The following is a 57671-nucleotide window of genomic DNA, read 5'->3' as shown; positions in this document are numbered from 1 at the left end:
TCACCGGGTCGCGCGCGCCGCGGATGGGCACCGCGAGGTCGTGCTGCCGAGGCAGCGACTCGAAATCGGTGCCCAGCATCGTCGTCCCCGTCAGCGCGCCGTTTCCCGGCAAGCGGTTGACGTCGACTTGCGCGGGCGCATTGAGGATCGCGTCCGGCACTGCGTCGCCGGCCGGCGGATCCGCTGCCTGCGCATGGCCGAGCGGCGCCGCTGCGACACCGAGGGCCCAGATGAATCCTGTGCGGAACTTAGCGAGAACCGGCATCGTCGGGTCGCAGATAGGACAGGTAGCCGCGTTGATACCAGTTCTCTGGAATCTCGGTCGCGACGTATTCGCTGAAGTCCATCTTCGTAATCACGTTCGTGTCGACCTCGTCGAGGATGATCGCCTCGGCGAGACGCATGCCGCCCAGCGCGTTCACGTACTTGCGGTAGTACACGACCTTCAGCGGGCGCCCGCTGTCCGCGTAGAAGCGCCCCTTCACGGCGACCGTCTGCGCTTTGTCGATCCAGTAGTCGGCCTTCTGATAGATTGCTTCGCCATCCTTCGCGACGAGCAGCAGGTGCCAACACGCGCGTTCGTGTTGGTCGGCGTCCTTGATCGTTTCCTCGCCGACCAACGTCGCCGAGAACTCCTTGGCGAAGTTGAGCGTCAGCACGTCGGCGTTCGACGCCTGGCCCAGCAGCCGCTGCTGCGGCGAGATGCGCACGCTCGCCGACGAGACCGGGTCGTAGAACCACATCGCGTGGCCCGTCTGGAGCAGGATCTTGCCGGCGTCGCGCGCGGGCCTGACGTACTGGACGAGATTGCGGAACTGCCCCGTTTTCGGCTCTATCTTCGAGTAGACGTGCAGGAACATCGCGCTCTTGGCGACGCCGTGGTCGTATTCGACGAGTTGGTCGGAAACGCGGAACGCGACCTCGGGATTGCGGACCTGATCGGCGTGCGCGAGGATGTCCTGCGCGGCTTCGCCCTGGGGCGGAGATGCCGGCGCAGCGCCGGCTACGGTCAGGACAACGCATCCGACGAGCGCGAGCGCGCGTGCGACGACGATGGTTTTAGACATGGCGCAGTGCATCCACGATGGTTTTGCGGCCCGAGCGGCTCGCGGGCGCGAACGAGGCGATCGTCGCGACCACGACGAGCACGCCCCACGTGCCGGCGATCAGCGGCCAGTTGCCGTCGAGATAGAGGCGGAACGGCACCTTGTCCACGTTCGACGGCGGGGTCCACATCAGTCCGCTCGCATTGATGAGCCCGACGATCAGCGCGGCAGCGAGCACGCTCAGCGTGGCACCCGTCAGCCCCAGAATCAGTCCTTCGACAACAAACTGCGCCCAGATCTCGCTGCGCTGCACGCCTAGCGCACGGCAGGTGCCGATCTCGCTGGTGCGCTCCATCACGCTCATGCTCATCGTGTTGACGATCGTGAACAGCACGATCACGGAGATGATGATTGCGATGAACGTGAAGATGAACGCGAAGAAGTTGATGACCTGCTTGTAGAACGGCGTCAGTTGCTCGTAGTCGCGGATCTCGAGGTCGAGCCCGTGATCCTGGAACAGCCGGTTCAGACCGGCGCGGGCACGCAGCACGTCGGCCGTGTGGTGCAACTGGATGACAATGCCGGTCACCTTGTGCTCGCCGCGCCCATACAGCAGATCCTGCGCAAGCTTGAGCTGCATCACGAGGTAGTTGTCGTCGAGCTCCTTGATGCCCTCTGAATCGGCCCGGTCCACCGTCACGCTGACGACGTTGGGCGCGCCGCCCGCCGTCGCCGCGAGCACGTCGATGCGCGGTGACGCGTGCGCCGGCGCGGGGGCGGTCCTGCCACCGGCCTGCGCCTCCTGCGCGATGAGCGCGCTGAAGTCCTGCGGCGGCGCAATCGGCGCCGATGCGTTGCGCTCCGGCGGCGGCACGGGCCGGCAGCGCGGAATGTGCAGTTCCTTGCACAGGCCGAGCATCCGGCCGAGCCCCATGCCGACGATCGCGCTGTCGGCCGCCCTGAGCGGGGCACCGGGCGGCAGGTAGCGGAAGCCATAGTCGTTCCACGCCTGCATGCGGGTCCGGTCGGCTGGGACGATGCCCTCTCCGAAGAAGGTCTTCGACACGTCCTTGTCGTAGTTGCCGGCGATGCCGAACACGACCTGCATCGGCGTGGCGACCGCAATCATCGGAGCGAGCTCGGGATCGCTCTCGATCAGCTTCTGCACGCCCGCGTAGTTGCCTATGCCGTAGGCCACGGGATTCCCGGAACCGAAATCGGTGTAGCCCTTCTTGTAGACGGTCAGGTGGCCGACACGCTTGACGGTCGATGTCTGGAAATCGAGCACGATATAGCCGAGCAAGGCACCCAGCAGCAGCACGGCAATCCCGCCCATCGCCACCGTCATCAGCGTCATCAGCGATCGGCGCCGGTTGCGGAACACGTTTCGGAAGGCAATCCTTACCACTCTCATGACATCACCGTTTCGTCGATTTGATGGATCGCCCCGTCGAGAATCGTGATCGTCTTGTCCGCATGACTCATCAGTTTCGGATCGTGCGTCGAGAACACGAAGGTCGTCGAGAACGTGTGCTGCATGTCGCGCATCAGCGCGACGATGCTGTCGCCGGTGCGTGAGTCGAGATTCGCGGTCGGCTCGTCGGCGAGGATCAGCGACGGTTGCTTGACGAGCGCGCGGGCAATCGCGACGCGCTGCTTCTGCCCGCCGCTGAGCTGGTTGGGGCGTTGGCCGCGCTGCTCGTAGAGCCCGACCGCGTCGAGCATCGCCAGCGTGCGGCGCCTGCGCTCGGCCGCCGGCGTGCGGTGCAGCAGCAGCGCGTACTCGACGTTCTCGTAGGCGGTGAGCACCGGGATCAGATTGAAGTTCTGGAAGATGAAGCCGATCTCGCGCGAACGAAACGCGGTCAGCCGGCGATCCGGCCAGGCCGACACGTTCTCGCCGTCGAACGCGATGGTGCCGCCCGAGGGCCGGTCGATGCAGCCGATCAGGTTCAGCAGCGTGGTCTTGCCGCTGCCGGACGGCCCGACCAGCATCGTGAAGCGCCTGGCGGAAATGTCGAGATCGACGTTCTTCAGCGCATGGACCTCGACGTTGCCTTCGCGATACGTCTTCGATACCTGGTTGATTCTCAGAAACATGTCGACTTCCTCGTTGCAGTGACGACGTTGCGCAGGAGCGCGCGAGGTGCCGAGGCGCAACGCGTCGCCGGACTGGTTCACGCGGCCATCAGTTCGAGCAGCGGCGACGGCAAGGGCGGCAGATGGGCTTCCCAGTGCCGCGGGCGATGCCGCATCGAAAAGTTCGGCAGCACGCGCGCGATCTCGTCGCAGAACCGGATCCCGCCCTCGCCCATCTTGCGGATCTCCGCGGCCACCGTGCGCGCCGACGATCTGGCGATCGCCACCGGATCGAGCTGCACCGCCGCCGCGACGACGCGCTCCGCGAGATCGGGCGCGTCGGCGGGGATGACGCGCCCCGCCTGATCCGGCGCGTCGAGCAGATTTCGGATCCGCTCGTCCATCGCGATGCCGATCGACGGCACCTGCCCCGGCATCGCGCCAACCAGCGCGTGGAACCGCGAACTGACGAGCAACGCGCTCATGCGCAAGATGCCGACCATGCAGGCCGCGGGATGCTCGCAGGACATCAGCACGAGCGGTTGCGAGCAGAGCTGCGCGGACAGATCGCGGCAGGCCCGCCAGTCGACGCGTTCCATGCCGATCAGCAACGGCAGCGCGTCCATGCGCCGGCACAGCGTCTCGATCGCGCGCGCGAGGCCCTTGATGTAGTGCCGGTATTTCACGTCGATCTCCGGCGACGACGCGTGATAGAACACCGAGCCGTATCGCAACTCGGCGCACACGCCTGCCGCCGCGAGCGACGGATTGGGCCGCACGGGCCACCAGAACGGATTCATCGGACAGACCGTCAGCAGCGGCTGGCTGCCGTTCCATCCCGCGTCGCGCAAAAGGGCCGCCGACTCGTCCCGCGGCGACGCGGCGAAGCTCCATGCGGTGTCGGCGGCCTCGAATGCGCGCAGTCCAAGCGCCTGCGCGCGACGTTGCGACGGCGCGTTTCTCGTCAGCACCAGCGAGTGTGCGACGTGCTCTGCGACGAAGCGTTCGAGCGGCGTGTCCATGACCCCGATTTCGGCGCCGTACGCGACCGACGGCTTGCCTTGCCGCGCCGCCAACCCGAGTGCGCCCGCCATCGTCGCGGAAAGCACGTCCGAGAATGTGGACTTGAACATCGAGCCCTCGCAGGCGATCGCGGCATCGCTCGCTGCGACGCTCGCGGCCAGCACGTCGGGCAGATATCCATCGGTCGACACGGCATCGACGCCCGGCAGCACGTCGCCCGGCAACACCGCACCGAAATTCAGCGCGCGAAAACGCACCCGCTCCGTGCCGAGAAGATGGCGGATCTGGCGGACGATCTCCCCCGTCCGCATGTCGGCGCCGAGATTGCCCGCCCCGCAATAGCCGGCCAGCAGCAGCGACAGCGGCGCGCCGGGGCGCCATGGCGTGCCGCGCGCCGCCTGCGCATCCATTGCCGCGGGCGCGAGATGCGCCATCAGCATGGCCTCGGGATCCGGGGCCCGCAGGAATGCGATTTCACGTTGGTTCATACGATCCTCGATTCGCCGATATCGTGCGGCCCTGCCCGGGCCGTTCAACCCTTCATCGCCAGTGCCTGCGCCAGGCGGTCCGCGACGACGTCGATCGCTGGCGGCAGCAGGATCGAGTAGTGATTCGCCGCGACCGGCACGACCTCGACGCCGCGATGGGTCCGCGGGCGCCAGCCGTCGACGGGACTGACGCGGCGCGCCGGCTCCTCGGTGGCGAGGAAGAACAGGATCCCGACGTCGCCAGGCAGGCCGACATAGCGCTTGCGCGCGAGATGGTTGCGCCGGTAGACCTTGAACTGCTCGCGAATCTCGTCCTCGGTGTAAGCCGTCTCGGCAAAATCGCCGGTCTTCGTCTTCGTATAGGTCTGCCGGCACAGCCACTCGATCCTCTGCTGCTCGTCGAGCGCCATGATCGCTTCGTCGTCCTGCTTGACTGCCTGCTTCATGCGTCGCCGCATGTGCAGCAGGAAGTAGCGCCAGCAGGCTGCCGCGTCGACGTCGCGCCCCGGCTCGAACGGTGGGGATTCCGCATCGATCATGCCGAGCAGGCCGACCTCGCACCCCGACAGGCGCAGCAGCCGCGCAGTCTCGAACGCGAGCATGCCGCCGGCTGAATAGCCCGCCAGCCGGTACGGCCCCTCCGGCTGAACGCGGCGAATCTCGCGCGCGTGCAGGTGTGCCATCTCCTCGACCGACGCATCCCGGGCGCCGAAGCCGTCGTGATAGGCGTGGATGCCGAACACGGTCTGGCGCGGGCCGAGCCGTTCGACGAGCGGATGGAAGCTGCCCAACCCACCGCCGATCGGATGAAACAGGAAGAGCGGCGCGGCGGTGCCCATTTGCAGCAGCACCAGCGCGTCGCGGCCCGTCTCGTCGCGGCATCCGTCACCGGTCTCGTCCGCGGCCGACGGCGCCGGCTCGCTCCATTCCGGATGGCGGCCGATCAGTTCCGCGATCGTCGGACACGCGAAAAGCGACAGCAGTGGCATCTCGCTGCCGAACGCGTCGCGAATCCGTGCCACGAGCCTGACCGCCAGCAGCGAATGGCCGCCGATCTGGAAAAAGTTGTCGTGGACGCCTATCCGCGGGAGACCGAGAATCTCGGACCACATTTGCGCGAGACGCAGCTCCACGGCGGATACCGGCGCCACATAGGTCTGCGGCCGGATCCGATGCGCGGCGTCCGGCTGTGGCAGCGCGCCGCGATCGAGCTTGCCGTTCGCGGTGACGGGCATCCGTGCCAATTGCACATAGCTGCCCGGCCGCATGTAGTCCGGCAGGCGCCGCGCGAGCGTCGCGTCGATCTGCCGGAAATCGAGCCGCGCGGCACCGCGTTCGTCGAAGCCCTGAGCCGCTCCCGTGCGGGCCGGCACCACGTAGGCGACGATCTCGGCGCCCTGTCCCGCGTCGAGCGCCGTGATATGGCAACGCCCGACGCCGTCGCATGCCGCGAGATGGCGCTCGATCTCCCCGGACTCGACGCGATGACCGCGGATCTTGAGCTGGCCGTCGCGGCGGCCGACGAATTCGATGCTGCCGTCCGCCAGATAGCGGCCCATGTCGCCGGTGCGATAACAGCGGCCGCCGTCGCCGAGCGGAGACGGCACGAAGCGCTCGGCGGTCGCGGCCGGCATCCGGTAATAGCCGTCCGCCAAATAGCGCGTGATCACGCAGATTTCGCCGATCTCGCCGAACGCGACGGAGTGGCCGGTCACCGAGCGCAGCACCAGCCGCACGCCGTCGATCCCCTTGCCGATGCCGATCGGCCCCGCTTCGTCGATGCCGGTCGTCGCGATCCTGGCGTAGCTGGCGATCTGCGGCGTCTCGGTTGTCCCGTAGCAGTTGAGCACCTCGCAGCCGACGGCGAGGCGTGCGAGCCGGCGCGCGACGTCGGAGACGAGCGGCTCCCCGCCGAGGAACGCGTAGCGCAGGCTCAGGAGCACGTCGTCGACGTCTGAGAACTGCATGGTGTCCGCCAGCGACGGGGTCATGTGCGCGACCGTAATGCCCGTCTCGACGAACCAGCGCAGCAGCTCGCCGCCGATCCGCTCGTGCTCGCCCGGCATCGCGGCCAGCCCGCCGGACCAGAGCGCGGCCTGGATGTCGCGGAACAGCGGGTCGTGGCCGAGCCCGGACAGGACGCTGAACCGGTCGAAACGGTTGAGATCGAAGCTGCGCGCCTGCCAGTCGAGGAAATGGCTGAGCGCGAGATGCGGCGTCGCGACCGGGCGAGGCATGCCCGTCGTGCCCGAGGTCAGGACGATGTAAGCCAGGTCCCCCGGCTCGATGACGACCTGCGGCGGCGACGCGGAATAGCCGGCCAGCGACGCGTGCACCGCATCGGCCGGTGCGTCCTCGGCGTGCAGGGCGGTCGCGAATTCGCCGACGTAGCGGCACGCGGCCAGCGCGTCGTCAAGCGCGCCGTCGCGCGGCATCGCGGCGAGGTCGAGGCAGCCCGCCGGCCGGATCATCGACAGATAGGCGGTCAGCCGCTCCGGCGGGTGCGACGCATCGAGCACGACGATAGCCGCGCCCGCCTTCTGGACGCCAAGCATGGCCCACGCGAGCCGCGCGCAGCGCGTTGCGAACACCGCGACCACCTCGCCGCGGCCGATCCCCTGCGCGAGCAACAGGTGGGCCAGCCGGTTCGAATCGCGTTCGAGGTCGAGATAGTTCAGTTTCTCGACGCCGTCCGAGACCGCCACCACGTCGGGGATACGCTCCGCCCAGTGCGCAACGCGCCCGGCAACCGTGCCAGGCCAATCCGCGTCGTGCGCGGCAGGCGTGCCGGCGGCGCTCGCCGGCACGAGCGGTCCACGCGCCAGCGGGATCTCGACGATGCGCTGGTCGGCCAGATCGCCGGCCCGTTCGAGCAGGTAATGCAGTTGCGCGAGCAGGCTCTCCATGCGCGGCGCATCGAACAGGTCGGCCGCGTAAGTGATCGCGAGCCTCGTCTCGGGCGCGCGCCGGTCGATATAGAGCGTGAGATCGTATTTCGACGATTCGTCGGGCAAGGCCATGCGTTCGATCCGCAGGCCCGTGTCGATCGCGTCGCGCGCCGGAAAGTCGAGCGAGTTGATCATGACCTGTACGATCGGCTGCCGCGACAGGTCGCGCGGCGGCCGCAACTCTTCGACCAGACGCTCGAACGGCAGGTCCTGGTGCGCATAGGCGCCGAGCGCGACGCGCCTGGCCTCGCGCACCAGCTCGCCGAACGTCATGTCCGGCGAGAGCTTCGCGCGCAGCGCAAGGGTGTTCATGAAGAAGCCGATCAGGTCCTCGGTGCGCGCGTCGTTGCGGCCCGCAATCGGCGTGCCGACCACCAAGTCGTCGCTGCCGGTCCAGCGGAACAGCAGCAGGTAGAACGCGGCCAGCATCACCATGAAGAACGTGGCGTTCTGATCGAGCGCCATCCGCGCGACGACCTGCTCGATGTCCGCCGACAGCGGGATCGAGACCGTGGCGCCGCGGATGCTCTGCACGGGCGGCCGCTCGCGATCGCCCGGCAGGCTCAGGTGGGCCGGCATGTCCGCCAGTTCCTCACGCCAGTAAGCGATCTGCCGGTCAAGCGTGTCGCCTTGCATCCAGCTGCGCTGCCACGACGCGTAGTCGCCGTACTGCACCGCGAGCGGCGCCAACGGCGGATGGGCGCCTCCCGAGCTGCGATGCCGATAGGCGAGCGCGATGTCGCGCATCATCACCTCGACCGACAAGCCGTCGGCCACGATGTGATGAAGGTTGACGAACACGAGACTGTCGGCGTCGCCGAGCAACACCAGCTTCGCGCGGAACAGCACGCCGCTGCCGCCGCGCAGGTCGAACGGCTTGCGCAGCTCGGCCCGCAGCAGGCGCTCGACCTCGTCGCGCTGCCGCGCGTCGTCCGCATGACGCAGGTCGACACGCTCGATGTCGTAATCGGTCGGCGCATCGACGACCTGCGTCGCGCTGCCGCCCAAGGTGACGATCCGCGTGCGCAGCGTCTCGTGACGGGCAACGAGATCGGCGACGCCGAGCCGGAACGCGTCGACGTCGAGCGCGCCACGCAGGCGAAACGCGAGCGGAATCGTATAGGCCGCCCCGCCGACGTCGAGCTGATCGAGCAGCCACAGCCGCTCCTGCGCCAGCGAAAGCGGCAGGCTCGCAGCGCCGCCGGGCACGCGCGGTGCCGGCATGAGCGGCGGCAGCGCCAGGCTCGCGCGCCTGCGGCGCTCGCGGCCGATCGCCTCGGCCTGCGAGCCCAGTGTCTCGTGCTCGAGCAGCACCGACAGCGGCACTTCGACCTCGAGCAGGCGGCGTATCCGCGAGATCACCTGCATCGCTGTCAGCGAATGGCCGCCCAGTTCGAAGAAGTTGTCGAGCGCGCCCACCCTCTCGACCGCGAGCAGCTCGCTCCAGATCTGCGCGAGCGCCTGTTCGTCGGGTGTGCGCGGCGCGACGTAGTCGGCCTTGAAATCCTCGAAGCGCGGTGCCGGCAGCGCGCGCCGGTCGACCTTGCCGTTCGGCAGAAGCGGGATGGCCGGCAACGCGATCAGCGCGGACGGAATCGCGTGGCCCGGCAACTGCGACGCGAGCGCCTTGCGGATTCCCGCGACGGAGATGGGCGCCGTGCCGCCGCCGCGCGACGTGCAGTACGCGACGAGGCGCGGCGGGCCGCCGCCGGTGTCGCCGAGCACGGCCACGGCCTGATCCACACCGTCGCAGCGCTGCAGCGCCGCGACCACCTCGCCGGTATCGATGCGATGGCCTCGTACCTTGATCTGGTCGTCGCGGCGCCCGAGGAATTCCATCGTGCCGTCGCTGCGCCAGCGGCACAGGTCGCCGGTCCGGTAGAGCCGTTCCGCCGCGTCGAATGGTGACGGCACGAAGCGCTCGGCCGTCAGCGCGGGCTGATTCGCATAGCCGTGCGCGAGCCCGTTGCCGCCCGCATACAGCTCACCCGGCAGGCCGATCGCGACGGGCCGCATCTGCGCGTCGAGGAGGTACATGCGCGCGCCGTCGACGACGCGGCCGATCGGAATCGTGCGGCGGTCTGCCAGCGCGCCGCATTCCTGCATCATCGAATCCCAGAACTCGGATGTGCCGTAGACGTTCTTGAGCACGACGCCGGGCAGACGCCGGCCCATCCGCTCGACGAGATCGGGCGTCAGCGGTTCGCCGCTGCACGACCACTCGCGTACGTGGGTCAGCTTCGCGAGCAGGCCGGATTCGTCGTCGAGCAGCGCGCGCAGCAGCGACGGCACCAGTACGACGCGGTCGATCGGATGGTCGCGGACGATCGCCATCAGGCGCGCCGGGTCGTTGCAGGCATCGGCCGGAAACAGCACGACGTGGGCGCCGCGCGTGAGCGGCATGAAGATTTCCCAGAGCGAATCGATTGCGTTAATGGTGGTCTTGCCGGCGTAGACGGTGCCGGGATCGGCGCCGTCCCACATCAGGCGCGAGGCGATCGCGCGGTGTGTGCCCACCACGCCGTTCGGGCGGCCCGTCGATCCGGAGGTATAGAGCACGTAGGCTGGATCATCGAGACGTACGACGAGGTCGGGCGCAGCGGCCGGGTGACGCTCGATTTCCGCCCTGTCGGCATCGAGCCGCACGACGCGGATCCCGGGCACCTCGACGTGCCGCATGCCGCCCGCGTCGGTCACCACCGCGGCCACCCGTGCGTCCGCCATCATGAAGCGCAGCCGCGCGACCGGGTAGTCGGGATCGAGCGGCAGGAACGCGGCACCCGCCGACCAGATGCCCAGCAACGCGACCACCAGCTCGGCGCTGCGTTCGACACAGAGCCCGACCACCGAACCCGGCCCGACGCCGTGCGCGCGCAGATGATGCGCGAGACGGTTCCCGCGCGCGACCAGTTCCGCGTAGCCGAAAACCCGGTCGCCGAACACGACCGCCGGCTCATCGGGACGAAGCCGCGCCTGATCGCGCACCTGAACGTGCGCGCAGGCAGGCGGCTCGACCGGGCGGTCCCGGCCGCTCCAGTGCTCGACGAGCCGCCGCGCCTCGTCTTCCGGCGGCAGCAGCAGGTCGTCCAGCGCGCGCCCGGGTGCGGCGATCACGTCCCCGAGCAGACGCCGCAGCGTGTCGGACCAGATCTGTGCCGTGTCGGCGTCGATCCGGTCGGTGCGGTATTCGAGCGTGACGAGCGTCTGTTGGGGACGAACGTTCGACGCGACGATCAGCGACAGGTCCGCGCTGTTGTGATCGGCCGCGAACACCTCGCGCTCCGCGTACAACCCGTCGAGCGGATAGTGGTGCACCGGCGTGTCGTCCCAGACGAACGACACGTTGGGGCGGCCGATGTGGGCGCTGCTGCGGCCGTCGTCGAGACAGCGCTGCGTCATCTCGAACGGCACCTCGTTGTTGGCGATGCCGTTGAAGACCGCCTCGTGGACCTGTTTGAGCAGCGCGGCAAACGGTTCCGACGCCGTCACGCGCGCGCGGATCAGCACGATCTGCACGAAATTGCCGATCAGGCCGTGCAGCTCCGTGAATTGGCGGTTGGTGGTCGGCGTCGCGATCGTGAGATCGTTCTGGCGGCACAGTGCGCTCAGGAACCCGCAGAACACCGCGAGCACGACGACGTAGGGCGTCGTCGCATGCCGTCGCGCGAAGTCGATCAGCGCGGCCCGCAAGTCCCGGTCGATCCAGAATGCAACCTGCCGCACGTTCTGTCCGCTGCCGCCCCCCACCCGGTCGAGCGGCAGCAGCGTCGTCGCCGACGCGCCGGCGAGCGCTTCGCGCCAGAATTCGAGCGAGCGCCGGAATGAAGCACTCTCGCTGCGCTCGCGCTGCCAGACCGCGTAATCGACATAGGCGAGCGGCGACGCCGGCAACGCGGCCGGGCTGCCGCGGCGATGCGCGTTGTACAGCGCGACGAGATCGGCGAACAGGATGCCGAACGACCATCCGTCGAAGACGATGTGGTGCACGACGAAGAACAGTACGTGCAGTTGCGGTTCGAGCCTCAGCAGCCGGAAGCGCACGGGCGGCACGGCCGAGAGATCGAACGGTCGCGTGATCTCCTCGTGTGCGATGCGCCGCACGTGCGCGTCGCGCTCCGCATAGCCCGCATCCGTGGCGGGATACCGGCCGTCCAGGTCGACGACGGCCAGCTCGACCGGCACCCGCGACAGCACCCGTTGCACCGGCTGGTCGCCCGCCACCGTGAAGGTCGTGCGCAGCGCCGGATGGCGCGTCACGAGCGCCGCCAGCGCCGCGCCGAGGCTGTCGGCATCGAGCTCGCCGGCGAGCCGGATACCCTCGCCGAGATTGAACATGGTGCCGGACGGGTTCAGTTGCTGAAACAGCCATATCCCCTCCTGCGCGAACGACAGCGGGCCCGCGTCCGGATCCTTCGCCCGCCTGATCGGCGGCTCGGACGAATGCGGTTCCGGCACGGCCCGGATACGGCGGTTCAGGCGTTCGCGCAGTTCACTCGGTATGCTGCTCATGGAACGGTTCCTGTTGACTATTCGCGAGAGATGGACGACGTGGCGATCGTGCCGCCGGCACCCGCAGGCGGCTCCTGCGCGGGTGCCCAGTTCGGGGCCGGTATCCCGTCGCGGTCCGGCGCGCCGTCCCGCGTGATGGCGGTCGAGGCGGCGGCGTCGAGCGCGTCGCCCGCTTCGCCGACCTCGAGTTCCTCGAGCAGCTTGATCTCGATCGCCTGCGCCAGCTCGGCGATCGTCGCCGTTCCCTCGGCGCTGAACAGGTCGCGCGGATTGATGTCGATGCCGAAGCGCGCGCGCAGGCGCGGAATCATCTGCAACGCGAGAAGCGAGTGGCCGCCGAGCTCGAAGAAGTCGTCGTGGACGCCAATCCCGTCCACGCTGAGCGCCTCGCCCCAGAACTCGACGAGGATCGTCTCGAGCTCGTTGCGCGGCGCCAGGTATTCGGAGCCGATCGACGGACGCGGGTAGCGGTTGCCGGTCGTCTCGGTCGGCAGCGCGCTCTCGCTGATCTGCTTGGTCGGCGGCACGACACGGACCATGCCCGCCGGCACGCTGTCGTCCGCATAGGACACGCGTCGCGACACCAGCACGCCGTTGCGGCCCGTGGCGAGCAGGCGACGAAAGATCTCGATCCCGTCGGCCGTGCCGATGCCGAACGACGCGAGTTCCTTTTCCCAGATCGCGGCGAGCCGGTCCGGCAGCGGCGTGGTCACGGCCATGCCGATCTCGCCCCACGCGTCCCAGTTGATCGCGACGACGCGCTGCGCGCAACCGTGTGCGCGTTGGCGCGAATAGGCATCCATGTAGGCGTTCGCGGACGTGTAGGCCGCCTGTCCGAGGCCGCCGGTAATCGCGGCGATCGACGAGAACAGGGCCACGAAGTCCAGCGGCGCGTCCGCGAACAGCGTCTCGATGACGTCGATGCCGTGCACCTTCGGCGCCAGTATCGGCATCAGCTCCTGACGATTGCGCAGGATCATCGGCCCGGTGCCGGCCAGCCCCGCGAGATGCAGCACGCCGTGCACGTCGCCGAAGCGCGCGCGGGCGCGCGTGACGAGATCGAGCATCGCGGCGTGATCGGCCGAGTCGGCCTTGCCCACCAGGATCTCGCCGCCGGCCGCCTCGATGTCGCGGAGTCGCGACACGATGCCGGCGAGCCGTGTATCGCCCTGCGCGTCGGCGAGCAGCGCAGGCCAGTGCTCGCGGTCGGGCAGGCCGCTGCGGCCGACCAGGATCAGCTTCGCCTGATAGTCCTTTGCGAGCCAGTGCGCGAACGCGAGACCCAGGTCCCCAAGACCTCCCGTGATCAGGTAGACGCCATTGCGCCGGATCGGCACCGCCGCCGCCGGCACCGGCGCGACGTCGATCGCTTCGTAGGATGGCAGCCACCGATTGCCGCCGCGATAGGCGACGACGTTCGCCTGGGTGCGCGCCACGCACTCGCGCAGCAGCAGATCGATCACGGCGTCGACGCGCCCGGCCGCGATATCCTCCGTCGCGAGGTCGATGAAGCGCGAATTCACGCCGACCAGCTCCAGCGAGGCGACCAGCGCCGGCCCGAATGCGAGTGCCGAGGCCGGCCGCGGCACTTCCGTGCCCAGCACTTCGAGCGCGTCGGCGCCGATCACGAGCAGATCCGTCTGCGTGTCCTTGTCGTGCCGCGCCAGTGCCTGCAGGGCGTGAAGCAGCCCGAAGAACGCGCGATCGAGCATGCCGTCGATGCCGTCCCGTGCGTCCGTCGCGCCGGGCAGGCTCCATGCGTAGACGATGCGGTGCGGCACGCGCCCTTCCGCCTGGAGATCGGCGAGCAGTTTCACGAAATGTTCGGGTACGCCGGGTGAGGCCGTAAAGTTCGATTCGCCGGTTCTCGCATACGCGTCGCCGGGCTCGACAACGGCCACATTCAGCCCGCGCCCGCGCAACGTTTCCGCGAGCCGCGCGCAGAGCGGGCCGCTGTTCGCAAAGACCAGGCACTGCGGACGCTCCGCGAGCATCTCGTCTATCGGGACGTCAACCGGCAGCGCGCGCGTCCAGACCTGGCCGTACAGGCTGTCGAGTGCCTTTGCCGCCATGCCGGCCTTCCTCGGCCGCAGCGTCGCGCCGTCGGACTCGTCACGGATCGCGGCCCAGTAGCGTTCGCGCACGAAGTGCGTCGGCGGCAACACCACCTTGCGCGGCGCCATGTCATCGAACAGGCGCCGCGGATCGAACGGCACACCCGCGAGGATCAGTTGCGCGACGGCCTTCAGCAGCGCGGCGCCCTCCTCCTCGCGGCCGTCGGGGCGCGGCATCGACGACACGACCGTCACCGGCGAGCCGTTCGGCACATTGCGCTGCGCAAGCGACGCGAGCGAGCGCCCCGGCCCGACCTCGAGCAGCAGGTCGATGCCGGCGTCGCGCAGCAGTGTCTCGAAGCCGCGAGCGAAATGAACCGTGCCGCCCAGCTGCCGCCCCCAGTACTCGGGCGAGGTCGCTTCCTCGGCGGTGATCAGCCGGCCCGTCACGTTCGACGCGAACGGAATCGTCGGCGCATGCAGCGTGATGGCGTCGAGCAGCGCGACGAAGTCCGGAATCGCCGGCGCCATCATCGACGAATGGAACGCGTGCGAGGTGCGCAGGTCCGTACAGAACAGGCCCTCGCCGCGCAACCGCCCCTCGGCTGCATCGACGGCTGCGGCGGGTCCCGATATCACGCAGGTATCCTGCGCATTGATCGCGGCGATCGCGACGTCCGGCCCGAGCAGCGGCGCGACCGCGTCGGGACTCGCCGGCACGATCGCCATCCTGCCGGGCGGCATCGCCTGCATCAGCCGGCCGCGCTCGCAGACCACGCGCAGCGCATCGTCGAGCGTGAAAACGCCGGCGACGCAGGCGGCCACGAGCTCGCCGATGCTGTGGCCAAGCATCGCGACAGGCTCGACGCCCCAGGCGCGCCAGAGCGCAGCCAGCGCGTATGAAACCGCGAAGATCGCCGGCTGGGCCAGCGCGGTGTTCCGCAGCGCCTCGTCAGCGGCGGCGAGGCCGGCCTCGTCCGGAAACAACACGGCGCGCAGCGCGACCCCGCCGACGCGCTCGATCTTGTCCAGGCATTCGTCGAGGGCGGCGCGAAACGCGGGTTCCTCGTCGTAGAACCCGAGGCCCATGCGGACATGCTGGGTGCCCTGCCCCGGAAACAGGAACGCGACCTTGCGTTCGCGCGTCTGGCACTCGCCGATCACGAGCCGCTGGCGATCGCCGGTCTCCAGCGCGCTCGCCGCCTCGTCGAGATCCTTGACAACCGCGAAGCCGGCGTAGCGATGCAGGGTCCGCCCCTGCGCGAGCGTCCACGCAACGTCGCGGACGTCAAGGTCGTCATGCTCGCGCAGGAAGGCGGCGTGCTTGCCCTGCATCGCCGTGCGTGCATCGGGACTCTTCGCCGAGACCGGCAGCAGCCACCACTTGCGGCGGCGTCCGTCGCGCACCGTCGGCAGCGGCGCCTCCTCGACGATCACGTGCGCGTTGGTGCCGCCGATGCCGAACGCGTTGACGCCGGCGCGTCGCGGCACGGCGCCCCGCGACCAGTCGGCCAGCGCCGCGTTGACCCGGAACGGCGACGCCGCGAAATCGATGTTCGGATTGGGCGTCCGGTAGTTCAGGCTCGGCGGCAGCTGCTGGTTCTCCATCGACATCACGACCTTGATCAACCCGGTGATGCCGGACGCATGGTTCAGGTGCCCGACGTTGCCCTTCACGGAACCGACGCGGCACTCGGGTGTCGCGGACGACAGCGCCGTATAGACCTGGGTGAGCGCGGCGATCTCGATCGGATCGCCGAGGATCGTGCCCGTGCCGTGTGCCTCGACGTAATCGACCGTATCGGGGGCAACGCCGGCCGCGGCCAGCGCCTCGGTGATCACGGCGCTCTGGCCGCGCACGCCCGGCGCGGTGAAGCCGAGTTTCTCCGAGCCGTCGTTGTTGATCGCCGTGCCGCGGATCACGGCACGGATATTGTCGCCATCGGCGATTGCGCGGTCGAGCCGCTTCAGCACGACGATGCCGACGCCGTCGCCGAAGATCGTGCCGGTGGCGTCCGCGTCAAACGGACGGCAGTGCCCGTCGCCGGAAACCATGCCGCCCTCGGTGTAGAAGTAGCCGGCCTTCCGGTAGCTGCTCTGGATCGAGACGCCGCCGGCGAGCGCGACGTCGCACTCGCCCGACAGCAGGTTCTGGCAGGCCAGATGGACCGCCACGAGCGAGGTCGAGCACGCGGTCTGCACCGTGAGCCCCGGGCCGCGCAGGTTCAGCTTGTACGACACGCGCGTGACGAGATAGTCGTTGGCGATGCCGGTGGCGAACAGCGTCTGAAGCGCATCGGAGGTCGCGAGCTGCTCGTAGTTGGAAAAGGCCACTTCGAGCTCGTAGTAGCTGAGCGCCGCGCCCGCGTAAACGCCGATCGCGCCATCGAAGCGCTCCGGATCGCAGCCCGCGTTGTCGAGGGCCTCGACCGCGCATTCCATGAAGATCCGGTGTTGCGGATCGATGTACTGCGCCTCGTTCGGGCTCAGGTTGAAGAAGCGCGCGTCGAAGCGATCCGCGTCGTCCAGCACGGCCGCAGCCTTCACGTAGCGCGGCGAGTCGATGTACTCGTCGTCGACGCCCGCCTCGCGCAGCTCCTCGTCGCTGTAGAACCGGACCGATTCGACGCCGTCGCGCAGGTTGCGCCAGAACGCGTCCACGTCCGGCGCGCCTGGAAAGCGCCCGGCCATGCCGATGATGGCAATGCTGGATACGTGTTCGTCGTCGGGAAGATCTCGGCTGTTCATGGCGCTGGTCCTTTTATTGGCAGTGGGGGCAATGGCTCGTCAAAGCGGTTTTCCGAGCACGAGCACGGCGTTCAGTCCGCCGAAGGCGAACGAGTTTTTCATCGCGTAGCGCAGGCGTGCCGCGCGGGCGACGTTCGGGACGTAGTCCAGATCGCATTCGGGATCGGACTCGCGGTAATGCGCGGTCGGTGGTGCGATGTCGTCACGCAACGCCAGTGCCGCGACGAGCGTTTCCAGTGCGCCCGAGGCACCGAGGCTGTGGCCAAGCACCGCTTTGCTCGACGAAATTTGCAGGCCCGCGGCGCGCGCGCCGAACACGCGGTGGATCGCGCGCGTCTCGCTGATGTCGCTGATCCGCGTGGCAGCGCCGTGCGCGTTCAGGTAGTCGATGGATTCGGCGTCGAGCCGTGCGTCGCGCAGCGCGCGCTGCATCGCGATCACCGCGCCCTCGGTGTTGGGCGCCAGCATCTCGCCGGCATCGGAACTCATGCCGAACCCGACGATCTCGGCGTAGGGCCGTGCGCCGCGCGCCAGCGCGTGCTCGCGGTCCTCCAGCACGAGCATCGCGCTGCCCTCGCCCAGCACGATTCCGGACCGATCGCGCGAGAACGGCCGACACGTGTCGTGGCTCAATGCCCGCAGCGACTCCCAGGCCTTGATGGTCGCCACGGTGAGGCAGGATTCCGCCCCGCCCGCCACCGCGATCGGCGCGGTGCCGGCGCGGATCATCTGGAACGCGAGCCCGATCGCGTGCGTCGAGGATGCGCAGGCGCTCGCGATCGAATAGGTCGGCCCCATCAGTCCGGCGTCGATCGAGACCTGGCTGGCCGGCGCGCTGTGCAGCACGCGCGGCACGACGGTGGGATGCACGCGCTCGCGGTTCATGCCGTACAGGCGCACGTAGGTGTCCTCGATCGTCTGCTGGCCGGCCACGGCGCTGCCGACGATCACCGGCGTCTCGCGCGCCAGCTCCTCCGTCAGCTCGAAGTCGGCATCGGCCAGGGCCTGGCGCGCCGACGCGACCGCGAGCTGCGACACGCGGTCGAGCAGTTGCATCCGCCGCGCGTCGAAATGCGCTTGCGCGACGAAATCGACGACTTCCGCGGCGTGCTTCACGTTGAGGCGCGCGGTCGGCACGAGGCGCATGTCGGCAATCCCGGAGCGGCCGTCGACGATCGCGCGCCAGAACGCGTCGACCGTCAGCCCGACCGGCGACGTGACGCCGGCGCCCGAGATGACGACGCGCCTCATTTCGCGTCCTCGGACAGCACGTCCGGCGCCGGCCCGGCCGCAGGCACGCCCAGCCACCCCGGAAAGCGCGGCGCGTCGGCGTCGCCGGCCACCACCGTCGCAGCGCGGCGGCGTGCTCCGGGAAACTGGTCGAGATCGATCAGCGTGTCGCCCGAGCGGAAGTAGCGGTCGTCGTGCGAGACGACCAGCACGAGCCGACCTCGCGCGCGAAGGTCCGGCAGGATCTTCTCGTAGAAGACGGCCTTGAACACCGGGTCCTGGTCCGCGGCCCATTCGTCGAACAGATAGGCCGGGCGTTCGTCGAGATAGCTCGTCAGCAGTGCGAGCCGCTTGCGCTCGCCGAGCGACAGCGCGGTGACCGTAGACAGCCGGCCGCCGGCGACGGTGACCTTGTCGTGGATGCGCAGGCTCTTCAGCAGCATGTCGACGCGGGCGTCGCACGCCTCGCCGGGCGTCTCGAGCACCCGCTCGAACAGGACGAAATCGCTGAAGATCGCGGAAAACTGCTCGCGATAATGCGCCCGGTTCGCCTCGGTCACCGGCGTGCCGTCGAGCGTGATGCAGCCTTCGTCGGGCACATACAGGCCGGTGACGAGCTTGGCCAGCGTGGTCTTGCCGCTGCCGTTGCGTCCGACGATGAACACCACGTCGCCGCGCCGCAGGCGCAGGTCGATCGGCCCGAGACGGAATGCGCCCTGAGGGCCGCCGTCCGTTCCCGCATAGCGGTAGACGATGCCGTGCAACGCGATCTCCTGCCACGGCACGCTCGGGTCATGGCCGGCCGTCCTATCCGGCTTCGGATCCGCCAGCGTGCGCGTAGTCAGAGAGAAGCCCATCTGCTCGATGCGCTCGTAGGCAACGCCCGCGTCGATCAGGCCCGGGATGCTGCCGACGATATCGCGCAGGGGCCCGATCATGTAAATCAGCGACAGCGCGTACTGCACCACCGCGCTCTGTGCAAGCAGCCGGCCGTGGATGTCGAAGATCACGAGACCGAGGGCGAGGAAGAAGATCGTCTGCGAAAAGCCCTGTCCGAAGTTGAATACGACCGACTGGCGCTGCCAGGCCTTCTTCAGCTCATGGGCGTTGTCACGGAATGTGTCGAGCATTTGCGCCCTGCGGCGCGCGTTGAGCTGCAGCTCCTTGACGCCGTAGACGAGCAGGTCGAACGTGATTGCGAGATCGTCCCATGCGTGACGGGCGACGCGCATGCAATGCGCGATGCGGCGAGACACCCACTGATGCACGACAAGGCCGATGCCGACCATGCCGAGCACGATCCCGAGGCGCTCCGGCGACATCACGCCGAGATAGCAGAAGCAGATCACGAGAAACACGAGGTTTGCGAAGATGTTGACGGTATTGGGAACGGCCTCGCCGATGCGCGTCACGTCGGCCGCCATCGAGGCGAACAGCCGCGAATGCCCCGTGTGCTCCAGCTTGTCGAGCGGCGCATCGACGATCTGGCGGGCAAGGTTCACGCGCAGCGTCATCACCGCACGGCGCGTGATCAGCGCGAGGATCGAGCGCGATACCACGCGCGTGGCGATCACCAGCACGCCATACAGCGCGAAATGCCACCACCTGACGCCGGCATCACCCTCCATCGCGACGAACATGGACACCAGGATGCCCATGGTCGCCACGCCACTCAGCGCGCTTCCGATCGAGGCCAGGGAGAACAGAACAGGCCCTTCTCTAATAAGCATTCCGAAAAGATTCAACATTGCTGCCTCGTCAAGATCACCTACGGGAAGCCGACTGAACGTCGGGCCGCCGATGCTCAGCCCTGTGGTGCCGGCACCTGTCCGCTCCCGCGCGCGGCGCGCAGCGCGTCATGGAACGGGACGGTCGCGTCGAGGAACGCCTTCGGGTTGTCCTGCATCACGGCGTGGCCGGCGCGCACCTCCCGCAGCGTGCCGTCGCGCGCCGCGCGCACGCTGCGTTCGGCAGCATCGCGAGCAAGCACGCTGGACATGGTCCCGCGCACCAGCAGCAGCGGGCAGGCCAGCGCGCGCAGCTTGTCCCACGCGGCCGCACTGCGCGCCGGGCTCTGCAGGTCGGCCGGCGCGAACTCGCCGAACACCGGGTCCACCTTCATGACAAAGCCGACGCCTGCGACTTCGTCGAGCATGTCCTGCGCGAAACGCGCCGCGATGTCCGCCGACAGCAGCGGCCGGGCCCGGGTCGCGGCATCGACAAACTGCGCGTGGCTCTCGAACACGCGTAGATTCGCCCCCAGATCGGCACACACCTTCTGCAGACCGACCGGATTGAGTTCTGGCGCGAAATCCACGAGCACGACCGCACGAACCCGGCCGGGATACCGCGAGGCCAGGCTGAGCGCAATGTCGCCGCCGAGCGAATGGCCGACCAGCACGAAGTCGCCGAGCCTCAGCATGTCGACGACATGGTCGAGATCGCCGACGAAACTAGGCAGCGTGTATTGCGCGATCGGGTCCCGGCTGGAATCGCCATGCCCGCGCAGGTCCACCGCATAGATATCGTCGTAGCTCGTGAGCGCAGCGGCATAATCGCTCCAGCTGCACGACGACTCGCCAAAGCCGTGAATCAACAGGCACGCGGTGGAGCCAGCCGGCCCCGCGCCGCTGCGCCGCCAGTGTCTGATGTGCGAGACACCGCCGTCGGGCAAGGCGAGTCGAATGGAATGGGAGATCATGGGCATCGTGGGGTCAGATGAGTCGTCGAACGCTGATCAGAGTCGTGCATCGTGCGGGTCCTGTGTGCCGGGTGAACCTGTGGCCGGGCCCGCTTCGAGCCCGCGGCGAACGTGGGCGTCCGCGTCGAACTGCTCGGCGATCTCGTCGTCGCGCGCGATTTCATTGTCGAGATCGAAGTTCGCCGCGTCGATCACGCCCATCTTCTCGAACGCCTCGCGCACGCGTGGCCCCCACAGCCCGATGCCCTTGACGATCGGCACGATGCGGGAGAACAGCGAAACGTGGAACTGCCTGCCGGTGGCCGACTGCTCCTCGAGACCGAGGCACTCACGGATCGGCAGGCCGAACCGCTCCCAGACCTCGCGCTGGGTGCAGCTCTGCTGCATCTGATGACAGCCCTCGATCAGGAACGCCTCGCGCTCGTCGAGTTCGGCCGAGGTGAGTTGACGGTAGTAGTCCTGCAGCGCAGTGCGCCCGAACGCGACGTGGCGCGCCTCGTCCTGCATCACGTAGGCGTTGATGGTCGCCGCCAGCGTGTTGTCCGAGAGATCCCGGATACGCTGGAACGCGGCCAGCGCGAGCCCTTCGATCAGCACCTGCATGGTCAGATAGGTCATGTCCCAGCGCGCGTCGTTGAGCCCCACGTCGAGCAGGCTGCGCAGCCCGGCCGAGATCGGATAGGCAGTCTCGAACCGGTCGCGCAGCAGCTTCGAATACACCTCCAGGTGCCGCGCCTCGTCCATCGCCTGCGTGGCAGCAAAGAATTTCGCGTCGAGGTCCGGCGCCGATTGCATGATTCGCGCCGTGGCGATCAGCGCCGCCTGCTCGCCGTGCATGAACTGCGAGATCAGATAGGCCTGGCTGTGCCGGCGGATCTCGATCTTCTCGCTGGCCGACAGGCGCTTCCAGATCGGCATGCCGAAGATCGGGATCGACGCGTCGTCGAGGCCGAGCGGGTTGTCCTCATCGAACTGCTGGTCCCAGTCGATCCGCAGCGCCGCGTCCCACTGGCGTCGCTTGCCCTTCTCGTACAGCGCAAGCAGTGCCTCGCGATCGCGGTCGTATTGCCAGGACAGGCACATGTCGGCGCGGCCGTTCACGTGCCAGCGTGTCTCACTCAACGGCACTTCGTAGTGGAATTCGATGGTCATGAATACGTGTCCTCGATGCTCGACGGCCGGCGGCATGCCGATCCGTGCAACTTCATCCCAGTGCATGCCTGCGTGCGGCGCCGCGCCTCGCGCTCGCGCTCAGCGCCTCCCGATCGTCGGATGCGGCCTGCATCGCGCGGGCAAGATCGCGGATCGTCGGGAAGCGCGTCAGCGTGTCCAGCCTGACGATGTGCCCGAGCCTCTCGGCGATCCTGTTCCGGAACAGCGCGATATCGGCCGGCTTGCCGACGTTAAGCAAGGTGTCCGTCACGCCCGCTGACGGCAGCGCCACGATTCCCTTCCAGATCGACAGCAGCGACGCTTCCAGTTCGGTTTCGGGGTACACCTCCGCGCCGGGCCGCAGCCCCGCCGCGGTCACGCCGCCGAGCGAGCGGCTCGCGGCCTCCGCGGGCTCGCGGCGCGCCGGGCGTCTCGGCGCCGCCTCGATCCAGTAGCGGGTCGGCTCCCACGCATAGGGCGGCAGCGACACCAGCGACGGGACGAAGCCGGCAACGGACGCACGATAGCGCAGCGCGCCGCCGGCGCCGAACCAGTTGGCCAGTGCGTCGTGTAACGGATGCCGGCCGCCGCCCCATGCCGCTTCGGCCGGCAGTGCACCGGTGCCGGCCGAAGCCGGCGCAAGCTCGCCGCCGCAGTCGAAGCTCACGTACCTTGCACCGGCATCGTCCGCTTCGTCCGTCACGTGGAATTCGGCATCGGGGCGAACCGGTGACGACGCACCGCCCAGCAGCGCACGCACGGCCGCATGCAACGGCAGCGCGCCGGCGGCCACCGCGGCCGCGAAACGCCCGCTGCCGGTACCTTGCAGCACGGACGGCATGACGCCGCCCGCCTTCAGCACATGAACGATGCCGAGCTGGACCGCCAGCGCGGCAACGCCGGATTCCGCCGCCTCGGGGGCGATGCCGTCCGCGACGCGCCACGCGATGCCGAGCGTTTCGAGGATCTCATCGCAGCGGCGCAGCACCGAGACGAACAGCGGATCGGCGCGGCAGGCGTCGCGGACCATGACGAGCCAGCCGTGCGACGGCACGCCGAAGCGGAAGACCGCGCGCACGTGCCCCGCCCGCGAGCAGGCCGGCGGCCCGGCCGTCGTCGCGAAGCTTTCGAGTTCCGCCGCGAGCGCGCCGAGCGAGTTCGCGACGAACGCGCGGCGATATGGCAGCGGCTCGCGCCGCGCGATCGACGTATAGGCGAGATCATCGAGATCCGGACACGTGCCGCCGCACTGTGCCTTGAGCCATTGCGCGACCACGCGAGCCTGCCGTTTCAGCGCATCCGGCGTGCGCGCCGACAGCGCGAAGAGCCGCGGCAGGCTGGAGCCGATCTCGACGCGGGCTCGAGGGATGCGGCGCGGCGCGTCCTGCAGGATCAGATGTGCATTGGCGCCGCCGAATCCAAAGCTGCTCACACCGGCAGTCCGCCGATGCTCACGGCACGGCCACGGACGATGCGCGTGCACGACCTCGATCGCCGATCCGGCGAAATCGAACGCGCGATTCTGCGGGCTGGCGTGGAGCGTGCCGGGAATCTCGCCGTGATGCAGGGCCAGGGCGACCTTGACGAGACCGGCGATGCCGGCCGCGGCCTCGAGATGGCCGATGTTCGATTTCACGGCACCGATCAGGAGCGGCGCGCCGGCATCGCGACCGGCCCCGAACGCACGACCGAGGGCCGTCATCTCGACATGGTCGCCGAGACTCGTGCCGGTGCCGTGCGCCTCGACGTAGTCGATGCCGGCCGGCGTCACGCCCGCCTGGACCGCGGCCGCGCGCAGCATGCTTTCCTGCGCGCCCGGGTTCGGCGCGGTCAGGCTGTTGGATCGACCGTTTTGCCTCACGGCGCTGCCCGCGATGACCGCGTAGATTCGGTCGTTGTCGGCCAACGCGCGCTCGAGCCGCTTGACGACCACCACCGCGCAGCCCTCGCCGCGCACGTAGCCGTCGGCCAGCGCCGAGAACGGCTTGCAGCGACGATCGGGAGACAGGATGCCGGCGAGGCTCAATGCGTCGGTCACTTCCGGGCTCAACATCAGGTTGACGCCGCCGACCAGCGCGAAACCGCACTCGCCGGCGCGCAGGCTCGCGATCGCCAGATGCGCGGCCGTCAGCGACGACGAACAGGCCGTGTCGATCGCGAGGCTCGGACCGACGAGATCGAGGTAGAACGACAAGCGATTCGCCGCGACTGACAACGCGTTGGCCGAGCTCGAATAGCTGTCGACCGGACAGGCTCCAGAGAAAATACCCTGGCTGTAGTCGCTGTGCGAAATGCCGACGAACACACCGCCGTCCGTCTGCCGGATATCGCCGGCACGCATCCCCGCGTCCTCCAGCGCTTCCCAGGCCACCTGCAACAGCAGGCGCTGCTGCGGATCCATGTGCTGGGCCTCCTTCGGGGAAATCCGGAAGAAGGCGGCGTCGAACTGGTCGATGTCGTCGAGATAGCCGGCCTGCTCGCTTGCCGTCGCGTACGCGTTTGCTGCGCCGGCCAGCCGCGGACGGTTCGAGGGGCGGCCGGAGATACAGTCGCGCCCCGCGCACAAGGCTTCCCAGAACGCGTCCTTGTCTCGCGCACCGGGCATCCTGCACGCGATCCCGACGATCGCAAAGCTCTCCCGGAGCGCCGCCGCTTCACGCGGCACCGGCCTGGCGGACGACTCGCATCGCTCGGTCGGAACGGACAACGCGTCGTTGCACAGATGGGCGGCCAGCGCCGAAATGGTCGGAAATTCGAAGAAATCGGCCGGATCGAAGGGCCGCTGCAGCAAGGTCGACAGCGCGTCGGCGATGCGGACGACCGCCACCGAATCAATACCGAAATCGAAGATCGGCCGGTCCAGTTCGATCGCATCGACGGGACAGCCCGCCCGCGTCGCCACGGCCTCCGACAGCCAGCGTTCGAGCGTGGGAGTGTTCACGTCCGGCGCCCCTGCACCGCGTGAGCGCCTGCTTTGAACGCGTACAGCGTTGGCAAGGCGCCCTCCGCGTACGCCTGACGGCAGGCCTGCCGCCTGAGCTTGCCGTTGAAGGTCTTCGGCACGCCGCCCGGCGCGACAAGCGCGATGCCGTGAAGCGCCACGCGAAACCGCCTGAATACGAACTCCCGCGCAAGCGCGGCCAGTCCCGCTGCCTCGTCTGTCGATCCGGCATTGACCTCCTGGACGAGCGCGACCCGCTCGTATCCGTCCTCTTCCACCACGAACGCAATGCCTCCGCCGAGACGGAAACGCCGGTCGAGCGACTGGACGTGATCCTCGACGTCCTGCGGATGAATCTTGCGACCATTGATCACCATCACGTCCTTCAGACGCCCGGTAATCAACAGTTCGTCGCCATGCATCCGCCCGAGGTCGCCCGTACGCAGCCAGGTTCCCGCAGCCGCCCGGGCCCCGTCCGGATCGTCGTCCGTCCGCGCGAGACGCGCCGCGAACGTGTGGTTCGTCAACTCGGGCGAATGCCAGTAGCCGGCGGCGACAGACGCGCTGCGCACCCAGACTTCGCCTTCTGCACCCGGCGGCACCGGCGAGCAATCGACGGGATCGACGATCGTGATCGTGGTGGACGGCGCACATGGCCCGCAAGTCACGCGTTCGCGCTGCTGACCCTGCGTGCCGTCGTGATGGTGCGGTGCACGGTCGCCGACGATGCTCGGCTCGCGATCAAACCGGCAGGCCGCGACCAGCAGCGCCGATTCGGCGAGGCCGTAGCACGGCATGAAGGCACTCGACGCGAATCCGCTGTCGGCGAAGCGGTCGCGAAAGCGCGTCAGCGTCTCGCTGCGCACCGGCTCCGAACCGTTGAACGCGACCTTCCACGTCGAGAGGTCGAGACGCGTTTTGGCGACCGTCGAGACGCCGCGAACGCAAAGGTCGTAAGCGAAGTTGGGGCCACCGCTTACGGTCACGCGGTAGCGATCGATCATCCGAAGCCAGCGGATCGGCCGCTGCAGGAAGTGCGCGGGCGACATGAAGATGGTTTCTGCGCCGCCGAAGAACGGCGTAAGCATCGTGCCGATCAGCCCCATGTCGTGATAGAGCGGCAGCCAGCTTGCGCACCGCAGACGATGGTGGAAGCCGCCGAACGCCTCGTGGATCGACGCCATGTTCGAAAGCAGATTGCCATGGGTCAGCATCACGCCTTTCGGCTTTGACGTCGATCCCGACGTGTACTGCAGCAGCGCCAGCGAATCGCCGTCGATCGCCTCCGGCGTCCAGCCGGTCGCGAGGAGCGCATCGGTCGCCAGCCAGCGAATGCCGCCCAGCACGGGCGAACTCGCGATCGTCGGTGCCAGCTGGTCCAGGTATGCACCCGTCGTCAATGCGATCTCCGCCCCGCAATCGGCCGCGACGCGTTCGAAATGCGCCAATTCATCGGTCGTCACTTTCCGCGACGGCGGATAAATCGGGACGGCTACCGTACCCGCACAGACCGCGCCGAAGAACGCCTTGATGAATTCGAGTCCCGACGGATAAACCAGCAGGACCCGCGCGCCCGCGGCCACGTCATCGCGCAGTGCACCGCCGATCCGGTTCGCCGCGCTCAGCAACTGGGCCGACGTGAGCCGCTCCTCGGCGTCCTCGCCATCCGCGAGAAAGATGTAGGCCGGCGAATCAGGTTGATCTTCCGATGCCCGTTTCTCGAGCAGTTCTCGCAAGTTCATTACGGCACACAAATAGGTATGCGAATTAATATCCTGGCTCCGGGGACGACGAACGCAAACCCGCGATCATGCATCGACCGTGTGTTCGTTGACCGCCACCGTTTTCAGGGCGCAAGCCGTCCCGGCATCGAATGGCCGATGCCGCGAACGCGTTTGCGGCAAATCGCCGACATCCGCGGTTGTGACGGCCCCGATCCAAACGGAACGGGAAACCGGCAGGCACACGGTGTCGCGATTCGGCCGCAGTCAGCATGACGATATCTACCGCAAACGCATGCTGCCGTATTGGCACAATACGAATTTGCTACAGGAAGAACCAGTACACACCGAAATCAGACTATATCCGTCTGATTAAATTTGATGATTTCCCACGCTGCGGCACACCTCAATTCAATTCACGGCGCGCAATTTGGGAAGCAAGAGACTCGGCTGACAATTCAAACCCATCCCCTGTCGCCGACAGATTCAGATTTGAACGGATTGATCTCTCATGTTTCGGATATTTCTTCCTACTAATTTGAAATGAGTCTATTTCGCCATTCAATTTTACGTCAAGTAGGTGAAAACCCGAAACATATTGTGGTGCATTTATATGCAAACAACTTTCCGTAAAATTACAATTTGTCGACATCCAAATAATGGGACTTATATCACCCGCCACCTCTCGACCTATTGATATGGAAGATAATTTATTCATTTTCCTTTTGAAGAGTTTACTCGTCGTAAACTTCCGGAAAAATTTGGTAACGGATGATTAGCCTGTCAGGAATGCCAGGAATAGGACGTCAACCATCCAATCGGTATTGGGAGCGGCAATGAACCGGCATGCCGCCTGGCTGCTTCCGCTTTGGCGAATCGCTTTCATCCGAATCGACGCAAATCGAATGCGGCGTCGAACAAGCGCGGCAAACATGCCTGGAAAATCACCTTGACTTTGCCTTCTGGTACGCATAGTTTTCGTATCCGTAAACAAACCGAACGCTCATGTCGCGTGAAATGCCACGGGCATCCGAATTTTCGCGCGCGCAGATGATGATTTAACCGTGTCGCCCGGCTGATAATCTCTCACCTCAGCAATTTCAAATTGGAATTAAGAACGGGGCGTCATACCCGGGATACCGGCTGTTCACAGCCGACCCTTTTTCAATTCTCGGCGAGGAATATCTTGAACCTGCAATACAACTTCTCGGGTGGCCCCGGTGCGCTTCCCTTACCGGTACTGATGCAGGCGCAGGACGCCATCCGGGAGATTCCGGGCGTCGGGCTCTCGGTGCTGGGAATTACGCACCGCTCCCCATGGTTTCGAGACGTGGTCGACGAATGCGAGGCGAATATCCGCCACCTGCTCAAGGTTCCGGACGACTATCACGTGCTCTTCCTGCAAGGCGGCAGCACTTTGCAGTTTGCGATGCTGGCGATGAACTTCTCCGAAATCGGTAGTCGACCGCCCGCCTACGTCTCGTCGGGCTACTGGAGCCGCAAGAGCGTACTCGATTCTGGCATCGCGTCGCGCATGTCGGTTGCCTGGGACGGCGAGCCCGGCGGCTTCCGGCGTATCCCGCAGGCGCACGAACTGGAGATTGCGCCAGGCGCCGCCTACCTGCATTACGTGTCGAACGAGACCGTGGAGGGGCTGCAGATCTTCGACCACCTGAGCCGCGGCGATACGCCGATTTTCTGCGACATGTCGTCGGATTTCATGTCTCGGCCGGTCGACGTCGCACGTTACGCGATGATTTACGCCCATGCGCAAAAGAATCTCGGACCGGCCGGCATCACGATCGTCATCCTGCGCAACGACCTCGTCGAGCGGGCCCAGGCCGGACTCGCGAGCATTCTCGACTATCGCACGCACATCGACGCGCGCTCGATCTACAACACGCCTCCGGTATTTTCGATCTATATCGTGCTGCTCGTCACGCGCTGGATTCGCGAGAGCTTCGGCGATCTGACACAGCTCGATGCATACAACCGGCAAAAGGCGAACCTGCTGTACCAGGTACTCGACGCGAGCCCCGGGTTCTACGTCGCTCACGCCGAACCCGACTCCCGTTCGCGGATGAACGTCACGTTCAACTGCAGCACGCAGCAAACAACCGCGCAGTTCCTGCAGGAGGCGCGCACATCCGGCTTTCACGGACTCGACGGCCACCGCTCGATCGGCGGGGTACGCGCATCGCTGTACAACGCCGTCACGGAACAGGAAACCAGCGCCCTCGCGCGGTTCATGACGTCGTTTCGAGACCGCCACGCCTGAACGCCACCGCATCCCAATATCCGCAGAGAGGTGAACGCATGATCGAGATCAGCGATTTCGTGATGCAGCTTGTCGCGAGCAAAACCAGGAGGCTCGTGGACACGAACTGGTGGAACGTCCCCCTCGACGAACTCGGCCTGACGTCGATCGACCTGGCCGAAATTCTCTTCGACATCGAGGAGCATTTCAACGTCGAGATTCGGCTCGATCATTTGCGGCACGATATCCACGGCATGCTGACGCTGCGACAGATCACGGAATCGCTCGCGTCGCTGCTGCCGCCCAAGCTGAACTCGACGCTCACGGCACGATGAAGACCGAGCTTGCGCCGCAAGGCATCGCGTGGCCCGCATTGCGCGAGCGAATGCAGGAGATGAAGGCGCACGACTGGGACGTCCATGCGGGCCGCCTGCCGCTCCACGCCTATTACGCCGGTGCGGAAACCATGCGGGTAGCCGAAGAGGCGTTCATGATGTTCGTGCATCAGAACCAGCTCGCTCCCGGTACGTTTCCGAACCTCGCATGTATGGAGGCAGAGGTCGTCTCGATGGTCTGCGCGTTGTTTCACGGCGGCGACGGCGCGACGGGATCGGCGACCTCGGGCGGCAGCGAAAGCATCATGCTCGCGCTGAAAGCGGCACGCGACCGCGCCGTCGCCGTTCGCGGCGAGATCTCGAGCGGGCGGCGCAACATCGTGATTCCGGCGTCCGCGCATCCCGTCTTCGACAAGGGTGCTCGCCTGCTCGGCCTCGACGTCGTCCGGGTCGGGCTCGACGCCGCATTTCGATGCCGTGTCGACGCGATGGCGGATGCTATCGACGAGAACACGATTCTGCTCGCCGGATCCGTGCCGTCTTTGCCGTTCGGCAGCGTCGATCCGATCGAAGATATCGCGCAACTCGCGTCGGCGCGCGGACTCTGGTGCCATGTCGACGCCTGCATCGGCGGCATGGTCGCACCATTCGCGAGCGAGCTTGGTCATACCGTGCCGCCTTTCGATTTCCACATCCCAGGCGTCACGTCGATATCAACCGATCTCCACAAGTTCGGCTACGCGTTGAAAGGCATTTCGCTGATTCTCTATACCGACGCGGACCATGCGCAGTACCAGGCGTTCGCGTTCCAGAACTGGCCCAAAGGACGATACGAAACGCCGACCCTGCTCGGCTCGCGATCCGGCGGACCGCTGGCATCGGCATGGGCGGTCATGCAGTATCTCGGGCGCGCCGGATACGCCGGCCTGACGCGGCGCCTGATGCGGTTGCGCGGCGACTACCTCGAACGCATCGCCGACATACCTGAACTGACCGTGCTTGGCACGCCGCCGTTGTCGGTGCTCGCGGTAGCGTCGCCGAGTCTTGATATGTTCGGGCTGGCCTCCGAAATGACGGCGCGCGGGTGGTTCATGAGCCTCGTGGCCGAACCGCTAGCGTTCCAGCAAACACTGACGCTGGCCCACGAGCGAACCTTAGACGAATACTGCCATGATCTGCGTGAAATCATTAAGAAAGGTACCCAGGCACCGGACTCAGCCGTAGTACCGACAAGGCGATGGGAAATCACGACTTATTGAGGCGTAGGTCCCTTGCGCTGGCGTCTCTACGGGGGTCTTCAAGATTCCGGCGAAAACGTACGAATTGCGCTCTGGCCAATGTACAGCTGTCGAGGCGGTCGCCAGATTCGGTTCCACTGCTATTTTTCCAGTGGCGCTCTGCGCGAAGCAGAACTTGCCAAGTATCTGAGCCGACAACGCTATCGCAGCAACTAGTTGTGAAGCTTCAATAGGTTGTATCGATGGTTCATCCGGACTGAGTCTGGGAGACTGGAAGTCGCCAAACACCCAACCTTCCAGGAACCCAGCCGGATGAACACCCATAAGAATGCCCGACTCACTTTCGCGCGTCGACTTGAGATGGTTCAGGAGATCACCGAATTCGGTTCAAGCGTGCCGCAGGCCGCGGCCGATCATGGCGTGACAGCGCCAACCGTGCGCAAATGGCTGGGTCGCTATCTGGCCGGTGGTGCAGCAGCGCTGGCTGACGCCTCGTCGCGTCCGGCGTGCTCCCCACGTTCAATCGCTCCGGCAACTGCCTTGCTGATCGTGGAATTACGCCAGCAGCGCTTGCTACAGCGCCAGATCGCCCGACAGGCAGGCGTGTCTGTCTCGACCGTCAGCCGCGTGCTGGCGCGTGCCGGACTATCCCGGCTGAGCGACCTGCAACCACGTGAACCCGTTCAACGCTACGAACACGAGGCGCCAGGCGACTTGCTGCACATCGACATCAAGAAGCTCGGTCGAATCGCGCGTCCTAGCCATCGTGTCACCGATAATCGGCGCGATACGGTGGACGGCGTGGGTTGGGAGTACCTGTTCGTCGCCGTGGATGACCATGCCCGGATTGCCTTCACGGCGATGCATCCCGACGAGACGAAACGCAGTGCCGTGCAGTTCCTGCGCGACGCCGTTGCGTGGTACGCCGGGCTCGGCGTGCAGGTGCGCCGGTTACTGACCGACAACGGTTCGGCGTTCCGTTCGCACGAGTTTGCTCGGGCCTGTCAGGAACTGGGTATCCGACACAAATTTACGCGGGCGTATCGTCCGCAGACCAACGGTAAAGCTGAACGCTTCATCCAGTCGGCTTTACGTGAGTGGGCCTATGCATGGGCGTACCAAAACTCGGCTCATCGCATTGAAGCCTTGGCGAGTTGGCAGCATCACTACAACTGGCATCGGGCTCATAGCGCCATCGGCGGCATTGCGCCGATGGCGAGACTTCCCGCGTCGAGAAACAACCTCTTGACGCTTCACAACTAGTCCGCACCCGTAACAACGGAGTCAGCTGGAACAGCTAATCCTGATGGCGTTCAGGGTCGACGCAGTCATCTCCGACGACGGTCATAGCTCTTCCCACAAAAGGTTGGACATTAATCGATGGTTTCATATAGAGGGTCGACGCGAAGGCACGGGAGGTTTGCACCAGTCATCGTGACGAAGCTCATGGTTCCCGAACCAGTAGCACACGGGATGTGACTACCAGTCCCGTCCTTGTCGCACGACGCTTGATTATCATCGTTTCGAAACACGTTGCCAGCATAGGTCCAATCCGTATCGTCCGGATTGCTTGGAGACATTGTGCATTGATAGTCGAACATGATGAACTATTTGATCCGGATACTCGACGCTATACTGGGTCGGAGTCCGTCAGCACGATCCGCCCATGCGCCGTCACCATGCTCTTACCCTGTCATCGCTGCCAAACTCGCCGATGGAGCGCTCGAATCTGATCTGGGCCCAATCGGGCTTACCCGCAGCCGCCCCCTTTTCGAAGACAAACCTCGCGGATACACTCAATGTCAACGAGGAATGGTTAGTCGTTCCTATTTCGTTGGGTATTCGCTCCCTCCTGCCAAATACTAAGCATGACACATTGTCCTTGGGCATCGACGGGCGCTTTTGCTACGCTCGTTTCGACGCCTGACCGGCGTCAAAAAAAGCATTGAAAATTTAAACGCTTAAATTTTACTGGAGCCGACGGGTTCGGCCTCCATGTTCAGGAGGATGACGATGGACAGACGATCGATGTTGCGCTGGAGCCTCTCGGCCGCGGCGCTTGCCGGCCTCGATTTCGCCGGCGCGGTGCCGGCGCTTGCCGCGCTGCGCGGGTCGGCACCCGGCTCGTTCGCCATGGGCGCAGACGTGTCGACGCTGCCGCAGCTGGAGGCGCACGGCGCGAGCTTCTTCGACCGCAACCAGGCCGGCGACTGCCTCGCGATCCTGCGCGCGCACGGTGTCGATTCGATCCGGATCAAGGTCTGGAACGATCCCGGCAATCCGGCCTTCTACCCTTCCAACCAGAGCGAGCCGGCCGGCTACAACGACGCCGCGCATGTGTGCGCGCTCGCGCGGCGAGCGGCGGCCCTCGGGTTGCGCGTGCTGGTCGACTTCCACTACAGCGACTGGTGGGCCGATCCGGGCAAGCAGTATCCGCCGCACGCGTGGGCGGGCAAGAACCTGGCCGACACCTGCGCGCTGCTGGCCGCGTACACGACCGACGTCCTGACGCAGCTCGCGCGGGCCGGCGTGCGTCCCGAATGGGTGCAGATCGGCAACGAAATCACGGGCGGCATGCTGTGGCCACTCGGCAAGTACGACCAGTGGGACAACCTCGCGCAACTGCTGAAGACCGCGCATGACGCCGTCAAGGCATTCGATCCCCGGATCAAGGTGATGCTGCACATCGACAGCGGTGGCGACAACGCGAAGAGCCGCTGGTGGTTCGACAGCGCGACGCAGCGCGGTGTCGCCTTCGACGTGATCGGCCTGTCGTACTACCCGCAATGGCAGGGCTCGCTCGACGACCTGCGCAACAACGCGAACGATCTCGCCGTGCGCTACGGCAAGGAACTGATCGTCGTCGAGACGGCCTATCCGTGGACCACCAGCGACGGCGACAGCGAACCGAACACGATGACGAACACGGGCTCGACGACGTTCCCGCCGTCGCCCGCCGGGCAGGCGCAGTTCCTCGCGGCGGTGACCGACATCGTGAAGGGCATTCCGGGCGGACGCGGCAAAGGCGTGTTCTGGTGGGAGCCGGAATGGATTCCGACGCCCGGCGTGGGGTGGAAGATCGGTGCAGGCGATCAGTGGGACAACAACACGCTGTTCGATTTCCACGGCAACGCGCTCCCGTCGCTGGATGCGTTCCGGCGACGCTGACGACATGCCGGCCGCTGCGTGACATTCGTGCGCGGCGGCCGGCCAGAAGTGCGTCGCTTTGCATCAGCCCGGCATATCGCAGCGTCCGCCCGCAACGCCGGTACCCGGGTCGCGCGCCGCGCGCAGCAGCGCCCATGCCGCGAGCGCCAGCGCCCCGCAGCACAGAAACGTCGCGCGGTAGCCGAACAGGTCGAGCAGCGCGCCGGACAGGATCCCCGACACGATCGACCCGACGCGTGCGGTGCTGAAGAACATCGCGGTCGCGGTGCCCGGCCGCGTCGGCATCATGTCACACGCGCGCGTCATGCCGAGGCACGACGTAATCGCGACGACACACGCGCTCAACAACTGAAGCGGCAGGACCGCGCCGACATGCGGCACCGCCGCGAGCCCCGCGAAATAGATCGCGTGCACGGCCGCGCAGCCGGTCAGCCAGCGGGCCTTGTCGAGCCGGGTCGAGCGGATCCCGAGCCACAGCATCATCGGGATCTCCAGCAGTGCGGCCATGCCGAGCGCAGCCGACACGTCCGCCGGCGAGCCGCCCAGCCCGCGCACGACGTACAGCGGCAGCACGATCATCGTCGCGTTCGCCGCGAGGCCGATCAGCGTCAGTGCGGCCAGCGTGCGCATGACGACCGAACGCGGCGCGGTGGGTTGCGAAGAAGCCGCCGCCGGCGCGCCGACGGCGCACAACGCCGATACCACAGGGACGGGCCGCGCGGCCGGCTCCGGAATCCGCATCACGATCGCCATGCACGCCGCGAAGCCGAGCGCGGCGGCCACGAACAGACCGGAGAAGCCCGCTTGCGCGAGGATCAGCGCGCCGAGCGCCGGCCCGAACACCCACGCGACGGACAGCATCGTGCGCAGCGCGGCCGCCGCGAATTCGCGCTCGGCGTCGTTCGCTGCCGGCAGCACCGCGCGGGCGAACGAGAAGATGTGCGACAGCGACACGGCGCCCGCGCCGAGCAGCAGCGTGCCGGTGACGATGACGGGCGCCGGCGCGCGCAGCCGGCACAGCAGCGCGAAGCCGAGTGCGGCGGCCGCGAGCGACGCGACGAGCAGCGGACGATGCTTCGCATGGCGATCCGACCAGCGGCCCGCCCACGTGCTCGCGACCACGCCGCTCGCTGCGATCAAGGTCATGAACACCCCGGCCATCCAGGGCGACATGCCGGCCGCCTCGACGCCGAACAGCGACAGAAACGGGGCGGTAAACGACATCGCGACGCCCAGCATCAACGCGGCGGCGGACAGCGCGACGAAATGCGGAATCCGGACCAGGCCGGCAAACCGGGATCGCATGACGTCAGTCCGGCACGATCCACGCCGCGACGTCGACCGCGCCGATCACGGGCCCGCCCAGTACGAACGTCGCGTCTGCCGGCGCGGGTGCCGGAACAGGCGTTTCGCCGTAATTGAGCGCGAACGTCAGGCGGCCGCGCCGGCGCAGTCGCACGCCGTCCGGCAACGCCCGCACCGGCAACCCGGCCTCGCGTGCGCTGCGGGCGATCACCGCCCGCAGCACGGCCGGATCGAAACAGGCCGGCGCATACGTCACGCGGCCGTGCGCGACGAGTGCCGGCACGCCGTCGTCGAATGAGGCGAGCACGTCGACCTCGCCGGTGTCCTCGACGTGGTCGCGCCACCTGACGGCATGCCCCTCCACACCGTCGACAGTCACGCCCGGCGCCAGCGACGGCCGCAGCGATTCGACCTGTTCGATCCGGGCCGGCAACACGTCGCGAAGCCTGCCGGGCGCGAGCCCCGGCACGATCGCGAACTCGGCGGTCCGTGAGCCGCTGCGCGGGCCGAACAGCCAGTGCGCACCACCGCGCGCCGCCTGCTCGACCAGGCCATCCGGCACGACCGGCAATGTCGGCGCAACGACCAGCGCGTAGCCGTCCAGGTCCGCGTTCGCCGCGACGAGGTCGACGTCGAGCCCGAGTTCGCGCAGCGCGCGATACCAGTCGAACACATGCTGCTGATAGTCGAAGTCCGCGCCGTGTGGCTGGATCCGGATCATCCAGTCGGCTTCGTAGTCGAACAGCAGCGCCACGCGCGCGGGCACGGGGCGAGCGTTCGTCAGCGCAGGATCGAGCGTCGCGAGCTCGGCGGCGACCCGTGCGACTTCGCGCCCGCCAGCGGACAACCGGTCGTCCGGCGTATTCAGCCCCGAGTGCAGTTGCTCCTGCGCATGCGGATATTGCCGCCAGCGGAAATACGACACGAGTTCCGCTCCGTGCGCGAACGCCTCCCAGGTCCACAGCCGCACCGCCCCCGCGTGCGGCACCGGATTGTGCGGCCCCCAGTTCACGGGGCCGGCCTGCTGCTCCATCACCCACATCCGCCCGCGGCCGATGCCGCGATACAGGTCGTGCGAGAACGCCGACACGTCCGGATGCCCGGTGCGCGCCCAGCGATGCTTGTCGCGTTCGTCGAGCGGCAGCACCTCGGTGCGCGGCACCGGATAGCTGTCCCACGCGGCGACGTCGAGACCGGAGCGGGCGAATGCGTAGTGATCGAATTCCGTGAAGAAACCCATGAAGTTGTGCAGCACGTCGCGGCCCGGCGAATGCGCGCGAATCCGCTCGACCTGCAGCGCATGGAACCGCGCGACCTCGTCCGACTGGAAGCGCATGAAATCCAGCCGATGGGCCGGATTGGCGTCGGTCGGCGTGTGCCGCGGCAGTTCGATCTCGCTGAAGCTGCGGTACTCCATGCTCCAGAACACGTTGCCCCATGCGCGGTTCAGCGCCGCGATCTCGCCGTAGCGCGCGGCCAGCCAGCGCCGGAAGCCCGCGAGCGCGGCCAGCGTATAGCTCGGCAGCGTGTTGTGGCAGCCGAGCTCGTTGTCGGTCTGCCACGCGATCACGGCCGGATGCGTGCCGTAGCGATGCGCCATCGCGTCGACGATCCGCACGCAGTGCTCGCGATAGACCGGGCTCGACACGTCGTAGTGGCGCCGCGAGCCGAATTGCCAGACCGCGCCGTCCGCGCCGACCGGCAGGATGTCGGGATGGCGGTCGACGAGCCACTTCGGCGGCGACGCGGTCGGCGTGCCGAGCACGATCCGCAGGCCGTGCCGCGCGAGCGTGTCGATCGCCTCGTCGAGCCACGCCCAGCAGTAGCGTTCCGGCTCCGGTTCCATGCGGCTCCATGCGAATTCCGCGATCCGCACGCAACGCAGGCCGAGTTCGGCCATGCGGCGCGCATCGCTCGCCCATTGTTCGCGCGGCCAGTGTTCGGGGTAATAGCAGACGCCGAGGCGCATCGCGGTGTCCTTGCCGGCAGGAGAAAAGGTCATCGGGTCATCCTTTGGTCGCGCCGAACGTCAGGCCGGCGACGAAGTGTTTCTGCATCGCGAAGAACATCGCGACCGACGGCAGCGCGGCCAGCACCGAGCCGGCCGACACAAGAGTCCAGGCGGTCGTCCACTGCCCTTTCAGCGCGGCGACGCCGACCGTGATCGGCGCGGCATCGTCGCCCTGCGTCAGGCACAGTGCCCAGAAGTAGTCGTTCCAGACGAACGTGAACACGAGGATCGCGAGTGCCGCGAGCGCGGGCCGCACGAGCGGCAGCACGACGCGCAGGTAGATCGTCCATTCGCTCGCGCCTTCCACGCGCGCGGCCTCGATCAGCTCGAACGGCAGCTCGCGGATGAAGTTGCGCAGGAACAGCGTGCAGAAGCCGGTCTGGAACGCGGTATGGAACAGCACGAGCGCCCATACCGTGTTGTACAGCCCGATGCCGAGCATGATCTGCCGCACCGGGATCATCAGGATCTGGATCGGCACGAAGTTGCCCGCGACGAACAGCCCGAGCAGCACCGCGTTGCCGCGGAACCGGTAGTTCGCGAGCGCGTGCCCGGCGAGCGACGCGAGCAGGATCGACGCGACGACCGACGGCACCGTGATCAGGATGCTGTTCACGAAGTAATGAAGCATCGGCGTCTGCATCAGCGCGGTGCCGTAGTTGTCGACGAGCGCGAAGTGCTGCGGCCAGCTCCAGTAGTGGCCGGCCGCGAGCTCGTCGCTCGATCGGATCGACGTGACGAGCACGGCCATCAACGGCGCGAGCCACAGCGCGAGCGCACATGGCAGGGAGACGCCATACAGCCAGCGCGACGGCCGGCTCCAGCGGGAAACGGGCATGGGATACATGAGCGTTGGGCTCCGGTGCGGGATCAGGATTCGGTGCGCACGAGCTTGCGCAGTTGCCACGCGATGTAGACGAGCATGATCGCGAACAGCACGACCGCGATCGCGGCCGAATACCCTTCGCGGTAATACTTGATCGCCTGGTCATACATGAAATATGCGAGCACCGTCGAGCTGTCGAACGGGCCGCCGCCCGTCATCACCGAGATCAGGTCGAAGCTGCGCAGCGCACCGATCACGGTCAGCACGATCGCCATGAACGTCGCGGGCCGCAGCTGCGGCAGGATGATGTGCCACAGCAGCGTGAAGCCGCGCGCGCCCTCCATCCGCGCGGCCTCGACGATCTCGCCGTTCAGGCCGGTCAGCCCCGTGAGGTAGAGGATCATGCAGAACGGAATCTGCGGCCACAGCGCCGCGGCAATCACGCCGTAGGTCGCGTAGCGCGGATCGCCGAGCACCGGGATGCCGTGGCCGACGATCAGCTTCAGCAGGCCGAAGGTCGGGTCGTAGAACCACGAGAACACGAGCCCGACGACCACGCCCGGCAAGACGAACGGCGCGAAGAACAGCGATTTCACGAGGCGGATCCCGCGCACGTTCTGGTTCAGGTACAGCGCCAGCGCGAGCCCGAGCGGCGGCGCGGCGAGGAACAGCGCGAGCCACGCGAGGTTGTTCTTCAGCGCGACGTAGAACGTGTCGGATTGCACAAGTTCGCGGTAGTTGCCGAGACCGATGAACACGGGCGGCGTCATCCCGTCCCAGTCGTGAAAGCTGAGCCAGATGCTGCTGACGATCGGATACAGCACGAACACGCTGAACAGCGCGAGGCCGGGCAGCACGAACAGCAGCGCCGCGCGGGTGCGGCGACGCGCGAGCGATGCGCCGGTGCGCGGCCGGCGGCGCGCCCCTCGCGGCAATACGTTATCGGACAGGCTGAGTGACATCGGGGAACCCTCGGCGAAGCGGACGGAGCGGTATCGAGGGCCGGCGCAACCGGCCCGTTCGACGCGCGCTACTTCTTGTAGATGCGCTTGCGCGTCTGCTCGAGGCGCTGCAGGATCGCGTCGAGCTGCGTCGGGTCGGACAGGAACTGCTGCATCGCCTTCATCCCCTCGTCGGCCATTTCCTTCGTCATGTCGCGGTCGTAGAACTGCGCGATGCCGCCCGTCGTCGTCGCGAGCGTATGGAAGCCGATCTTCGAGATCGGATCCTGCGGCTCGGGAGCCTTGTTGTTCGACGGCAGCTGGCCCATGCCCTTCGAGAACTCGCCATTGATCGCGGGCTGCCCCATGAACGCGAGCAGGCGGCGGGCATCCGTCTTGTTGTGCGCCTTCGCCGGCACCACCAGCACGTTGACCGGGCCGTCCTCGGCCAGCGGCATCGATGCGTCGATCACCGGGAAGCGGAAGAAGCCTATCGGGTTGCGCGCCGCACTCAGCAGGCCCGCCGAGTACCAGGTGCCCATCAGCGTCATCGCGGCCTGGCCATTCACGATCAGCGGGCTCAGCGAATCGACGTCGTAGGACAACGCGTTGTCGATGAAGTACCTGTCGTCGATCAGCTTCTTCCATGCCGCATACACGGCGCGCACGCGCGGATCGGTATAGGCAACGTCGCCCGCCATCAGCTTCTGGTGGAACGCGTAGCCGTTGATCCGCAGGTCGAGATAGTCGAACCACGCGGCGAGCGTCCACGCGTCGCGCGCGGCCACCGCGATCGGCGCGATGCCGGCCGCCTTCAGCTTGCGGCACGCGTCGAGAAACTGCGCCCAGTCGGCAGGCTCGCCGTGAATGCCGGCCTTGTCGAACAGGTCCTTGCGGTAAAACAGGCCGTACGCGTCATAGCCGAGCGGCAGGCTGTAGACCTTGCCCCCGTAGGTCGACGACTGCTTCACGGCCGTATAGGTATCGTTCCAGCCGTTCCTCTGCCAGTCCGGCGTCAGGTCCTCGATCAGTCCGCGCTTCGCGAAATATGCGAGCCGCTCGCCGTTATTCCAGCTCACCACGTCAGGCGGATCGGTCGCGAGCCACCCGGACATCTGCACCTTGAACGCCTCCTCGCCGACGTAGCTGACCTTCAGGTCGATGTCGGGATTGGCCTTGCGGAACTGGTCGAACGCGTTCTGCCACGTCGCGCGCTGGTTGCCGCGCGCGGCGACGTTCACCTTCAGCGTGCCCGCATCGGCCGAGCCGGACGCGACGAGCGCGGCGACGGTCGTCAGGGCGAGCAGCAGTTTGCTCGGGCGAAATCTCATCGTTGTCTCCTGGTTTTTGCGTGGTATGCGCCGCGCGCGGGACGCGCGGGGAATCGGTGTGCCGCTACACGAACGTCGGCTCCGCGTGCACGGCCGGTAACGCCGTGCCGGCCTCGTCGAACAGGTGGCAGTGTTCGGCCGGCACCTGCAGCGCATGCCGCTCGCCGCGCCGCAGCGTGGTCTGCCCGGGCAGCTTCGCGAGCAGCGGCGTGCCGCCCGGCTGGTCGAGGTGGACATAGGCCGCCTCGCCGAGCTGCTCGACGAGTGCGACTTCGCGAACGATCGATGGCGCGTCCGGCGCGGCACCTGTACCCACCGCCAGGTGTTCCGGCCGAATGCCGAGGGTCAGCGGCATGCCTGCCGCCATGCCGCGCGGCAGCGCACGGCCTCGCAGCACCAGCCGCTCTCCCGTGCCGTCGAGCGCCAGCCGGCAGGCATCCGGATCGTTCGATGCAACGGTCGCCGGCAGGAAGTTCATTCGCGGCGAGCCGATGAATCCCGCGACGAAGCGGTTCGCCGGCCGGTGATACAGCTCGAGCGGTGCGCCCACCTGCGCGATGCTGCCGAAGCGCGCGACGTCGTCGCCAGCGTGCAGCAGCACGATCTTGTCGGCGAGCGTCATCGCCTCGATCTGGTCGTGCGTCACGTAGACCGAACTCGACTGCCCGAAGCGCGCGTGCAGGCGTGCAATCTCGACGCGGGTCTGGCCGCGCAGCGTCGCATCGAGGTTCGACAGCGGTTCGTCGAACAGGAACACGCGCGGCTCGCGCACGATCGCGCGGCCGATCGCGACGCGCTGCCGCTGGCCGCCCGACAGCGCCTTCGGCTTGCGATCGAGCAGCGATTCGAGTTGCAGCACGCGCGCGGCCTCGGTCACGCGCCGGCGGATTTCATCCTTCGGCACGCCGGCGATCCGCAGGCCGAAGCCGATGTTGTCGAACACCGTCATGTGCGGAAACAGCGCGTAGCTCTGAAATACCATCGCGACGCCGCGCTCGGCCGGCGGCGTGTCGTTCATCCGCTCGCCGCCGATGCACAGCTCGCCTTCGCTCACCTCCTCGAGCCCGGCGATCATGCGCAGCAACGTCGACTTGCCGCAGCCCGACGGCCCGAGGAACACACAGAATTCGTGTGACGCGATCTCCAGGTTCACGTCGCGCAGCACCGGCGCATGATCGCCGTAGCGCTTGGATACATCCTTCAATGAAATGGCGGTCATCGATGGTCTCCGTCGGCGTCACGCAGCAGGCTGCGCAAAATTTAAACGCTTAAATTTTTGTGGCGCCACGCGCCGGATTCGCCGTACCATGATGTCTCCTGTTCATCGGCGTCGATACGCCAGCGCGTGCTTCGCGCGCCCGGCCGCTGTCGAACCGTCGAATTGCCTGTTCGGGGTGTGTCGAGAAATTAGCGCACCGATTATCGCTGCGCAACTTGTGGGACGCTATCCCAATATATGCATCAGCATCCGTTTTCCCCGACCCTGCCGGCCTCGGCCGGCCATAGCCGATGGTGACGCTCGCCGAAGTCGCGCGCCGCGCGAACGTAACGGCCGCGACCGTCTCGAATGTGCTGCGCAACCCGCAGAAGGTCAAGACGTCGACGGTCGAGCGCGTGATGGCGGTCATCCGTGAGCTCGGCTACCGGCCGAACCTCACGGCCCGCGCACTGGCCGAAGGCCGCACGCCCACGCTCGCGCTGATGCTGTCGAACATCACGAACCCGTTCTATCCGGAGTTCGTGCTGGCAGCCGAGCGCGAGGCGCGCAAGCGCGGCTACTACCTGCTGGTCACGAACACCGACGACGATCCCGCGATCACTCGCAGTTACCTGGAACGCATTGCCGGCACGCTCGCAGCCGGCGCGATCGTGATGAACACCGATCTCGCCGAATCCGAGCTGGCCGACCTCGCGCGCCATGGCGCAGCCATCGTCCTGTGCATGTGGGAGCACGTGCCGGCGTCGCACACGCTGCCCTGCGTGACGGTCGACTTCGCGGCGGCCGGTGCGCTGGCTGCCACGCACCTGTCCGGGCTGCGGCACCGGCGCTTCGGCGCGCTCGTGGGCAAGGGCTCCGGCGGCCCGCAGTCGGTGCGGCTGCGCGGCTTCGTCGACGCGCTCGTGGCGCGCGGCCATCCCGAACGTGCGGTCACGACGCGGTCGACGCACGATTCGATCGAGGGCGGCTACGACGCCACCATAGCGCTGCTGCGCGCGCATCCGGATCTCACCGCGCTGTTCGCGACCAACGACCTGATGGCGATCGGTGCGCTGCAGGCGGCGGCCGACCTGGGCCGGCGCGTGCCCGACGACCTCTCGGTCGTCGGCATGACGGATATCCAGCTCGCGCACCAGTTCCGTCCCGCGCTGACGACGGTGCGGTTCCCGACGCCGCTGATCGCCGCGCATGCGATTGCCATGGCGCTCGAGATGATCGAGGGAGAACCGCCAAGCGAAAGCACGCGCGTGTGCGGCACACCGGAACTCGTGGTCAGGGAATCAACGGCCGTCGCACCGACGCGCCGCAAGGCGACATCGGCGCGACGCTCGAATTGAAGCTGTCGCGCCGGGCCCGTTCAGACTCTTCAGCCCATCGAGCGGTAGCCCGAGCAATCGGCGCTCACGTCGCGACCACCGCTGCTACAACCTGCCAGCGATCGATCCGGGCAGCTATGCCCGAAGCGCAATGAACCGAGGCACGGAAATCACGGTCGGGTGACGCCTTTCCCGGATCGCACGATTCGACTCGTGATCATGCTCTTTTGACAGGCGGCTTACGGCGTTCGCGCACCGGTACCGTTCCCTGTCGCGCCCTCGAGTCGTCTTTTTAATATACGACATCATATTTCTAAGGCGCAATTTTCACCTCTGCCCCTCGTGTTCAGCGCCCGTCTCGTTCTCTACAAGACAAACCCGGAAATTCTTCAAATTTCAACTGTACGTCAGTTATACAAGAAGATTACGGAATCCTTTTCATAGGGTAGTCACGTACGCGAAATTCGCATGTTCCGCGTATCATCATGACGACATATGACAATAGATGTCATACCACTATTGCCGTATCGACATCATCTAACAACCAGGATGGAGACAGCCGTGACCGCACCCGACCGCAACGGAAAACCCGACGACCTCAAGCAGAACACGGCGCACCGGGTTACCAGACGACATTTCCTCGGGTACTACGGCGTCATGATGGGCAGCGCCCTGCTCGGTGCGTGCGGTGGCGGCATCGACACGCCAGCCCCGACCGACACCCGCTCGCCGGGCGGCACCACCACGCCGACCGATCCGATCTGGGGGCCCAACGGCTCGGCAACCAACATCATCTCCTCGCTGAACGGAATCACGCAGTCGGCCTTCCGGGCCACGGATTTCCAGGTCGAGGCCTATGGCGCACAGCCCTGCTCCGTCATCGCCCAGACGAGCCCCTACACCGACGCGACCAAGTCGCCGCTGAGCCCCGGCGCGGGCGCGACCCAAGGTGCTGGCGCGTTCGATTCGCGTCCCGCCTTCCTGGCGGCGATCAGCGCATGCGCGGCGGCCGGCGGCGGCCGTGTCGTGGTACCAGCGGGAGCCTGGTATTGCGCCGGGCCGATCGTACTGCAGAGTAACGTCAACTTTCACCTTAGCGCGAACTGCACGATCTTCTTCAGCCCCAACCCGGCCGACTACGCCAAGGACGGCCCAATCAATTGCGGCGCGAACGGCAACCTCTTCTACAGTCGCTGGCAGGCCAACGACTGCCTGAATTTCGGTGCGCCCGTCTATGCGCGCAATGCCAGCAACATCGCGCTGACTGGCGAGGGCGCCACGTCGATCCTCAACGGCCAGGCAATGACACCGTTCGTCGGCTCCGGCAACACAGCCACCTGCTGGTGGACCTACAAGGGCACCACCGGCGCCTATGGCTGCGCGAGTTCCTCAACCCCTTCGCAGGCCTACGCCAACCCGAATAACGTCGACCTGAAGACGGCGGTGCCGGGCATCTCCGCATCGTTATATGCGCTGCTGACCAATCCTGCGACGCCCTGGCAGCAGGATCAGAACTATCTGCCTGCGCTGTCGGAAGCCGGCGTGCCGGTCGCACAGCGGATCTTCGGCCTGGGCCACTACCTGCGCCCCTGCATGGTCGAATTCATCGGCTGCACCAATGTGCTGATGGAGAACTACCACACGCAAAACACGCCGTTCTGGCAGCACCATCCGACTGCTTGTACCAATGTGGTGATCCGCGGCGTGATGGCCGATAGTATCGGCCCGAACAACGATGGTTTCGATCCCGATGCCTGCAACAACGTGCTGTGCGACGGCATGGTCTTCAACACCGGAGACGATTGCATCGCCATCAAGTCGGGCAAGGATCTCGATACCGAATACGGCTCGGCGCGCAACCACGTGGTGCAGAACTGCACGATGAACAGCGGCCACGGCGGCATCACGCTCGGCAGCGAGATGGGTGGCGGCGTCGAGAACATCTACGCACGCAACCTGACGATGCTGAACCAGTTCTGGGCGACCAACTCGCTGAATATCGCGATCCGCATCAAGACCAACATGAACCGGGGCGGTTTCGTCCGCAACTTCTACGTCAACGGCGTCACCCTTCCAAACGGCGCGAGCCTGACGGGCGGCGGCTACGGCAGCAAATTGCTGGTCGGGAGCCCGATCAACGGCACGGTGCCGCTCGGTGTAGCGACTGCGGCGGCAGGCAATCCTTCCGCGTCACAGGGCGGCCTGATCACCTTCGATTGCGACTACCAGCCGGCGAGTGACGCGATTCGAACGCGCCCGGCGCAGGTGCAGAACGTCAACATCGCCAATGTGACAGCCAGCAACGTCACCCTTGGCAGCAAAACCGGGTCGTGCTTCCAGGCGATCGTTGCACAGGGCCCCGTGGCCTTCGACTACAACGGCCCGGCGCCCACCCCAACGATTCCAGCCATTACCGGCGTCACGATCTCGAACTGTGACTTCGGCTCGCCTACCGCCGCCGGACCAGCCAGCGCTACCGTGCCTGGTCCGATCTACGCCTGGAACGTCAACGGCATCACTCTACAGAACGTCACGATCGCGGGCCAGCTCTACAACACCACCATCACCGACCTGCGCTGATCCGCACGGATTCGCGCAGGTCGGTTGTTCCGAGCAGCACCCGGGGTCCGCTCTGGACCCCGATCGATGTCGGCCGCCGACCGGCAGCAGTTCACTGTCCGCCTGCTGCCGCACACCGTCCGAACTAGGTTTCCCCCTCCTCCATTTGAAGACAAGGAAAAACCTGATGAAAGGGAAAATCAGCATCCGCGCGACACTGGCGCTGTCCACATTCGCGGCGCTCGCCGTGCCAGCAGCTGCCCAGGCCGAGACGTGCACGCCGCCATGGAGTAGCGTGCCGAGCACGAATACAACCAACCTGCAGAACGCCATCAAGCAGTGTTCCGGTAGCGGCACCAGCAGCAGCCCAGGCTTGGTCGACCTGACCAGCAACAACGGCATATCGACGGCAGTTATCACAAGCGTGAACCTTTCCAGCAACATCGTACTGAAGCTCGAGAAGGGCTTCACGCTGAAAGGTTCGCCGTCGCAACCCTCGAGCAGTGCGATGTTGGCAGGCAGCAATCTCAGCAACGTCACGATCACCGGCACCGGTGCGATCGATGGCGACGGACAGGACTATTGGCCGGCAGCAGTCGGTCAAAACAACACACCCCGGCCGAAGCTGATTGCCATCACCGGCTCGAATCTGCAGATCGGCTCGAACTTCACCGATGCCGGGAAATCGCAGTCGATCATCAGCCTTCCGAGTTCGACCAACGCCACCGACAACGCGCTGATCATTCGAAATTCGCCGAAAGAACAACTGGTGATCGAATCGGGCTCGAAGAACGTCACGATCGACGGCGTGTGGATCTACGCGAACCCGAAACGCAATTCCAGCGGCAACGATCTCGCACCGAACACCGACGCGATCGACATCATTGGCACCCAGACCGCCACGATCAAGAACTGCTTGCTCGATACCGGCGATGACGATATCGCCATTAAATCCAACGCGGGCGGTGCGGCCACATCGAACGTCAACATCAATCACTGCGTGGTCGGCGGCGGCCACGGCATCTCGATCGGCGGACAGGAAGCGGCAGGCACCACGCTCGCAAGCCCCGGTGTATCGCAGGTGACGGTCGACACCGTTCAATTCAGCGGCACCGACTATGGCTACCGGATCAAGACCGACCAGACTGCCAAGGATAGTGGCGCGACCACGGGCGTGACCTACCGGAACACTTGCATGCGCAACGTCCAGCAGCCGTTCCTGTTCACCTATACCTATGCGTCCGGTACCGGCGGCGCCCTGCCGATCATCGCGAATGTGAGCATCGACAACGTGATCGCTACCGCCACCAAGACCCAGGGCGCCATTGTCGGGCTCTCGAACAACCTGATGGGTGTGCCAAAATCGGGTGACACCGGGATCCGCATCACCAATAGCCAGATCAGTGGCGGCGGGGCCTTCTCGGTTACGGATGGCGAACTTCAGGTAGGCGACCATAGCAGCGTGACGACCTCGACCAGTTCGAACGGCACGGTGGTACCAATTACGGACAACGGTCCGACCTTGTCTTGCCCAAGCAGCATCACCATTCCGACGCAGATCTAAGAAACCCTAACAAAATGAACTGCGAGGGGCTGCTACCCCGTCGCTTACTCCGTGAACCTCTTCGTTGTTTCTCCGATGAGGAGGCCACGGCCAAACCTATACTCAATGTCGAACTGTGGCTACTCATCCAACCGCTGTTGCCACTACCGAGGCCGCGCCGGACGCGATACCCCGTCAGCAAGCCGCTCGACGATCGCGCCTTGCTGGCGGACCTCCTATTCGCGCTGCAGTCCGCTGCTCCCTGGGAAATGCTTCTTCAGGAAATGAGATGTGCTTCGGGCATGAGCTGCTGGCGCAGGCTGCGCGATCGGCAACGTGTCGATCGGCGAGACCACGAAGATGGCGTGACGGCATTACCTTGCGTCTTCAGTGCGATCAAAATCGTCACCTACATGCCATTCTTCTCGACGTGGTTGCCGAGCCAGCTCAACGGGTGTGCGGTATTCAAATTCTACGATTGCGCGCCTCTCCCGACGCTGTGCCGGACGACCGAAGTTGTCCGGCTCCGTAGCCGCATCCACCGCTTCCTTTACTTCACCTAGAGCCCCATGAACACGAAAACACTCATGCGTGCCGTTGCGGCGGCTGCGTTCGCGCTGGCCTCCTCGCTCGCGCACGCCGCGACGTATGCGTACGTATCGAACAGCGACAGCCGCGACATCTCGGTGTTCGGCGTCGACACGTCGACCGGCGCGCTGCGCGCGATCGAAACCGTGCCGGTCGACGGCACCGTGATGCCGATGGCGTTGTCGCCCGATCATCACCGGCTGTACGCGGCGCTGCGCTCGACGCCCTATCGCGTCATCAGCTTCGCGATCAATCCGCTCGACGGACGGTTGATCGAACTCGGCCGCTCGCCGCTCGCGGACAGCATGGCGTATGTGTCGACCGATGCGTCGGGCCGCTACCTGTTCTCCGCGTCGTATGGCGGCAACCTGCTCGCGGTCAACCGGGTCGGCGAGAACGGTGTCGCCGGCGACGTGCAGCAGACGATCACGACCGGCCCGATGGCGCATGCGATCCGCCAGTCGCCGGACGGTCGCTACGCGTTCGCGTCCGTGCTCGGCGCCGATGCGTGGCTGCGCTTGCCGTTCGATGCGTCGAACGGCAAGCTGACCGATGCTGCCGAACCCGCGTACCGGCTGCCGGCGAAGTCGGGCCCGCGCCATTTCGTGTTTTCGTCGAACGGGCGCTTCGCATACCTGATCGACGAGCTCGATGGCAAGCTGCACGTGATTGCGCTGTCGCAAGGCGGCGCCGATGCGCGGCCGATCCAGACCGTATCGATCCTGCCGCCGGATTTTCATGGCGACAAGCCGTGGGGCGCCGACCTGCACCTGACGCCGGACGGGACATTCCTCTACGCGTCGGAGCGTACGTCGAGCACGCTCGCGGCGTACCGTGTCGATGCAGTGTCGGGCAAGCTAGCGCGGATCGGCACGTTCGCGACCGAGCAGCAGCCGCGCGGCTTCGCGATCGATCCTTCGGGCGCGTATCTGCTCGCGGCCGGGCAACTGTCGCCGACGCTCGCGGTGTACCGGATCGACCGGCACACGGGCCATCTCGACGCGATCGGCAAGTATCCGGTCGGCAAGGGCGCGAACTGGGTCGAGATCGTCACGTACGACGGGACGAACTGATCTGCTTGCGACGGAACGGGTGGCATCGCACACGTGCCGCTCGCTTCGCAAGGTTCGCCCGCATGCGATGCCGGGTCCTGCATCGAAATTGCGCGCGATCGACTCAAGTTGAACAAGTCGCTGTCGTTAACCGACAAGGGATAACTTCGAGAGTCGATTCACCATGCGCGATCTGAAGGTAAAAAGCAGTTTGCTCGCCGTGCTGGCCGCGTTCGCCGCGATGATCATCGCCGGCGGCATCGTCGGGGTCGTTGCGCTCGGCAGCGCGAACACGAACGCGAAACGTCTGCACGCGATCGCGGCGCAGACGTCGCTCGTCAACGATGCGTACAAGGACAGCACCCGCACCCGATCGGCGCTCGTGCGCGCGTATTCGGCATTGAAGGAACACAACGACCCGGCGCAGCGCGACTCGGCATTGCAAAGCGCGCAGCGCACCTTCGACCTGTCGGCAAAGGAAACGCAGGCGTTCAAGGACGCCGCGCCGATCGGCAGCCTCGGTGCCGGCCTGAAGCAGGCGCTGGTCGAATCGTCGACGCATCTCGCGAGCGTGCTCGCCCGCGCGACCGACGCGCTGCGCAGCGGCGATACCGCCGCGTATGCCGAGATCAACGACAAGGAAATCACGCTCGCCGGCCAGGTGTATTCGGCGAACGTCGAGAAATTCCAGCGCACGGCCAACCAACTGGCGGAAGACACGATCGACGACGACAACGCCGCATACGCGCGCATCATCGCGATGGTCGGCCTCGGTGTCGCGCTGGCGCTCGCGCTGATCGCCGCGACGCACTTCGCGCTGCGCGCGATCGTGTCGCGGCCGCTCGCGAATGCAGCCGCGCTGCTCGACCGTATCGCATCGAACGATCTGACCGTGACGGTGCCCGATGCCGGCCGCAACGAAATCGGCCAGTTGTTCGCGGCGATGAAGCGGATGCAGGTCGGACTCGCCGCGACCGTCACCGGCATGCGCGACAGCAGCGACGCAATTCACACGGCGGCGCGCGAGATCGCCGCGGGCAATCTCGACCTGTCGAGCCGTACCGAGCAGCAGTCCGCCTCGCTCGAGGAGACGGCCGCAAGCATGGAAGAGCTGACGTCGACGGTACGCCAGAATGCGGACAACGCGCAGCAGGCGAGCACGCTCGCGGCGAGTGCGGCGGACCTCGCGCAGCACGGCGGCGAACTGGTCGGCCGCGCTGTCGACATGATGGGCGTGATCAACACGAGCTCGCAAAAGATCGCGGAGATCACCGGGATGATCGACGGCATCGCGTTCCAGACCAATATCCTCGCGCTCAACGCGGCGGTCGAGTCGGCGCGTGCGGGCGAGCACGGGCGCGGCTTCGCGGTCGTCGCGGGCGAGGTGCGCACGCTGGCCCAGCGCAGCGCGAGCGCCGCGCGCGAGATTCGGCAACTGATCGGCGCGTCGATCGACGATGTACGCGACGGCAATACGCTCGTGACGCAGGTCGGACAGTCGATGGACGAGATTGTGTCGTCGGTCCGGCGCGTGGCGACGATCATGACCGAGATCACGACGGCCACCGTCGAGCAGAGCGCGGGCATCGACCAGGTCGGCCAGGCGGTCACGCAGATGGACCAGATGACGCAGCAGAACGCGGCGCTCGTCGAACAGGCGAGTGCCGCCGCGACCGCGCTCGAGCATCAGGCCAGTTCGATGCAGGCCGCGATGTCAGCCTTCAGGATTCCGCGAGCGGCGTGAACGGGATGACACACCGTTCATATCAACGAAATCGGCGGGTATTCGTCCCGCGAAGCAAAGTCTAGCCGTCCTAGGCCAATGAAAACCCCTTGACGAGGCCGGACTCGAATTATCCTGCACAACCCCTTACTGTCATGCCGTTGAGTCGTTTCCGCTTGACCTGCCCCCCTCAATAAGGCCAAAGAGCTTCTAGCAAAGTCCCTTTAAACCGACTCCTAGAAAGCGGCAGGAGCATTCGCGGTTGCCCGATGTTTCGCCGCAAACTCTGACGGCCAAGGTAGTTCAGTGCGCTGTGCGGCCTTTGCTCGTTGTAGTTCTGACGCCATGCCGCGATGACAGCCCGAGCGTGCGCGAGTGTCGTGAACCAGTGCTCGCTAACGCATTCGTCGCGGAACTTGCCGTTGAACGATTCGATGTACGCATTCTGCGTCGGCTTGCCCGCCTGAATCAACTTCAGTGTGACGCCGTTCGCATAGGCCCACTGGTCAAGCGCGCGGCTCGTAAATTCGGGGCCCTGGTCCGTTCTCAGCGCCTTGGGATAGCCACGGAAGCGAGCTACACGGTCCAATGCCCGAGCGACATACAAACCTGAGATGCAATGGTCGTCGACGATGTCGACAGCCTCTTTCGTGAAGTCGTCGACGACGGTCAGGCACTTCACGCGCCGGCCGTTCAAAAGCGCATCCATTACGAAATCGATTGACCACACCTCGTTGGGCGCGCCCGGCAACGCCAGTTGCTCCCGCTCGATCATTACGCCGCGGCGCTTGCGACGGCGCCGCACAGCCAGTCCTGCCTCACGGTACAGACGATAGATGCGCTTGTCGTCTAATTGCTGTCAATAGGTCCTGCTCCTAGATAAGGTTCAGACCAGCCGTTTCCTTGTCGTCTTCGTGGTCGCTTTCGCGCCACAACGTGCCGTTAGATGGTCGCTACAACGTTCCGATGTGATTGCCGCGGTTTTTCCGCAAAGCGCGTCAAGGAATCGTTGCGGCGACGTAATCAGCCTGAATGAACCAGTGCGACAGTTGCACAAGCGAAGCGAGTTACGAGCGCAGGTACTCGATTATCCCGGGTTGAATTCCTTCCCCCTTCTCCACATTGAGAGTAATAGCGTGGCGAGTTTGCGCGCGGTTGCGACCAGCGCTTTGCGCAAGCCGATCCTGGGGATTAGTGATTGCGCCCAGTGTCGGAGTGCGCAGTCGCGCTTGTGACGCAGTATCAAGGCCGACGCCGCCTCGAACAGCATGTGTCTGGTGAGCCTGCAGCCTGTCTTGGATATTCCACCGTTGTGGTCCACCTCGCCTGATTGATACTTCTTTGGCGTCAGCCCGAGATAAGGGCCAATGTCGCCGACACGGCGGAGTCGTTCCGGATTGTCGACTGCAGCAGCAAATGCGACTGCCGTTGTCACGCCGACGCCCGGAACGGTCATCAGGCGTCGACAGACATCACTTGCGCGTGCAATTCGCTGGAGCGCGCGGTCGGTTTCGCGAACTTGCCCGTCAATATGCCTCCAACTGTCGAGCAGGATACCGATCACCCCGCGGATCAGTGATGTCGATGGCGTACACTCTTCGACGAGCCTCTCGAAAGTGCTACGTGTTCCTGGAGGCAGCACAACGCCGAAGGTTTTGAGCACACCCCGGATCTGGTTGTACAAGCTGGTGCGCATACTGATCAGTTGGCTACGCGCGCCGAGGAGTAGTCGGACTTCATGGCTGGCAATACTCTTGTGATTTCGACCGCGCGATACCAGCCACTACGCGTGAGTTGCGCGATGCCATAAGCGTCGTTGCTATCGGTCTTGTTTAGCTGCGTTGCGAGCGCGGCATGGACATGGCGAGCATGAATGCAATCGACAGAAACATTCCTTTCGCGCAACCCGTGATAGAACCACACCGCAAGCGGCCCCGTTTCCATACCAACGCGTTTGGTTTCAGGAGCCTGCTGCTTGATAGTGTCGGCGATGGCCTCAGGATTCGAAGCTACAGTTCCACGCCAGACCACGCTGCCGTCCCTGTCCACTACGCATACCGCTGTCGCCTTCTGCGAGACATCGAGACCCACATACGTTTCCATGGCAACCTCCACCGTTAGCCGGAGAGGCAATTACAGCATGTGATTGGCGTGCGTGCCTTCGCGTTCCACCAGGGTGTGCAGTCGGCGGTTGTCGCCGCCCCGAAGACGGGGCCGCCCGAGCTCCTGATCGAACTCTATTTCGCCGGCGAAGGGGTCGATGAATCAAGGGTAACGGCAATTCGCGAAAGGACCAGGACGTCGCGGGTACCAGGTTCTAAGTGCATCTCGACGAGCAATATCGCGAGAGTATGAGCAGTTCCTCAAGAATGGCGTCACTGGCCTCCGGGTCGAGTACTACGAATCACCGTCGAATCTTTCGCGCGAAAGGCGCTCGCCGCGCGTGGCATCTCGTTGTCGGCCGCATTCATCGAATCCTCGAGCACACGATATCAAAACGGCTCCGACGCTTGCGCACGACGTTGGATCAAGGGATCTGTCGCCTGGCACGAACTCTGATGGTCGTTTGAGGAGAGCGCGGTCAACTGGCTTCCACCTCACGGTCGAGAGTGCTGATGGCAAACCGAAGTCGTCCATCAGCGTTCCAAAAAAGCTGCGTTGTCCGGCTTTTACGCGACTTGACTGACAACACTGTCAGCGATCTGTGCGTCTTGCACGGCGACGCCGGTCAGGTCCGCAATAGTGATCTGAGCAGCGTTCGAGTCGTCGCGCGCGCGCCCGGATTTCGCGAGTACGTCGCCGAGTTCTCGCAACGCATCCTGCTGGATCAATCCAGCGGACAACGCGTGCGAGATTTCCCCGTACTTGCTGCATTGCTCGATCGAATCGACAACGATCACGCTTGCGCGTGCGACGATCTGCGGATCCAGTTCTTGCTTCCCGTGTCCGTCTGCGCCAACCGCAGTGATGTGCGTGCCGTCGGAGATCCATTCGGACTTCAGCAGGGCTTCGCGCGAAGGCGTTGCCGTAACGATCAGGTTAGCGTTTCGTGCAACCAGTTCCGGAGTGCTGTGCAAGTGCACGTTGAACCCCTGTACGGACATGTCCTCCGCAAACCGGGCGGCTTGATCAGCGTCGGGTCCCCAAGCGTGAACCTCGCGGCAAGTCGTAATCGGCTTCAGGTACTCAAGTTGGAACCTTGCCTGGTCCCCCGTACCGATGATGCCGATACCGCGCACTTCCCACGGCGCCAGTACGCGCGCGGCAAGCTGGCCGGCGATCGCCGTGCGTACCGAAGTCAGCCACCCGCCATCCTGCAGCAAGCCGACAGGTTCTCCGGTTTTGGCGGAGAAGATCATCACGAGGCCGCTGTTGGTGGGCAAGCCCACTGCAGGGTTGTTGTAGAAGCCTGCCGACACCTTGACGGCGAAGGTGTCTGCGCCGTCGACGTATGCGGACTTGACGCAGCAATCGCCATTGGCTGCTTCAAAGAAGAAGTTCTGAATCGGCGGTACGAGCACCGCTTTGCGCGAGTAAGCGATGAACCCCTTCTCGATCATGCGAACCGCACGGTCAGCGTCGAATCGCGCGATGATTTCTTCTTTGTTCCAGATCTTCATTTGACGGCCTCGATGAATTTTTCCAGCATGATGTTTCGACCGCAAAGGACAACCGCCACTGCACTTCCTTGATACTCGGGCGCGAGCTTCAGCATCGATGCCAAAGCGACGCCTGCCGCGCCCTCCACCATCCAGCGGTCGGTCTGCGCGACCAACTTCATTGCCGCTTTGATTTCTTCCTCGGTCACGAGACTGGTGTCCGTGATGACTTCCCGGCTGATGTCGAACGTGATGCTGTCCGGCTCTATCCCGCCAGCCGTACCATCCGAGATCGTGTCGAGTTCGTCGCTCTCGACAATTTTCCCGGCCTGCAGGGAGCTGTAGAGTGCTGTCGAATTTTTCGGCCAGCATCCCACCACTGCAGCTTTCGGAATCAGGCGCCGAATTACCGTGCCCACGCCGGAGATCAGGCCGCCCCCACCCACCGATGCAAACACTGCCGCGATATCCACGCTCTCGTCGCGGGCTTGCTCATGAATCTCGATGCCAACCGTGCCTTGGCCTGCGATGACGTCGATATCGTTGTAAGGGGATACAAACTTCATCCCTTTCAGTTGCGCCTGGCGGGCCGCTTCCAGTTCGACGCCAAGATTCGTGTCATCGAGGGTGATGACCTCCGCGCCGAGTGCGCGAATGGCGTCGAGCTTAACGGGCGATGCCGTGCTTGCTGCGTAGACCGTCACCGGCACGCCTGCAAGCTTTCCCGCCAACGCCACACCCTGACCATGGTTCCCACTCGACACGGTGAGAACACCATTGCGGCGCGTCTCGTTGTCGAGCAGTCGCACCTTGTTCGTCGCTCCGCGAAACTTGAACGAGCCGGTATGCTGAAGGTGATCGCACTTCAGATACACCTGACATCCGGTCAGTTTCGACAACATGGGACTGAACGACAGCGGCGTGACTGCCACCTGCGGACGAATCGCGAGATGCGCTTCTTCGATCCTGTCAAACAAATCTTCCGTCACCCTTCACCTCTCAATTCTTTCAGGTAGTTAAAAATCGTTGCGCGTCCAAGTGCGAGCACCTTCGCGACATAGTTCGCTGCACTCTTGCCGTTGAACGCGCCTTCTGCATACAGCGCTGCAACGAGTTCCCGTTTGTGCTCCCGAGTAAGCATCGACAACGCGAGCTTGCGATCGTGCAGCCAGTGATCAAGGAAGACGTTCACTCGGTCCTGCCAATCGTCACGGAACAGCTTCTCTGGCTGCGGCTGCAACACCGCGCTCGATACCAACAATTCAAGTGCCTGCTTCGCCTGGTCGAGTGCCGCCAGATGGAAGTTGATGCACATGACGCCGATGGGCTCGCCTGCTTCAGTCCGTAGTACGGCGCTAATCGATCGAACCTTGCGACCGTCCCAGCCTAGCTTTTCGTATGGCCCGATCACGTTCTCTTGCGCGTCAAAGCCGATTTCCTCAAGTGCCGAATCGTCACCGATCTCCCGCTTTGACAGATTGTTCGCGACATGTACAACTGTTTGCGTCGCCAAGTCGTGGAGCACGACCTCCGTATAGGGGGGGAAAAGCTGTGCAATGGCATCGGCAACCGCGCGATGTGGGGCGAGTTGCCCCATCCCTGCCTGTCGCCTCCCGCCCCTCGTTGCGCCGGTCTTCTCCCGCTCGCTCGCTTTACCAGTAAAACCGCCTGCCGAAGTTTGTGCTCTGCTCATGTCCGTGTGTCCGAATCTATGTGGACCCGACGCAGCGCACGGTTGTCGACTTTCAGTGCACGGCCAGATCCACGGTGAAGTACTTTTTCAGAAGCTGCTGGTAGGTGCCGTTGCGTTTGAGCTCAGCAAATGCACCATTGAGCGCTTCACGAAGTTCGTTGTCGCCCTTGCGCACGGCAAGGCCAACGCCCGTCCCGATGATTTTCGCATCATTGACGGGACTGCCAGCGAATGCGAAGTCTTTGCCGTTGGGATGGTTCAAGAATCCGAGACTGGCGGCCGTTGCGTCCACGAACGTCGTGTCGATACGACCCGAGACGAGGTCCGCATATGCGTTGTCTTGCGTCTGATAGCTCACAACATTGACATTCTTCAGCGCCCACATCTGCTTGGCATACTGCTCCTGAATCGAGCCCTGCAGGACGCCAACGCTGTGTCCGGCAAGCGATTCAGGCGTCGGCAGGAGCTTGCTCCCCTTGTGAGCGACGAGCTGCGCGGGTGTCCGGTACATCGGCACCGTGAAATCGACCTGTTCGGCACGCTTGGCGTTGATATTCATTGCGGAGTCGATCGCATCGAACTTGCGCGCCTGCAACGCAGGGATAAGGCCATCGAAGGCGTTCTCAACCCACACGCACTTGGCCTTCAGTTGCGCGCAAAGCGCATTTCCAAGGTCGATGTCGAAACCTTGCAGTTGTCCCGACGTCGCCTTCGATTCGAACGGAGGATAGGCCGCTTCAACACCGAACCGAATGGTCGTGATCTCTTTCGCGCTCGCTTGCACCCCAAACGCCATCATTGCCGACATCGCCACTGCGTAGACTGCTCGAACTCCGTGCGTCCTCATTGCTATCTCCTCTGACAGGTTTGGCTTCACGAAACGTTCGACACCGCGGACGCTTGGCGCACTCGGAACAGCTTCCGCATGCCTGGCGACCTTGCCGTCGCCACTGTTTGATTGTGGTGTACTTTTTAGTCTAAACTAGATTTCACGATCCAACAAGGCGAACGAGCTACATGCAAACCATCCCGTGATCACGGCCAATAATGGGGTCGGGTCGTTGCGTAGCCGTTGTCGTTTGAAGAACGAATATCGAACTCGATCAGAGGTGCCCCCATGACTCGACTGAACATTGACTGGCAACGCGATGGCCGCCAGGTCTCCTACTTGGAACTGCCAAGTTCCACCAACACGAGCGCGTGGCAAAATCTGCGCATTCCGGCTTTCTTCCTTCGGCAGGGGACCGGACCGACAACTCTGTTGCTCGGTGGGAGTCATGGTGACGAGTACGAAGGTCAGATTGCGCTGTCGAAGCTTGCTCACATGCTCAATCCGCGGGAGATCTCGGGCTCAATCCTTATCGTCCCTTCGTTGAATCTGCCCGCGGCGCTGGCGGGAACCCGGCTGTCGCCGGTGGACGGTTGCAACTTGAATCGGGAATTTCCCGGGAATGCACGAGGGTCGGTCACACAGCGCCTTGCACATTTCCTCTCGTACGAGATCGTTCCACGTGTTGATCACGTAGTTGACCTCCATTCGGGCGGTCGAACGTTACGTTTTCATCCGTGCATGTTCGTTCACGAGCAATCAGACGAATCACGCACGGCCGCATGTGTTGCCGCGGCACGAAGTTTTGGGGCTCCCTTCACGGTCCTTTTGCGTGAAGACCATGCTGACGTAATGATCGACGATGTCGTCGAGAGAGCCGGAAAGCTCATGCTTGCTAGCGAACTGGGTGGCAGTGCGCTGGTCGTGCCCGAGACAGTTGATCTGACATACGACGGCCTGCATCGACTGTTGCGACACCTTGGTCACCTCCCGCAGGCGAGCGAGAACCAGGGGCCCGCTCCGGTCTCGCGGGTCTTGTACGTACCAGGGCCGGAATTCACACTACTGGCCGACGATACGACGCTCTTCGAACCGCGAGTCGCCCTAGGTGAATCGGTTCGGAAGGGAGACGTTCTAGGTGTTCATCACTACATCGAGCGTACAACGCCACCCGTACCGGTTCGTTCACCTGAAAGCGGCGTGTTACTTTGCCTGAACGGTCAGGCACTTGTCCGGCGCGACGACACAATCGCGATGATTGCCGTGCCCTATGCACAGTGAGCGACTGCCGAATTAGCAAATCGCAACTGAAAGATGATCGATGCCATCCTACAAACCAAAGAAGTCAGCCAAAGATCTGCGCTCTCTTGAGCGTACTCCACTGCTTCGCGGAGAATTTCCACTTCCATCGTTTTCTTTCCCTGGACCGGCCAGCCTTTCGTAGACATCTTCGAGCCATAATTTACGGCAACCGAGGAGGTCAGTATGAGCGGCAAGC

General features: G+C 65.3%; 37 protein-coding genes and 2 pseudogenes (1 of these 39 running past the window's edge). 12 read left to right on the top strand and 27 right to left on the bottom strand.

What is annotated here, in order from left to right:
- From DIE17_RS26880 to DIE17_RS26820, 13 genes are all read right to left on the bottom strand, one after another.
- A protein-coding gene (locus DIE17_RS26880) for a hypothetical protein (RefSeq protein WP_124488372.1) crosses the window boundary here: on the bottom strand, positions 1-265 show its beginning. 1169 nt of this gene lie to the left of the window's left edge; the window shows 265 of its 1434 coding nt (coding positions 1-265); the start codon lies at positions 263-265; its stop codon lies beyond the left edge, outside the window.
- Entirely contained in the window at positions 249-1067 is an 819-nt protein-coding gene (locus tag DIE17_RS26875) for an outer membrane lipoprotein-sorting protein (protein WP_124488371.1), read from the bottom strand. Before DIE17_RS26875 ends, DIE17_RS26880 begins: the two co-directional genes overlap by 17 nt.
- A complete protein-coding gene (locus DIE17_RS26870; RefSeq protein WP_260430303.1) occupies positions 1060-2403 on the bottom strand; it encodes an ABC transporter permease in 1344 nt (447 codons plus the stop codon). Before DIE17_RS26870 ends, DIE17_RS26875 begins: the two co-directional genes overlap by 8 nt.
- Positions 2404-2456: 53 nt before the next feature.
- Positions 2457-3146, bottom strand: a complete 690-nt coding sequence (locus DIE17_RS26865; RefSeq protein ID WP_124488369.1) for an ABC transporter ATP-binding protein — start codon at positions 3144-3146, stop codon at positions 2457-2459.
- 77 nt (positions 3147-3223) lie between these two features.
- Entirely contained in the window at positions 3224-4636 is a 1413-nt protein-coding gene (locus DIE17_RS26860; protein ID WP_124488368.1) for a polysaccharide pyruvyl transferase family protein, read from the bottom strand.
- Between the two features lie 44 nt (positions 4637-4680).
- Positions 4681-12093 carry a non-ribosomal peptide synthetase gene (locus tag DIE17_RS26855; protein ID WP_124488367.1) on the bottom strand — a complete coding sequence of 2471 codons (7413 nt, stop codon included), beginning with the start codon at positions 12091-12093 and terminating at the stop codon, positions 4681-4683.
- 17 nt (positions 12094-12110) lie between these two features.
- Complete coding sequence (locus DIE17_RS26850) at positions 12111-16895, bottom strand: type I polyketide synthase (RefSeq protein ID WP_124488366.1); 4785 nt, start codon at positions 16893-16895, stop codon at positions 12111-12113.
- A gap of 39 nt (positions 16896-16934) precedes the next feature.
- Entirely contained in the window at positions 16935-18146 is a 1212-nt protein-coding gene (locus DIE17_RS26845; protein WP_124488365.1) for a beta-ketoacyl synthase, read from the bottom strand.
- A complete protein-coding gene (locus tag DIE17_RS26840; RefSeq protein WP_124488364.1) occupies positions 18143-19873 on the bottom strand; it encodes a cyclic peptide export ABC transporter in 1731 nt (576 codons plus the stop codon). Before DIE17_RS26840 ends, DIE17_RS26845 begins: the two co-directional genes overlap by 4 nt.
- A 56-nt stretch (positions 19874-19929) precedes the next feature.
- Positions 19930-20826: an alpha/beta fold hydrolase gene (locus DIE17_RS26835; RefSeq protein WP_124488363.1), complete on the bottom strand. Its 897-nt coding sequence runs from the start codon at positions 20824-20826 to the stop codon at positions 19930-19932.
- A 36-nt stretch (positions 20827-20862) separates the two neighbouring features.
- The gene (locus DIE17_RS26830; protein WP_124488362.1) at positions 20863-21978 is read right to left on the bottom strand and encodes a ferritin-like domain-containing protein; all 1116 of its coding nucleotides are present in this window, start codon (positions 21976-21978) and stop codon (positions 20863-20865) included.
- Between the two features lie 52 nt (positions 21979-22030).
- On the bottom strand, positions 22031-24919 hold the full coding sequence (locus DIE17_RS26825; protein WP_185633850.1) for a beta-ketoacyl synthase N-terminal-like domain-containing protein: 2889 nt from the start codon (positions 24917-24919) through the stop codon (positions 22031-22033).
- Entirely contained in the window at positions 24916-26661 is a 1746-nt protein-coding gene (locus tag DIE17_RS26820) for a fatty acyl-AMP ligase (RefSeq protein WP_124488360.1), read from the bottom strand. The genes DIE17_RS26825 and DIE17_RS26820 overlap by 4 nt, the downstream gene beginning before the upstream one ends.
- Positions 26662-27826: 1165 nt before the next feature.
- Between DIE17_RS26820 and serC the strand changes: the two genes are divergently transcribed.
- The 5 genes from serC (at position 27827) to DIE17_RS26795 (ending at position 33638) form a co-directional block, all read left to right on the top strand.
- Positions 27827-28918, top strand: coding sequence for a 3-phosphoserine/phosphohydroxythreonine transaminase (gene serC / locus DIE17_RS26815; protein WP_124488359.1), 1092 nt, complete (start codon positions 27827-27829; stop codon positions 28916-28918).
- Between the two features lie 38 nt (positions 28919-28956).
- Positions 28957-29232 (top strand): acyl carrier protein, encoded by a 276-nt coding sequence (locus tag DIE17_RS26810; RefSeq protein ID WP_124488358.1) that lies wholly within the window; start codon positions 28957-28959, stop codon positions 29230-29232.
- A complete protein-coding gene (locus tag DIE17_RS26805) occupies positions 29229-30491 on the top strand; it encodes an aspartate aminotransferase family protein (protein WP_124488357.1) in 1263 nt (420 codons plus the stop codon). Before DIE17_RS26810 ends, DIE17_RS26805 begins: the two co-directional genes overlap by 4 nt.
- A 291-nt stretch (positions 30492-30782) precedes the next feature.
- Positions 30783-31733 carry an IS481 family transposase gene (locus DIE17_RS26800; protein ID WP_124488356.1) on the top strand — a complete coding sequence of 317 codons (951 nt, stop codon included), beginning with the start codon at positions 30783-30785 and terminating at the stop codon, positions 31731-31733.
- A 750-nt stretch (positions 31734-32483) separates the two neighbouring features.
- Positions 32484-33638 carry an arabinogalactan endo-beta-1,4-galactanase gene (locus tag DIE17_RS26795; protein ID WP_124488355.1) on the top strand — a complete coding sequence of 385 codons (1155 nt, stop codon included), beginning with the start codon at positions 32484-32486 and terminating at the stop codon, positions 33636-33638.
- A 63-nt stretch (positions 33639-33701) separates the two neighbouring features.
- Here DIE17_RS26795 and DIE17_RS26790 read toward each other — a convergent pair whose 3' ends face one another.
- The 6 genes from DIE17_RS26790 to DIE17_RS26765 form a co-directional block, all read right to left on the bottom strand.
- Positions 33702-34943 (bottom strand): sugar efflux transporter, encoded by a 1242-nt coding sequence (locus DIE17_RS26790; RefSeq protein ID WP_124488354.1) that lies wholly within the window; start codon positions 34941-34943, stop codon positions 33702-33704.
- 4 nt (positions 34944-34947) lie between these two features.
- A complete protein-coding gene (locus tag DIE17_RS26785; RefSeq protein WP_124488430.1) occupies positions 34948-36912 on the bottom strand; it encodes a beta-galactosidase in 1965 nt (654 codons plus the stop codon).
- 37 nt (positions 36913-36949) lie between these two features.
- A complete protein-coding gene (locus DIE17_RS26780) occupies positions 36950-37801 on the bottom strand; it encodes a carbohydrate ABC transporter permease (RefSeq protein WP_124488353.1) in 852 nt (283 codons plus the stop codon).
- A gap of 23 nt (positions 37802-37824) precedes the next feature.
- Positions 37825-38742, bottom strand: a complete 918-nt coding sequence (locus DIE17_RS26775) for a carbohydrate ABC transporter permease (protein WP_124488352.1) — start codon at positions 38740-38742, stop codon at positions 37825-37827.
- Positions 38743-38810: 68 nt separating this feature from the next.
- Positions 38811-40052 (bottom strand): ABC transporter substrate-binding protein, encoded by a 1242-nt coding sequence (locus tag DIE17_RS26770; RefSeq protein WP_124488351.1) that lies wholly within the window; start codon positions 40050-40052, stop codon positions 38811-38813.
- A 64-nt stretch (positions 40053-40116) separates the two neighbouring features.
- Complete coding sequence (locus DIE17_RS26765; protein ID WP_124488350.1) at positions 40117-41271, bottom strand: ABC transporter ATP-binding protein; 1155 nt, start codon at positions 41269-41271, stop codon at positions 40117-40119.
- Positions 41272-41561: 290 nt separating this feature from the next.
- Between DIE17_RS26765 and DIE17_RS26760 the strand changes: the two genes are divergently transcribed.
- The 6 genes and pseudogenes from DIE17_RS26760 to DIE17_RS26735 all read left to right on the top strand — a co-directional run bounded on the left by DIE17_RS26760 (position 41562) and on the right by DIE17_RS26735 (position 50073).
- On the top strand, positions 41562-42608 hold the full coding sequence (locus DIE17_RS26760) for a LacI family DNA-binding transcriptional regulator (RefSeq protein ID WP_124488349.1): 1047 nt from the start codon (positions 41562-41564) through the stop codon (positions 42606-42608).
- A gap of 636 nt (positions 42609-43244) precedes the next feature.
- Positions 43245-45167 (top strand): glycoside hydrolase family 28 protein, encoded by a 1923-nt coding sequence (locus DIE17_RS26755; RefSeq protein WP_260430307.1) that lies wholly within the window; start codon positions 43245-43247, stop codon positions 45165-45167.
- A 166-nt stretch (positions 45168-45333) separates the two neighbouring features.
- Complete coding sequence (locus DIE17_RS26750) at positions 45334-46710, top strand: glycoside hydrolase family 28 protein (RefSeq protein WP_059620076.1); 1377 nt, start codon at positions 45334-45336, stop codon at positions 46708-46710.
- A gap of 29 nt (positions 46711-46739) precedes the next feature.
- Positions 46740-47024: pseudogene (locus tag DIE17_RS38065) on the top strand (transposase); the annotation flags it as partial.
- A 234-nt stretch (positions 47025-47258) separates the two neighbouring features.
- Positions 47259-48350, top strand: coding sequence for a lactonase family protein (locus DIE17_RS26740; RefSeq protein WP_124488346.1), 1092 nt, complete (start codon positions 47259-47261; stop codon positions 48348-48350).
- A 163-nt stretch (positions 48351-48513) separates the two neighbouring features.
- Positions 48514-50073 (top strand): methyl-accepting chemotaxis protein, encoded by a 1560-nt coding sequence (locus DIE17_RS26735; RefSeq protein WP_124488345.1) that lies wholly within the window; start codon positions 48514-48516, stop codon positions 50071-50073.
- A 215-nt stretch (positions 50074-50288) separates the two neighbouring features.
- Here the strand turns inward: DIE17_RS26735 and DIE17_RS26730 are convergent.
- The 7 genes and pseudogenes from DIE17_RS26730 to DIE17_RS26700 form a co-directional block, all read right to left on the bottom strand.
- Positions 50289-50905 (bottom strand): annotated as a pseudogene (locus DIE17_RS26730) (IS3 family transposase); the annotation flags it as partial.
- A gap of 234 nt (positions 50906-51139) precedes the next feature.
- Positions 51140-51754 carry an IS110 family transposase gene (locus DIE17_RS26725; RefSeq protein ID WP_260430306.1) on the bottom strand — a complete coding sequence of 205 codons (615 nt, stop codon included), beginning with the start codon at positions 51752-51754 and terminating at the stop codon, positions 51140-51142.
- The gene (locus DIE17_RS26720; RefSeq protein ID WP_124488343.1) at positions 51754-52155 is read right to left on the bottom strand and encodes a transposase; all 402 of its coding nucleotides are present in this window, start codon (positions 52153-52155) and stop codon (positions 51754-51756) included. Before DIE17_RS26720 ends, DIE17_RS26725 begins: the two co-directional genes overlap by 1 nt.
- A 566-nt stretch (positions 52156-52721) precedes the next feature.
- Positions 52722-53672, bottom strand: coding sequence for an ornithine cyclodeaminase family protein (locus DIE17_RS26715; RefSeq protein WP_124488342.1), 951 nt, complete (start codon positions 53670-53672; stop codon positions 52722-52724).
- On the bottom strand, positions 53669-54640 hold the full coding sequence (locus DIE17_RS26710) for a threonine/serine dehydratase (RefSeq protein WP_124488341.1): 972 nt from the start codon (positions 54638-54640) through the stop codon (positions 53669-53671). The genes DIE17_RS26715 and DIE17_RS26710 overlap by 4 nt, the downstream gene beginning before the upstream one ends.
- Positions 54637-55344: a transcriptional regulator gene (locus DIE17_RS26705; protein WP_409364591.1), complete on the bottom strand. Its 708-nt coding sequence runs from the start codon at positions 55342-55344 to the stop codon at positions 54637-54639. The genes DIE17_RS26710 and DIE17_RS26705 overlap by 4 nt, the downstream gene beginning before the upstream one ends.
- A 52-nt stretch (positions 55345-55396) precedes the next feature.
- Entirely contained in the window at positions 55397-56191 is a 795-nt protein-coding gene (locus DIE17_RS26700; protein WP_124488340.1) for an ABC transporter substrate-binding protein, read from the bottom strand.
- Positions 56192-56461: 270 nt separating this feature from the next.
- On the opposite strand from DIE17_RS26700, the gene DIE17_RS26695 reads away from it, so the two are divergent.
- Entirely contained in the window at positions 56462-57454 is a 993-nt protein-coding gene (locus DIE17_RS26695) for a succinylglutamate desuccinylase/aspartoacylase family protein (RefSeq protein ID WP_124488339.1), read from the top strand.
- Here the strand turns inward: DIE17_RS26695 and DIE17_RS37735 are convergent.
- A partial coding sequence (locus DIE17_RS37735) for a hypothetical protein (protein WP_221624855.1) occupies positions 57442-57671 on the bottom strand: 230 nt, incomplete at its 5' end. The genes DIE17_RS26695 and DIE17_RS37735 overlap by 13 nt on opposite strands.

Origin of the sequence: Burkholderia sp. Bp9099 (assembly GCF_003857805.1) — a bacterium.
Taxonomy (GTDB): domain Bacteria; phylum Pseudomonadota; class Gammaproteobacteria; order Burkholderiales; family Burkholderiaceae; genus Burkholderia.
Note: the sequence above shows the minus strand (reverse complement) of the source record. Positions and strands in the feature narration are given on the sequence as shown.

Excerpts from the sequence above, each read along its gene's own strand:
- DIE17_RS26875 (WP_124488371.1), bottom strand. The coding sequence starts at position 1,067 with ATGTCTAAAACCATCGTCGTCGCACGCGCGCTCGCGCTCGTCGGATGC.
- DIE17_RS26870 (WP_260430303.1), bottom strand. The coding sequence starts at position 2,403 with ATGACGCTGATGACGGTGGCGATGGGCGGGATTGCCGTGCTGCTGCTG.
- DIE17_RS26865 (WP_124488369.1), bottom strand. The coding sequence starts at position 3,146 with ATGTTTCTGAGAATCAACCAGGTATCGAAGACGTATCGCGAAGGCAAC.
- DIE17_RS26860 (WP_124488368.1), bottom strand. The coding sequence starts at position 4,636 with ATGAACCAACGTGAAATCGCATTCCTGCGGGCCCCGGATCCCGAGGCC.
- DIE17_RS26855 (WP_124488367.1), bottom strand. The coding sequence starts at position 12,093 with ATGAGCAGCATACCGAGTGAACTGCGCGAACGCCTGAACCGCCGTATC.
- DIE17_RS26850 (WP_124488366.1), bottom strand. The coding sequence starts at position 16,895 with ATGAACAGCCGAGATCTTCCCGACGACGAACACGTATCCAGCATTGCC.
- DIE17_RS26845 (WP_124488365.1), bottom strand. The coding sequence starts at position 18,146 with ATGAGGCGCGTCGTCATCTCGGGCGCCGGCGTCACGTCGCCGGTCGGG.
- DIE17_RS26840 (WP_124488364.1), bottom strand. The coding sequence starts at position 19,873 with ATGTTGAATCTTTTCGGAATGCTTATTAGAGAAGGGCCTGTTCTGTTC.
- DIE17_RS26835 (WP_124488363.1), bottom strand. The coding sequence starts at position 20,826 with ATGATCTCCCATTCCATTCGACTCGCCTTGCCCGACGGCGGTGTCTCG.
- DIE17_RS26830 (WP_124488362.1), bottom strand. The coding sequence starts at position 21,978 with ATGACCATCGAATTCCACTACGAAGTGCCGTTGAGTGAGACACGCTGG.
- DIE17_RS26820 (WP_124488360.1), bottom strand. The coding sequence starts at position 26,661 with ATGAACTTGCGAGAACTGCTCGAGAAACGGGCATCGGAAGATCAACCT.
- DIE17_RS26810 (WP_124488358.1), top strand. The coding sequence starts at position 28,957 with ATGATCGAGATCAGCGATTTCGTGATGCAGCTTGTCGCGAGCAAAACC.
- DIE17_RS26805 (WP_124488357.1), top strand. The coding sequence starts at position 29,229 with ATGAAGACCGAGCTTGCGCCGCAAGGCATCGCGTGGCCCGCATTGCGC.
- DIE17_RS26800 (WP_124488356.1), top strand. The coding sequence starts at position 30,783 with ATGAACACCCATAAGAATGCCCGACTCACTTTCGCGCGTCGACTTGAG.
- DIE17_RS26795 (WP_124488355.1), top strand. The coding sequence starts at position 32,484 with ATGGACAGACGATCGATGTTGCGCTGGAGCCTCTCGGCCGCGGCGCTT.
- DIE17_RS26790 (WP_124488354.1), bottom strand. The coding sequence starts at position 34,943 with ATGCGATCCCGGTTTGCCGGCCTGGTCCGGATTCCGCATTTCGTCGCG.
- DIE17_RS26785 (WP_124488430.1), bottom strand. The coding sequence starts at position 36,912 with ATGCGCCTCGGCGTCTGCTATTACCCCGAACACTGGCCGCGCGAACAA.
- DIE17_RS26780 (WP_124488353.1), bottom strand. The coding sequence starts at position 37,801 with ATGTATCCCATGCCCGTTTCCCGCTGGAGCCGGCCGTCGCGCTGGCTG.
- DIE17_RS26775 (WP_124488352.1), bottom strand. The coding sequence starts at position 38,742 with ATGTCACTCAGCCTGTCCGATAACGTATTGCCGCGAGGGGCGCGCCGC.
- DIE17_RS26770 (WP_124488351.1), bottom strand. The coding sequence starts at position 40,052 with ATGAGATTTCGCCCGAGCAAACTGCTGCTCGCCCTGACGACCGTCGCC.
- DIE17_RS26765 (WP_124488350.1), bottom strand. The coding sequence starts at position 41,271 with ATGACCGCCATTTCATTGAAGGATGTATCCAAGCGCTACGGCGATCAT.
- DIE17_RS26760 (WP_124488349.1), top strand. The coding sequence starts at position 41,562 with ATGGTGACGCTCGCCGAAGTCGCGCGCCGCGCGAACGTAACGGCCGCG.
- DIE17_RS26755 (WP_260430307.1), top strand. The coding sequence starts at position 43,245 with ATGATGGGCAGCGCCCTGCTCGGTGCGTGCGGTGGCGGCATCGACACG.
- DIE17_RS26750 (WP_059620076.1), top strand. The coding sequence starts at position 45,334 with ATGAAAGGGAAAATCAGCATCCGCGCGACACTGGCGCTGTCCACATTC.
- DIE17_RS26740 (WP_124488346.1), top strand. The coding sequence starts at position 47,259 with ATGAACACGAAAACACTCATGCGTGCCGTTGCGGCGGCTGCGTTCGCG.
- DIE17_RS26735 (WP_124488345.1), top strand. The coding sequence starts at position 48,514 with ATGCGCGATCTGAAGGTAAAAAGCAGTTTGCTCGCCGTGCTGGCCGCG.
- DIE17_RS26720 (WP_124488343.1), bottom strand. The coding sequence starts at position 52,155 with ATGGAAACGTATGTGGGTCTCGATGTCTCGCAGAAGGCGACAGCGGTA.
- DIE17_RS26715 (WP_124488342.1), bottom strand. The coding sequence starts at position 53,672 with ATGAAGATCTGGAACAAAGAAGAAATCATCGCGCGATTCGACGCTGAC.
- DIE17_RS26705 (WP_409364591.1), bottom strand. The coding sequence starts at position 55,344 with ATGAGCAGAGCACAAACTTCGGCAGGCGGTTTTACTGGTAAAGCGAGC.
- DIE17_RS26700 (WP_124488340.1), bottom strand. The coding sequence starts at position 56,191 with ATGAGGACGCACGGAGTTCGAGCAGTCTACGCAGTGGCGATGTCGGCA.
- DIE17_RS26695 (WP_124488339.1), top strand. The coding sequence starts at position 56,462 with ATGACTCGACTGAACATTGACTGGCAACGCGATGGCCGCCAGGTCTCC.